Genomic DNA, 54,414 nt, shown 5'->3' with positions numbered 1-54,414 from the left:
GAGCGGATCGGCGAGGTCGTGCGGATCATCTCGGTGATCGCCGAGCAGACCAATCTGCTGGCGCTCAACGCCACGATCGAGGCGGCCCGGGCCGGAGAGGCCGGCCGCGGCTTCGCGGTGGTCGCCGCCGAGGTCAAGGGTTTGGCCGGCCAGACCGCCAAGGCCACCGAGGAGATCACCGCCCAGATCGGTGCGATCCAGCGCGAGACCGGTGTCGCGGTCGGGGCGGTGCAGTCGATCGGCAAGATTGTAGACACGATGAATGCCATCTCCAGCGCCATCGCGGCCGCCGTGGAGCAGCAGCGCTTTGCCACTGGCGACATCTCCCGCAGCATCGACGAGGCGTCGCGGGGGACCGGAGCGGTGAGCGAGAACGTCGTGTCGGCCTCGACGGCCGCCGACGCCACGCGCCGGGTCGCCGAGGAGGTCGGCAGCGCCGCGGGTGACGTGACCCGCAGCGCCGAGGCTCTCCGGGCCGAAGTCGTGCGCTTCCTGGCCGATATGCGGGCTGCCTGAGCGGCACGCGACCGATGGATCGGGGCTTCGCGCCCCGAACCCCGCCAAAGGGCCGCGGGCCCTTGGAAACCCGGATCTGGCGACCTAGAACACCGGCATTGCGCCGGCCACGGTGATGAGCGCGCCGGACGTGTAGCTGCTGTCCTCGGAGGCCAGCATCACATAGGCGGAGGCGAGCTCGGCCGGCTGGCCCGGGCGGCCGAACGGCACCTGGTCGCCGAAGGATTTGACCGAATCCTGGCTCATCCCGGACGGGATGAACGGCGTCCAGATCGGGCCGGGCAGCACGCCGTTCACTCGGATGCCCTTCTCGGCGAGCAGCTGAGCGAGGCTCAGCACTAGGTTGCTCAGCGCGCCCTTTGTGGCGCTGTAGGCCAGGAGCGACGGCATCGGGTGCTTGGAATTCACCGAGGAGGTGAAGATCACCGAGGCGCCGGGCTTCAGGTGGGCCAGCGCCGCCTTGGTCACGTAGAACGGGCCGAACACGTTCGTGCGGAAATGGTCCTCGAAGATGGTGTCTTCGATGGAATCCAGGCCCTGGTTCGGCTGCTGGAACGCGCCGTTATTGACCAGCACGTCGAGGCGCCCGAAGGTCTCGACGGTGCGGGCGACGAGCGAGCGCCCGTAGGCCGGGTCCTTGAGGTCGCCGGGCAGCAGCAGCGCGCGCCGGCCCGCCTTCTCGATCCAGCCGCTCACCGCCTCGGCGTCCGCCTGCTCCTCGGGCAGGTACGAGATGGCGATGTCGGCCCCCTCGCGGGCATAGGCGATCGCCACCGCGCGGCCGATGCCGCTGTCGCCGCCGGTGATCAGCGCGACTTGGCCGGTGAGCTTGCCGGAGCCCTTGTAGCTGTCCTCGCCGTGATCGGGCTCGGGCGCCATCCGGCCGGTCTTGCCCGGGAAGCTCTGCGGCTGGGCCTCGAACGGCGGACGCGGATATTTGTGCAGCGGATCGGTGGTCATGCAGGGTCTCTCGTTGGGATGTAAGCCCAACGATGGGTCGCTCGGGGTGTTCCTGCGCCCCGCCGACGCGCCGGGACCCGTCAGGCGACCGTCCGCGCGGGCCCTGTGGAGGATTTCCGCTCCCCGACAGGTTGCGCCGACGTGACGACACAGGGCAGCAACAGGCGGCCTCCAGTCTCCGGCCTGAGGGGAGACGCATCATGATCGAGTTTCAACCGGAAGACCGGGTCGCCCGCATCATCGATCGCGCCCTGCTCTGTGCCGCGATGGTGTCGCTCACCTTCGGCTTGGCCACGGGTCTGTGGGGACTGCTCCAGTGAGCGGCGCGCCGGACGCCGTCCCGGCCCGCCGCGGGTGCTAGGCCGGCCTGCCATGCGCCGGACCGGCTTCGACCGCACCGCCCTCGTGCTGATCTGCGCGGGCCTCACGCTTCTCGTGCTGGCGCAGCTCCTGGTGGGCTTCCCGTGACGCGCCGCATGGACCCGCCGGCGAGGCCGGGCGTGGACATGATGCTGAACCGCGCCCTCGTGGCCGTTTTGCTCCTCGCGGCGGCCGCGTTCATGGTCTACCTGGCGAGCCTCGCCTGCGAGGCCCTGTCGCCGAACCAGACCTACGCGGCCAGCATCGGGCTCAGCCTCGATCAGTGCGTGTCAGCCCAGGACGGCCTCGCGGAGACGGAGGCGCGCGCCTATTGCCGGCGCCCGGTGCCGAAGCGGCTCTGAAGGACACAAAAGCCCCAGGCGATGGCGCCTTCGCGTCTTGCGCGACGCGCAAGACGCTCGGGCCGGATGTGAGCACCGGAAAGCCTGGATCGATCAAGCTTCCGCCGAGAATGCCCTAGCTGCCGAACTTGTAGTTCAGGCCGAAGCGACCGAGCACGCCCTCGTTCCGGAAGCGGGAGGCGTAGGCGCCGACGCCTGGTCCGACCGCCACGAGCGGGACCGTGCGGCGTCCGAGGTCGTAGTACAGCGCTTCGCCCTTCACGGTCACCGCATTGGAATGGAAGACGTTGAACACGGAATCGGTCGGCAGCGCGAACTCGATGCCACCGCCGGCCGCGTAGCCGGTCTCGACGCGCGCGTTGCTGCCATAGAAGCTCGGTTGGCCGGCCGCGGTCTGGAAGACGCCGCGGTAGCTCTCGCTCGCATAGGCGAAGCCGCCGGTCCCGTACACGAGGGTGCGGTCGAACGCATAGCCGACGCGTCCGCGCACGGTCCCGAGGAAGCTGCCCAGCTCGCGGAAGGTGCTGATCCCGCCGAGGCGCCCGGTGGTGCTGCGGGTGCGGCTCAGGTCGGTGTAGGCCAGGTCGGCCTCGGCGCCGACGACGAAGCCGGAGCCGGGCGTGAACTGGAAATTGTAGCCGAGCTGGCCGCCGCCGGTGAAGCCGTCCCGCGGCAGGCCCAGAGCCGCCGGACGATTGCCGACTCGGACTCCGTCGTTGACCGGGAACACGCCGGCTGTCGTCACGGTGTCCTTGGTCGAGGTGATGTATCCAGCGTTGATGCCGAAGTAAGCGCCCGCCCAGGTGAAGACCGGCACGGGGGGCGGCGGCGGCGTATACGCCCGGCGGGGCAGGTCTGCCGCAGAAGCGGCGGCCGTCAATGCCGTAAAGGCTGTCAGGGAGGCAACGATCTTACGCATGAAATAGTGGCCCAAGAAATGAATTCCCGGACTTCGTATCAAAAGCTTGGCCTGCAGTCTGTGATATGGATGCAACATTCAACGGATGGGAAAAATTATTAGGCAATTGATGTAGATTCTGCGACGAATATGATTGAAGAATTGATAAATCAAAATATCATGACATTTGTATTTCTACAGTGCGGTATCGCCGGCAATCCGTAGTTTCATTGCGGCTGTTCTTCGGCAGGACGTCTTCGTCTCTTGCCGACGGCATGCGAGAGCGAAACGGGGTGGATCGCGGCCCCCGATCATCCCGCCTCGTCGTCGCACGCGCGGGAGCAACCCGGCGACATGCCCAACGCCGGGATCGCGGTGGCCGAGGCTGCTTCGGTGCAGGCGCCATGACGGCGGCGGCATCTGCCAGCGGAAGCCCGGACGCCGTCGGGAGCCGGTTCGGCCGGCGTCTAATGGTCGTGGTTGCAGCCGGGGCCGTGGACGTGCTCGTGATGCCCATGCTCATGGGCCTTGTCGTGGTCATGGGCCTTGTCGTGGTCATGGGCCTCGGCATGGTCGTGCCCGTGATGGTCGTGGCCATGACCATGATCGTGTCCATGATCGTGCCCGTGCCCGTGATCATGGCTCTGATGATCGTGGCTATGATCGTGTCCGCAGGTGCTGTGGTCGTGCGCCGCGCGCTCCGGCCGGAAGGCGCGCGAGACCGGGCTCGCGGTGCAGCCCTGGCCGCGCACCAGTTCGGCATTGGCCGGTGAGGCCGGGACGTAGAGGACGTCGGCGGCGATCTCGGCGGGGACGTGGTTGCCGCCGAGCTGCCAGGCCAGGCGGGTCAGCCGGGCCGGGTTCTCGGCGCGGACTTCCAGAAGATCCTCCGCGGCGGCCCGGATCGCGACGAGGCGGCCATCCTCCAGGCGCAGGGCGTCGCCGTCCTCCAGCGCTGCCGCCTTGGCGAGCGCCACCTCGAAGGCGAGGCCGCCCTCCCCGACGAGGGATCCGGAGGCGGCGTCCCGGGCCGCGTGATCGAGGCTCACCGTGTCGGCGACGCGGTCGGGGCGAACCGCGGCCCGGCGGACGATCGTGGTGGCTCTCGACATGGGACCCTCGGGGATGACGCCGCGGCCGGAGCGCCGCCTCAGGGCGGTGGCATAGGGCGAGACGGGAAGCGCGCGCAACTCCGCGGCCGCGCGGGGAACCTTAGCCGTATGGCCGGCATTGGTTTGCTGCTAAGCTCAGTGCGATCCGCGACGATCACGGCCGACGGCCGGACCGGATGCACAAGGGAGATCAGGGGACCATGAAGAAGCTGACCGCAGCCGCCCTCGCCACCATCGCCGCCCTCTCGCTCGGCGCCTGCAACACCCCGGAGGATCGCGCGCTCGGCGGTGCCGGCCTCGGCGCCCTCACCGGTGCGGCCATCGGCGCCGCCGCCACGGGCCGCGCGGGCGGTGCCCTGGCGGGTGCTGCGATCGGCGGCGCCGGCGGTGCCATCGTGGGCGCCTCGACCGCGCCGCGCTGCCCCTACGGCACCTACCAGGACGCCTACGGCAACATCTACTGCCGCTAAGGCGTCGGAGCGGGGGCCGGGCGCGTCCCGGCCCTTCCGCGCCGCCTGAGGAGCGGCTATCCCGGCCCCGGCCGGGGGCGTCCCCGGCGCGGGACGCAAAGCCGTCGACCATGATCGCACCGAGTCCACGATCCCGTTCGGGATCGCCCCGCCCATGAGCCAGGAGGTCGACAAGCCTCAGCCCAAGCCTCAACCCAAGCCTCAGGGGCCTTGGGGCAAGCTCGGCGGCGCCGGGCTCGGGCTCGCCATCGGCGGTCCGCTCGGGGCTCTGATCGGTGGCGTCGCGGGCCACTTTCTGGTCGACCGGATCGGCGCACCCTTCGGCCCGACGCCCCGCGACGTGGTGTTCACCACCGGGCTGGTCGCCCTGGCCGCCAAGATGGCGAAATCCGACGGCGTCGTGCTGCCCTCCGAGGTCGAGGCCTTCGGCCGGGTTGTTCGCGTCGAGGACTCTGCCCGGGCCGGGGTCGAGCGGCTGTTCGATCTGGCGAAGAAAACCACCAGCGGGTTCGAAGCCTACGCGCGGCAACTCGCGGCGACCTTCGGCGACGAGCCCGCCCTCCTCGAGGACGTGCTGGACGGCCTGTTCCAGATCGCCGCCGCCGACGGGGCGCTGCACGAGGCCGAGGAGCGCTACCTGCGCGCCGTCTCGAGCATCTTCGGCTTCGACGAGACCGCCTTCCAGCGCATCGCGGCCCGGCACGTGCGGCTGCCGGACGACCCCTACGCGGTCCTCGGGCTCGACCGCGACGCCGACGAGGCCGCCGTGAAGGCCCGCCACCGGGCGCTGGTCGCCGAGCACCATCCCGACCGAGCGCTGGCCCGGGGCCTGCCGGCCGAGGCGGTGACGATCGCCACGAAGCGGCTGGCCGCCATCAACGCTGCCTATGATCGGATCGTGCAGGAGCGGGGGTAGCGGTGAGCCTCGTCCCGGACAGCCCCCTCGCCCGCCGCGTCGCGCCCTCGCCGAACCATGGCGAGCGCCGCGGGCCGCGGCCCGACATGCTGATCCTGCACTACACCGGCATGGCGAGCGGGGCCGCCGCGCTGGCGCGGCTGCGCGACCCGCTGAGCGAGGTCTCGGCCCATTACCTCGTGTTCGAGGATGGCGGCATCGTCCAGATGGTGCCCGAGGCGCGCCGCGCCTGGCATGCGGGCCGGGGCGCCTGGAAGGGCGTCACCGACTTGAACTCCCGCTCGATCGGGATCGAGATCGTCCATCCGGGCCATGCCGGCGGCCTGCCGCCCTACCCGGACGCGCAGGTCGCCGCGGTGATCGCCCTGGCCCGGGACATCCTGGGGCGCTGGCCGATCCCGCCGGAGCGGGTGCTGGCCCATTCCGACGTCGCCCCCGAGCGCAAGGAGGATCCGGGTGAGACGTTTCCGTGGGACCGCCTCGCAGCGGAGGGCGTCGGCCATAGCGTGCCGCCGGCCGGCCTGCGGGACGGGCGGTTCTTCGCCCAGGGCGATGCCGGCCAGCCCGTTGAGGCGCTGCAGGCGATGTTCGCCCTCTACGGCTACGACTTGGCGGTGACCGGGACCTTCGATGCGCGTACCTACGCCGTGGTCACGGCGTTCCAGCGCCATTTCCGCCAGGCGCGGGTGGACGGCGTGGCCGACGCCTCGACCATCACTACCCTGCGCGACCTGATCGCCGCCCTGCCGGCATAAGGTCGGATATCTCCGGGTTTCCAAAGGGCTCAGCCCTTTGGCGGATATCGGGGCGGAGCCCCGATGGCATTGCGCTTCGCTCGACCCAGGGCTCCGCCCTGGACCCGCAAAAGGTCTCGACCTTTTGAAACCGGAACGTCAGGCCCGATGGGCCCGCGCCTCGTGCCCGTGCGCCGGGCTGGCGGCTGCGGCGGCCGGGGCGTCGGTACGGGTGCGCCACAGGCTGTACAACACGCCGATCGCCAGCAGCGACAGGGTCACCACCAGGGAGACCCAGGGCTGGACGTGGATCAGCCCGAACGTGTCGGCGACCACGATCTTGGCGCCGATGAAGATCAGGATGAAGGCCAGCGCGGTCTTGAGATAGGCGAACCGATCGACCATCGCGGCGAGCGCGAAGTAGAGGGCGCGCAGGCCCAGGATCGCGAAGATGTTGGAGGTGTAGACCACGAACGTGTCGGTGGTGATCGCGAAGATCGCCGGCACGCTGTCGACCGCGAAGATCACGTCGGCGCCGTTCACCAGCACCAGCGCCAGGGCCAGCGGGGTGAACCACAGGGCCTTGCGCCCGGTGGCCGGGTCGGGCCGGCGCACCGCGAAATGCTGGCCGTGCAGCTCGGGCGTGACCCGGAAGGTCTTCTTGATCCAGCGCACCACGGCGCTGTTCTGGAAATCGCCCTCCTCCTCCGGCCCCGAAAACAGGATTTTCAAGCCGGCGAAGATCAGGAAGGCGGCAAACAGCGACAGCACCCAGTGGACCTGATGCACCAGGGCCGCGCCGAGGCCGATCATCAGGCCGCGCAGCAGCACGGCGGCCAGGATGCCCCAGAGCAGGACCCGGTGCTGGGCGGCGCGGGGGATGCCGAGGGCGGCCAGGATCATGGCGATGACGAAGACGTTGTCCATCGACAGCGACTTCTCGACCACGAGGCCGGTGACGTATTCCTCGCCCGCCTGCGGGCCGAGGTACCACCAGATCCAGCCGCCGAAGGCGAGGCCCAGCGCGAGGTAGAAGCCGGTCAGCAGCAGGCTCTCCCGCACGCCGATCTCGTGCTCCTTGTCCCGGTGCAGCAGCCCCAGATCGAAGGCCAGCAGGCAGCCGACCAGGACGTGGAAGCCGAGCCACATCCACAATGGCTTACCGAGCCATTCGACGGTGAGAACGTCCATCATGTGCGGGACCTGATGCGATTCCGGAAGGAAAGCATCGGCTCCGACATCACGGGCGCTGAACAGCGCCCGCCAGAGGGGCCCGCAGCCGATAGGGGCGAGTTAAGCGGGCGAACCGGGCGAATCAAGGGCACGGCCGTGGCGGCCGGGTGCGGACCTGGCTCAGGCGTCCCCGGACAGCTTCATCAGCACGAGGCCCGAAACGATCAGCACCGCCGCCGCGATCCGCAGCGGGCTCGCGCTCTCGCCGAGCATCAGGATGCCGAGCAGGAAGGCGCCGACCGCGCCGATGCCGGTCCAGACCGTGTAGGCTGTGCCGAGCGGCAGGCTGCGCATGGCGAAGGCCAGCAGGACGAAGCTGCCGAGGGCGGCCGCGACCGTCACGATGCTCGGGACGAGCTCCGTGAACCCTGCCGAGCGCTTCATCGCGTAGGCCCAGACCACCTCCAGCAGGCCGGCGGCGAGCAGGATCAGCCAAGCCACGATCGGGTCCTCATGACGGGGTGTCGGCGGCCGGTGCGCCGCCGGGCCTCGCCGCGGGACGCTCGCCGAGCGGGCGCTCTTCCATGTAGGCGAGGAACCCGAAGGCCGCCACCAGGCCGAGGCAGGCGGCCGCGAACACCGAGCGGAAGGTCACGGCGAGGAGCGCCGGATCGCCGCCGCGGATCAGGCTCTCGACGTCGTGCCCGGTCCCGGTGGCGCCGCCGAGCACGATCGTCCCGAAGGCGGCCACGATCAGGGCGCCGCCCAGCGAGCGGAAGAAGTTCATCGCCGCGGTGGCGATGCCGAGCTGGTGCGGCGCCACCGCGTTCTGGATCGCGATGGTGGAGAGCGGCAGGATCGTCCCGATCCCCATGGAGAGCAGGGCGAACAGCACCTCCATCAGCCAGAACGGCAGCGCCCGGCCCTCCAGGGCGATGACGGCGCAGCAGGCGATGCTGAGGCTCATCATGGCGAGCGGCAGGCGCTTGTAGTGCCGGAACAGCAGCATCGACCGGCCCGACAGCGTCGCCCCGGTGACGGTGCCGACCATCAGCGGCACCAGGGCCACGCCGGATTCGCTGGCGGTGAGCCCGATCACGCCCTCGAGGAAGATCGGCACGTAGATGGTCAGGCCGATGAAGGTGCCCATCGCGAAGCAGGCGGACAGGGTGGCGCTGTAGACCACCCGGTCCTTCAGCACCTCCGTGGGGATCAGCGGCTCGGCCGCAGTGGCGAGCCGCGCCGCGAACCCGCTGCCCAGCACGGCCGCCAGGGCGAGCAGGCCGAGCACCGGCGCCGAGCCCCAAGGGTAGCGCACGCCGCCCCAGCTCAGGGCCAGCAACAGGGTGGTCGAGCTCAGCACTAGCAGGACGGCGCCGGGATAGTCCAGCGTGTGGCGGCGCTCGTTGCGCGGCAGCAGCTTCAGCTTGGCGTTGGTCAGCGCGAAGGCGAGGAAGCCGATCGGCAGGTTGATCCAGAAGATCAGCGACCAGTGCAGGTGCTGGGCGAAGAAGCCCCCGAGCAGGGGCCCCGCCACCGAGGCCGCCACGAACACGCCTGCGATCACCACCTGGTAGCGCGCCCGCTCCTTGGGCGCCATGATGTCGGCCAGGATGGTCTGCGACAGGGCGATCAGCCCGCCGCCGCCGATGCCCTGGAGGCCTCGGGCGAGTGCCAGGGTTACCATCGTCGGGGCCACCGCGCAGGCGAGCGAGCCGAGCACGAAGGTCGCGATGGCGATCAGCAGCATGATCCGCCGGCCGTGGATATCGGACAGCTTGCCGTAGAGCGGCGTCACCGCCGTGGAGGCCAGCAAATAGGCGGTGACGATCCAGGGCAGGTTGGCGGCATCGCCGAGATCGAGCCCGATGGTCGGCATCGCGGTCGCCACGATGGTCTGGTCGAGGGCCGCGAGCAGCATCGCGGTCATCAGGCCGAACACGATCGTGCGGATCTCGACCGGGCTGAGGCGGGCTTGCGCGGCGGCGGGGGCAGGTTGCGCCTCGATCCCGGTGACGGCAATGGGAGAACCCACGTATCTTGACCTCTGGTACCGGCTGCACGGGCGCCCGCATCCGTGTGAAATGGACAGCTCGGCGAGAAGGATGGGTGCGCCGACGATCCTCGAATGCGGAGGTTGCCGATCTACGCAAGGCGGAGAACGGAGAAGAACCTATCTGTGGGGCGTTTTGGTTCCTACCGCGTCACCGGTGAACCTGCACGGCGCGTAGCGCACGGCTCTCTGTCCCGCCCCCTCCCCGATCCTTCCGTCTTGACAGGCAAGGGCGGCCTGCCGCTCTCCAGGGGGATGCCGGACGACACACATGACATCGCCATCGTGGGCGGCGGCCCGGCCGGGCTGGCCGCGGCCGAGGTGCTGGCGCAGGCCGGCCGCGCGGTGACGGTCTACGACCGGATGCCGTCGGTGGGCCGCAAGCTGCTGATCGCCGGGCGCGGCGGCCTCAACATCACGCACAGCGAGCCGCACGCGGATTTTCTGGCCCGCTACCATCCCGCCGGCCACCTCGACCGCGCCATCGCGGCTTTCCCCCCGGAGGCGCTGCGGGACTGGTGCGCGGAGCTCGGCGAGCCGACCTTCGTGGGGTCGAGCGGGCGGGTGTTCCCGACAAGCTTCAAGGCGTCGCCGCTGCTGCGGGCCTGGCTGGCGCGGCTCGACCGCCTCGGCGTCCGGATCCGCACCCGACACCGGCTGACGGCGATCGCCGAGAGGGGGCCCTCGGATCGCGCTGCATCGCGATCCGCCCCCGCGACTGCGGGGCGGCGGTCGTCCGCCGGACGCAGCAATCCCGACCCTGGGGCGGGATTGCTGCACCTGACGATGAGCTTCGAGACGCCCGATGGCCCGACCGAGATCCGGCCCCGGGCGACCCTGCTGGCGCTGGGCGGAGCGAGCTGGCCGCGGCTCGGCTCGGACGGGCGCTGGGTGCCGCTCCTCCAAAAACTCGGGGTGGAGGTCGCGCCCCTGGAACCGGCCAATGCCGGTTTTACGGTGGCGTGGTCCGACCTGTTCCGGGAGCGGTTTGCCGGCGCACCGCTCAAGCGGGTGGCGCTCGCCTGCGACGGCACGGTCGTGCGGGGCGAGGCGGTGATCACCGAGGCCGGGATCGAGGGCGGGGCGGTCTACGCCCTGTCGCGCCACCTGCGCACTGCGATCGCCGCCCGGGGAAGCGCCCGCCTCCGCGTCGACCTGCGCCCCGACCTGACCCGGGAGGCTTTGGGCCGCCGCCTGTCTGGGGCGCGGCCGGGTGACTCGACCGCGACCCGCCTGCGCAAGGCCGCGGGGCTCTCACCGGTGGCCGCCGGCCTCCTGCGCGAGGCGGCCGGCCAAAAAAACCTCCCGGCCGAGCCCGAGGCGCTGGCCGGGCTGATCAAGGCCGCCCCCCTCGACCTCATCGGTTCGGCCCCGATCGAGCGGGCGATCTCGACCGCGGGCGGGGTCCGGCTCGATGCCCTCGACGGCCGCGCCATGCTGCGCGCCCACCCGGGCCTGTTCCTGGCCGGCGAGATGCTCGACTGGGAAGCCCCGACCGGCGGCTACCTGCTCCAGGGCGCCTTCGCGGGCGGCCGGGCCGCCGCCGCCGGGATGCTGGACTGGCTGCGCGAGACCGGCGGCTGATCGGTGCGGCAGCGCAGCCTCGGGCTCGGATCTGCGCGGCGGGTTCCTGATCTTTTCTGCAAGGGCGCCGGCTTATGCCAACGCTCTGGTGGGCGGGGATTCCCTCGCCTCGCGCGGCGAGCGAGCAGACTCACACGTCTCTGGACGAGGCGCGGGTCCCCTTCCCCTTGTGGGGAGGGGTCAGGGGTGGGGGTGGTGCAGAAAGGACCGCTGAACCTCTTCCAGCACCACCCCTGACCCCTCCCCACATGTGGAAGGAAAGCGGGTCTGGTCGGAGTTCCGGCACTTCCGGAAACACCTTGAAAGGGCTGGGCTTCAAGTCCTTTGGAAACCCATATTCCCAGCACTCAGTCCGCGCCGATGCCCCTGCCCTTCAGGCTGGCGTCGATCTCGTCGAGCACTGCGGCGTCGTCGATGGTCGCCGGCATGGTCCAGGGCTCGTGGTCGGCGATGCGCTTCATGGTGGCGCGCAGGATCTTGCCGGAGCGGGTTTTCGGCAGCCGCGGCACGGTCAGCGCCAGCTTGAACGCCGCCACTGGGCCGATCTCGTCGCGGACCTTGGCGATCAGCTCGCGCTCGATCGCCTCTGGCGCGCGGTCGACCCGGGCCTTGAGCACCACGAAGCCGCAGGGCACCTCGCCCTTGAGGGCGTCGCGGATGCCGATGACGGCGCATTCGGCGACATCCGGGTGGCCGGCCAGCACCGCCTCCATGCCGCCGGTGGACAGGCGATGGCCCGCGACGTTGATGATGTCGTCGGTCCGCCCCAGCACGGTGATGTAGCCGTCGGCGTCGATCACCCCGGCATCCGAGGTGTCGTAGTAGCCCGGGAAGGTGGCGAGGTAGCTCGACCGCATGCGCTCGTCCGAGCCCCACAGGGTCGGCAGGCAGCCGGGCGGCAGGGGCAGGCGGATCGCGATGGTGCCCATCGTGCCGGGCGGGACCGGCTTGCCGCCTTCGTCCAGGACCTCGACCGCGTAGCCCGGCATCGGCACGCAGGTGCTGCCGTGCTTCACCGGCAGGAGGCCGAGGCCCAGCGGATTGCCGGCGATCGGCCAGCCGGTCTCGGTCTGCCACCAATGGTCGATCACCGGACGATCCAGCACGCGCTCGGCCCAGGCGACCGAATCCGGGTCGGCCCGCTCGCCGGCCAGGAACAGGCTGCGGAAGGAAGAGAGATCGTAATCGGCGACCAGCGACCCGGCCGGGTCTTCCTTCTTGATGGCGCGCAGGGCCGTCGGCGCCGTGAATAGGCAGACGACGCCGTGCTCGGCGACCACCCGCCAGAACGCCCCGGCATCCGGCGTGCCCACCGGCTTGCCCTCGTACAGCACCGTGGTGCAGCCGTGCAGCAGCGGCGCATAGACGATGTAGGAATGGCCGACGACCCAGCCGATATCGGAGGCGCAGAAATAGGTCTCGCCGGGCTGGACGCCGTAGAGGTTCGGCATCGACCAGGCGAGGGCCACGAGGTAGCCGCCGGTATCCCGGACCACGCCCTTCGGCTTGCCGGTCGTGCCGGAGGTGTAGAGGACGTAGAGCGGGTCGGTGGCGGCCATCGGCACGCAGGCGGCCTGCTTGCCCGCCGCCCGGGCGGCCGCGACGGCCTCGGCCCAGTCGTGGTCGCGGCCCGCGACCAGGCTCGCGGCGCATTGCGGCCGCTGCAGGATCAGGCAGGCCTCCGGCTTGTGCCGGGAGGTGGCGATCGCGAGGTCCAGCAGCGGCTTGTAGGCGACCACCCGGTTCGGCTCGAGGCCGCAGGAGGCCGCCAGCACCACCTTCGGGGCGGCATCCTCGATCCGCACCGCCAGCTCGTTCGCCGCGAAGCCGCCGAACACCACCGAGTGCACGGCCCCGAGCCGGGCGCAGGCCAGCATGCCGAACAGGGCCTCCGGCACCATCGGCATGTACAGGATCACCCGGTCGCCCTTGCCGACGCCGAGATCGGCCAGCACCGCGGCGAGCGCCGCCACCGAATCGCGCAGCTCCCGGTAGCTGATGCTGCGCTTCGTCCCGGTGACGGGGGAATCGTACAGGATCGCCGCCTGCTCCGCCCGCGCCCCGTCTGCATGGCGGTCCACCGCGTTGTGGCAGGCGTTGAGCGTCCCGTCCGGGAACCAGCGGCCGTAGGGGCCGGATTCCTGCGCGAAGACGCGCTCCGGCGGATGCGACCAGTCGAGGGCCCGGGCCGCCTCGCGCCAGAATGCCTCCGGGTCGCGGCGCGCCGCGTTGTAAATCTCGGGATAGCGACCCGGCAGGCTGGCGGTGGTCATCGGCTCGGTGTGTCCTCGGGGGCCGCTCTCCGGCGGCATCCCGCGGAGATTAGCTGATTCTGCTTTTTTGCGCGCGCAGGCGGCCGATTAGGATACCGTGTTGCGCCCATCTTCGAATCGAGCCGTGCCCGAGCCCTTCGCGACGGGGCTTCTGGATCTGTCCGGCGGACACGCCATCCACTGGGAGATCACCGGCCATCCCCATGGCAAGCCGGCTCTGTTCCTGCACGGCGGCCCGGGCGCGCCGCCGCGCTCGAACGGCTATCGGCGCCTGTTCGACCTGAGCCGTTACAGGGTCGTCAGCATCGATCAGCGCGGTTGCGGGCGCAGCAGGCCGCTCGTCATCGATGCGCTGGACCGGCTCCACGAGAATACCACCGAGGCCCTGATCGCGGACATCGAAGCCGTCCGCCGGCATCTGGGCGTGTCGCGGTGGCTTGTCGTGGGTGTTTCCTGGGGCACGACCTTGGCGCTCGCCTACGCGCAAGCCTGCCCTGAGGCGGTGGCCGCGTTGGTGCTGGGCGCCGTCACGACCACCAGCCGCGAGGAGGTGGCGTGGATCACCGAAGGGGTCGGGTCGATATTTCCGGAGGCGTGGGACCGTTTCGCCGCCGAGTCGGGCCGCCGCGACGGCGAGCGCATCCTGGACGCCTATGCGCGTCGGCTGTCCACAGGAAGGCCGGGCGACCGTGCGCAGGCGGCGCTCGCCTGGTGCGCGTGGGAGGACACGCACGTGTCCCTGGGTCCGGACTTCGCGCCGCTCAGCTTCCCCGATCCCGAGGCGGCGCGCGTGTTCGCGACGCTCGTTACGCATTACTGGTCGAACGACGGCTTTCTGCGCGGCGGCGACGCGATCCTGGCGCGCATGCACCGGATCCGCGACGTGCCGGGCGTCCTCGTCCATGGCCGACGCGATATCAGCAGCCCGGCCCGGATCGCTTGGCTCCTGTCCCGGGCCTGGCCGGCAAGCCGTCTCCACATCGTCGAGACCGAGGGGCACGGCGGGCCTGAGATAACGGCCCATTTGCAGCGCGCGACTGCGGGTTTCGCTTCGCAGGCCTGATCGAGCGGCGCTCCGTCTCCGGATGCGTAGCGAGCCGCCGCACCGGGCAGACCGATGCGACGGCTCGCGTCACGTTCTTGAGAGTTGCGGTTGGAACGGGGTAGACCCGGCTCAGTGCAGCGTGTCGTTGCCGGCCTGCAGCCTGTTGATTTCGTCCTTGAGGAGAAGTTTCCGTCGCTTCAGTTCGGCGATGTGGAGGTCGTTGGCCGAAGGTCTGTGGATCGCTTCATGAATCTCACGCTCGAGGGCTTCGTGCTTCCGGGCGAGTTGGCTCAGATGCGTCTGCAGCGACATGAGTCGAATCTCCTGTCATTGTTCCGACACATGGAGACTGGCACAGGATGCCGCACCTGTCGAAGCCTTTTCTCCGGCCAAGCCTGACGAATGCTTGCCAGGCCGGCTTGTCCCGCGGCGGGGCGTAACGCATGCTCTTCGACACAGAACGGTCTTCGGTCCCGCGGGTGACGATGGCGGACGAGTCGAACGAAAACGTGCAGCCGGCGGATCTCGAAGCCGAGCTGAATCGGCTGCGCGAGGAACATCGGGGGCTCGATGGCGCCATCGAGGCGCTGGAGCGCAGCGTCGCCGGGGATCAGCTCCAGATCCAGCGCTTGAAGAAGCGCAAGCTGACCCTGCGCGACCGGATCTACCACATTGAGGACGCCCTCACCCCCGACATCATCGCTTGATGGCCGTGGACGGGCCGGCACGGCGCCTTGCCGGCAGCCCGCCCCGCCTGTAAGCGCCCTCTTTTGCCGGGACAAACGATGGCGTCGCCTCCGGTCGCGATCATCATGGGCAGTCAGTCCGACTGGGCGACCATGCGGCACGCCGCCGAGACGCTCGACGCGCTCGGCGTGCCGTACGACGCCCGGATCGTCTCGGCCCACCGCACCCCCGACCGCCTCGTGGCCTTCGCCAAGGGCGCGGTCGCGGACGGGTTCAAGGTCGTGATCGCGGGCGCCGGCGGCGCCGCGCATCTGCCCGGCATGGCCGCCGCGATGACCCGCCTGCCGGTCTTCGGCGTGCCGGTTGAATCCAAGGCCCTGTCTGGCCAGGACAGCCTGCTGTCGATTGTGCAGATGCCGGCCGGCATTCCGGTGGGGACCCTGGCGATCGGCCGGGCTGGGGCAGTCAATGCGGCTCTGCTCGCCGCGGCGGTGCTGGCGCTCGGGGATCCGGGCCTGGCGGAGCGGCTCGAGGCGTGGCGCGCGGCCCAGACCGCGTCGGTGGCCGAACGGCCGGAGACGGAACCCCTTTCGTGACCGACACAGTTTTGAAGCCCGGCTCCACCCTCGGCATCGTCGGCGGTGGCCAGCTCGGGCGCATGATCGCGCTCGCGGCGGCCGATTACGGGCTGAAGGTGCACGTCTACGCGCCCGACCGGGACAGCCCCGCCTTCGACGTCTGCGCCCTGACCACCTGCGCGGCCTACGACGATCCGCACGCGCTGGCCGCTTTCGCGCGGAGCGTCGACGCGGTGACCTACGAGTTCGAGAACATCCCCCGCGCCACCGCCGACATCCTGGCCCAGCACGCGCCCCTGCACCCGAACGCCGAGGCGCTCTCCACCACGCAGGACCGCCTGACGGAAAAAGAATTCATCAACGGGCTCGGGATCCCGACCGCGCCGTTCCAGGCGGTCGACACGCCCGACGACCTCGACCGGGCGATCGCGGCGCTCGGCCTGCCGGCCGTGCTCAAGACCCGCCGGTTCGGCTACGACGGCAAGGGCCAGCGCATCCTGCGCGAGCGCGCCGAGGGCGACCGCAACGCGCTGTTTGCCGAGTTCGGCGGCGCGCCGCTGATCCTGGAGGGCTTCGTGCCGTTCGAGCGCGAGGTCTCGGTGGTCGCCGCCCGCGGCCGCGACGGCGGCTTCGCGGCCTTCGACCTGTGCGAGAACGAGCACCGCGACCACATCCTGGCCCTGACCCGGGTGCCGGCCCCGGGCCTCACTCCCGAGACCGCCCGCGCCGCCCTCGACATCGCCAAGCGGATCGCCGACGCGCTCGACTATGTCGGCGTGCTCGCCGTCGAGATGTTCTTGGTGCGCGAGGATGGGGCCGAGCGGCTGGTGGTCAACGAGATCGCGCCGCGGGTGCACAATTCCGGGCACTGGACCATCGAGGGGGCGACCACCTCGCAATTCGCCCAGCATGTCCGGGCGGTGTGCGGCTGGCCGCTCGGCGATTCGGCCCGGGTCGGCGGGCTTCCGGTGGAGATGCGCAACCTGATCGGCGCCCAGGCCGACGACTGGTCCGCGCTGTTGGCCGAGCCCGGTGCCCACCTGCACCTCTACGGCAAGGGCGAGGCCCGGCCCGGCCGCAAGATGGGCCATGTCACCCGGCTCGGGGGCGTCCCTGAGGCCTGACCGGCCCCGGTTCTGCGGCTTCGGGAACACACCGGACCGGCCGCGCGCGCGTTGGAAGCCGCGACTCGGCCTGAGCGCGGCTGCGAGCCATACCTTCGCCACATCCCAAAGCTTCCACCACGGCGTGGCCGGTCACGGAACCGCGCATCCTTAAGCCGGCATTCACCGCGCTGCGCGACGGTGCCCCGGAGACGAGGGGGCGCGGCGTAGAGCCGGGCGACGGACAAATCGGGGGCGGGGTTAGGCACGCGGGATGCGGGCCGTGCCCCGGGGAGAGTGGGGCGATGATCGTACGCAACGGGCTGGCACACAAGATCGCGCTGATCGGCGCGGCCACGCTCTCGGCCGCGACGCTTGCGGGCTGCGAGACCGTCGGAAGCGCCGCCGGCCCGCGGCAATACGCGGTGGTGGAGACCGACACCACGGGCGCCACCAACGTCAACATCGCCTCGCTGACCGAGGTGATCCAGCGTAACCCGAACGACGCCGCCGCCTACAACACCCGCGGCGCCGCCTATGCCCGGTCCGGCCAGTTCAACGACGCCATCGCGGATTTCACCAAGGCGATCCAGATCGACCCGAATTCGGGCTCGGCTTACAACAACCGCGCGCTGGCCGAGCGCCAGGTCGGCCGCGACGCCGCCGCCCTGCAGGACTTCACCAAGGCGATCGGCATCGATCCGAATTACGGCCCGGCCTATATCGGCCGCGCCAATGTCGAGCGCGCCCAGGGCAACCTCGACCAGGCTCTGTCCGACCTCAACGTCGCGATCCGGCTGATGCCCGAATCGGCCGAGGCCTACCACGCCCGCGGTCTGGTGAAGCAGAAGCAGGGTCAGGAGACCCAGGCGATCGCCGATTTCGACGCCGCCATCGACCGCAACCCGTTCGTGTCCGCGCCCTACGCGGCCCGCGGCCAGAGCCTGATCGCCACCAACCAGTACCCGAAGGCGATCGAGGACTACAACGCGGCGCTCAACGTCAACAACAAGGACGCGACCTCCTGGGCCTATCGGGGCCTGGCCTACGAGAAGTCGGGCCAGCGCAAGGAGGCGCTGGAGAACTACCAGCGCGCCGCCGTGATCGAACCCAACAACGCCGTCGCCCGCGCCGGCCTCAGCCGCGTGCAGGGTGGCGTAGGCTCGCTGTTCAACTGAGTTTTTGACCCCTCCATCCCACCCATCCCCCTCATCCTGAGGCGACGGAGCGAAGCGGAGGCCTCGAAGGAGGGCTCCAGGAATCTCTGCGCTGTCTGGAGGGCTCTTTCGAGGCCGGGCGATCTGCGATCGCCCGTCACCTCAGGATGAGGCGGTTTGGATGGGGTGAGGCGAAAATCGCCCCTCACGCCGCCAGCAAGCCGTTCTCGCCTTGCGTGATCCGGCGCAGGTGGTGGGCGGTGTCGCCGAGCTGGTACTCGATCATGGCGAGCCGCTTGAAGTGGTGGGCGCCGAGATATTCGAGCGTCATGCCGATGCCGCCGTGGAGCTGCACCGCCTCCTGGCCGACGAACCGGCAGGCCTTGTTGATCTGCACCTTCACGGCCGCGAGCGCCGCCGCCCGCGCCGCGGGATCCTCCGCCTCCACCATCATGGCGGCGTAGAGCGCCATCGAGCGCGCCTGCTCGAGCTGGATCAGCATGTCCACCGCCCGGTGCTGCAGCGCCTGGAACGAGCCGACGCTGACCCCGAACTGGTTGCGGGTCTTGAGGTATTCGATCGTCAGCTTGTGGAGCGTGTCCATCGAGCCGACCGCCTCGGCGGCGAGCGCGGCGATGCCGTGCTCGACCACCCGCTCCAGCAGCGGCAGGCCCGCCTCGGGATCGCCGAGCGCCGCATCGGCCGGCAGCGCCACGTCCGAGAACGACACCTCCGCGGCCCGGCCGCCATCCTGGGTCGGGTAGGCCTCGATCGCCACGCCCGCGGCGTCGGTCGGCACCAGGAACAGCCCGATCCCGTGCGGGTCGCGCCGCTCCCCGGAGACCCGCGCTGAGACCACCATCAGCCCGGCCGCGTCGGCATTGGGCACGACGCTCTTGGCCCCGCTCAACAGGAACCCGTCCCCGGAGCGCCGGGCCGTGGTCGCCACATCGTGGAGGTCGTAGCGCGACTGGCGCTCGGTATGGGCCAGGGTGAGCCGCAGGCTGCCGTCGATCACGCCGGGCAGGATCGTCTCCGTCTGCGCCGCGCTGCCGCCGAGACGGAGCGCCGTCGCGCCGAGCACCAGGCTCGCGAACAGCGGCTCGACCACGAGGTTGCGCCCCACCGCCTCCATGACCAGCATGGTCTCCACCGGCCCGCCACCGAGCCCGCCCTCGTCCTCGGAGAAGGGCAGGCCGGTGACGCCGAGCTCGGCAAACGCCGCCCAGCCCGCCTCGGGGAAGCCGAGCGGCGCCTTCAGCCGCGCCTGCCGGCTCTCCAGCGACGGGTACAGGTCCGCCGCCAGCCGCTCGACGCTGTCGCGCAGGAGCGACTGGTCCTCGTTCAGGTCGAAATCCATGTCGGTGTCCTCGTCGCGTCCTGTGTCGCGTCCCTGGCCCGGTCGTCTCGAACGGGTGCCGCGGGGCTCATCCGGTCCGTCCCACCCATCCCTTCATCCTGAGGTGCCGCGTCAGCGGACTCGAAGGAGGGCGCCAGGGATCACGCGGCTGGCTGGAGGGCTCCTTCGAGGCTTCCGCTGCGCGGGAGCACCTCAGGATGAGGGGTTGGGTGGGATCGGCGGGGGCGGCTGGCGGCCCGCCTGCCCTCACAACCCCAAAATCCCCTTGGCGATGACGTTGTGCTGGATCTCGTTGGAGCCGCCGTAGATCGAGACCTTGCGGTTGTTGAAGTAGCTCGGCGCCGCCGCATCGACCCAGTCGAAGCCGCCGGGCAGGTTGTTGGCCCCGGCCCCGCGGGCCGGCGCCGCCAGGGCGAACGGGCCGGCGAGCTCGACCAGCAATTCGGTCGCCGCCTGCTGGAGCTGCGAGCCGCGGATCTTGAGGAGCGAGGAGGCGGGGTCGGGCTCCACCGAATCCGCCCGGCCCTGCTTGGCCGCCACCCGCATCTGGGTGATCTCCAGGGCCTTCAGCTCGACCTCGACCTCGGCGACCCGGCCGCGGAAGTCGCGGTCGTCCCACATGGTCCCGGAACCCGCCGGCATCTCCTTGGCGAGGCGCTTGATCCGGGCGATCCGCTCCTTGGTGAGCCCGATCCGGGCGATGCCGGTGCGCTCGTTGGCGAGCAGGAATTTTGCGTAATCCCAGCCCTTATTTTCCTCGCCGACGAGGTTCTCCACGGGCACGCGCACCGAATCGAAAAAGACCTCGTTGACCTCGTGCCGGCCCTCCAGGGTCAGGATCGGCCGCACGGTGATGCCGGGGGTCTTCATGTCGATCAGAAGAAAAGAAATGCCGCGCTGCTTCTTGGCCGCGAAGTCGGTGCGGACGAGACAAAAAATCCAGTCGGCGTGCTGGCCCAGCGTCGTCCAGGTTTTCTGGCCGTCCACGACGTAGTGGTCGCCGTCGCGCACGGCCTTGGTCTTGAGCGAGGCCAGATCCGAGCCGGCGCCGGGCTCGGAGAAGCCCTGGCACCACCAATCGTCGAGATTGGCCGCGCGCGGCAGGAAGCGCGCCTTCTGGTCCTGCCGGCCGAAGGTCGCGAGCACGGGGCCGAACATGTAGCAGTTGAACTGCTGCGGCAGCGGCACCGCCGCCTGGAACAGCTCCTCGGTGTAGATGTAGCGCTGGATCGAGGTCCAATCCCGGCCGCCCCATTCGGCCGGCCAGTGCGGCACCGCCCAGCCCTTGGCGTTCAGGATCCGCTGGCTGGCGACGATGTCGTCCTTGGAGAGGCTGCGCCCCTCCGACACCGTCTTTCGTATTTCAGCCGGGATCTCCGTCCGGCAGAAGCTGCGGACCTCGTCGCGGAACGCGATTTCTTCCGGCGTAAAGCGCAGATCCATCGTCAGCCTCCGATCTCGAACAGGCCGGCGCAGCCCTGGCCGCCGGCCACGCACATGGTCACCACGGCGTAGCGCGCCCCGCGGCGGCGGCCTTCCAGCAGGGCATGGCCCACGAGCCGCGCCCCCGACATGCCGAACGGATGGCCGACCGCGATGGCGCCGCCGTTGACGTTGACCTTGTCGGGATCGATCCCGAGCCTGTCCCGGCAATAGACCGACTGGGACGCGAACGCCTCGTTCAGCTCCCACAGGTCGATATCGGCGACCGTCAGCCCCTGCCGCTCCAGCAGGCGCGGCACCGCGAAGACCGGGCCGATGCCCATCTCGTCCGGCCCGCAGCCGGCCGAGGCGAAGCCCCGGAAGGTGCCGAGCGGCGTCAGGCCCCGCCGGGCCGCCTCTTCAGCCGACATCAGCACGCTGGCGGCGGCGCCGTCCGAGAGCTGGCTGGCATTGCCGGCGGTGATGAAGGCGCCCTCCCCGCGCACGGGCTTGAGCTTGGCGAGACCCTCCAGGGTCGTGTCGGGCCGGTTGCCTTCGTCCTTGGCGAGCCGCGTCTCGACCTCCCGGGTCTCGCCGGTGGCCTTGTCGGTCACCGCCATCACGGCACTCATCGGGACGATCTCGTCGTCGAACAGCCCCTGCGCCTGCGCGGCGGTGGTGCGGCGCTGGCTCTCCGCCGCGAAGGCGTCCTGCGCCTCCCGGGAGATGCCATAGCGCTCGGCCACAATGTCGGCGGTCTCGATCATCGGCATGTAGATCGCCGGCAGGTGCGCCTCCAACCAGGCGTTGCGGGTCAGCTCCCGCTGCACCTTCGGCTGGACCAGGCTGATCGACTCGACCCCGCCGGCCACCGCCACCGGCACGCCGTCGAGGATGATCCGCCGGGCCGCGCTGGCGATCGCCTCAAGCCCCGAGGCGCAGAAGCGCGAGACCGTGACGCCGGCCGACTCCACCGGGATCCCTGCCACCAGGGCGGCGTGGCGGGCGACGTTGCCGCCGGTGGCGTTCTCCGGATAGCCGCAGCCGAGCACCACCTCCTCCACCGCCACCGGCTCCAGCCGAGCCCGGTCCAGGGCGCCCCGGATCGCGTGGGCGGCGAGGTCGGCGCCGCGGGTGAGGTTCAGCGCGCCGCGATGGGCCTTGCCGATCGGCGTGCGGGCAGTCGAGACGATCACCGCGTCGGTCATGCCGGGGTCCTCTGGGGTTCCCAAAGGGCGTCACGCCCTTTGGTGGGGTGTCGGGGCGACGCCCCGACGATGCGCGAGACGGAGGCCGGCAGCAGGGCGCTGCCCTGCACCCGCGAAAGGTCCCGGACCTTTCGAAACCGGGACTCGGCCCGCCGGAGCCGACAGGGCATCAGCTCGCCTTCCAGTCGGCGAAGCGTCCGCCTTCATCCGCAAGCTTGCGCAGGAGCGGTGCCGGCTCCTGGCTGTCGTCGCCGGTCTCCCGGGCGAAGCGGGTCAGCGCCTCGGCGACGGTCTTGAGCCCGACCGTGTCGGCCCAGTGCATCGGGCCGCCGCGCCAGGCCGGCCAGTTGTAGCCGTTGATCCAGATCGTATCGATGTCGCCGGGCCGTGCCGCGATTTTTTCCGACAGGATCCGCGCGCCCTCGTTGACCATCGGGTACATCAGCCGCGCCACGATCTCGTCGGGCGTGAAGCTGCGGCGGGTGATGCCGTGCTCGGCGGCGGTCTTCTCGATCAGCGCCTCCACCTCGGGATCGCGGGTCCCAGTCCTGGCGCCGTCCGGATACACGAAGAAACCGCGGCCGGTCTTCTGGCCAAACTGGCCCATCTCGGCCAGCGCGTCGGCGATCGGGGCCCGGCCGCCGAAATCCTTGCGGGAGCGCCAGCCGATATCGAGGCCGGCGAGGTCGCTCATGGCGAAGGGCCCCATCCGGAAGCCGAAGCCCGTGACGGCGGCGTCGACTTCGTGCGGCAGGGCGCCTTCGAGCAGCAGGCGCTCGGCGGCGCGGCTGCGGCGCTCCAGGATGCGGTTGCCGACGAAGCCGAAGCAGACGCCCACCGTCACCGGCAGCTTATTGAGGCGCTTGCCCAGATCCAGCGCGGTGGCGAGCACGTCGGGCGCGGTCTTCCCGGCGCGGACCACCTCGACGAGGCGCATGACGTTGGCCGGGCTGAAGAAATGCAGGCCGAGCACGTCCTGCGGCCGGCCGGTCACCGCCGCGATGGCGTCGACATCGAGATACGAGGTGTTGCTCGCCAGGATCGCGCCGTCCTTGGCGATGCCGTCGAGTTTCGAAAAAATCTCGCGCTTGACCGCCATGTCCTCGAAGGCCGCTTCGATCACGATGTCGGCCTCCCCGGCGTTCTCCAGGCCGACCGCCCCGGTGATCCGGCCGATCCGCGCGTCGCGCTGGGCCTCGGTGATCGAGCCGCGCTTGGCCGAGCCGGCATAGAGGCCCTTCACCCGCTCGAGGCCGCGTTCCAGGGCGCCGGCCTCGGTCTCGATCACGGTGACCGGGATGCCGGCATTGGCGAAGCACATCGCGATGCCGCCGCCCATGGTGCCGGCGCCGATCACCGCGGCGGTCTCGATCGGGCGGCGGGGCGTGTCCTTCGACAGGCCCGGCACCCGGGCGGCCTCGCGCTCGGCGAAGAAGGCGTAGCGCAGGGCCCTGGAGCGCGGATCCTCCACCAGCGTGCGGAACTCGGCCCGCTCGACGGCGACCGCCGCGTCGAACGCGCTCGGCTCCAGGCCGGCGCGCACGGCCCGAACCAGGGCGTGGACGTTGGTCGCTTCGGAATCGCGCTTGACCGCCTCTTCGGCCTTGGCCTCGAAGGCTTGGCGGGCCTCCGGGGTCAGCTTGTCCGCCCGGTCGCGCACCCGCGGCAGGGCGCCGGAATCAGCCAGTTCCAGGGCCCGGGTGCGGGCCGCTGGCACGAGGTCGCCGAGCACCACGGCATCGACGATGCCGAGCTTGGCGGCCGTCTCCGCCGAGACCGGCTCACCGGTCAGCATCATCGTGAAGGCGGCGTCCGGCCCGATCAGTCGCGGCAGGCGCTGCGTACCCCCGGCCCCCGGGATGATCCCGAGCTTGATCTCCGGCAGGCCGAGCTTGGCCGCAGGCGCCGCGACCCGGCCGTGGCAGGCCATCGCCAGTTCCAGCCCGCCGCCCAGCGCCGCGCCGCCGATTGCTGCCACGACCGGCTTCGGGCAGGCATCGAGCCGCTCCAGCACGTCCGGCAGGCCCGGCGCCTGGGGCGGCTTGCCGAATTCCGAGATGTCGGCGCCGCCGACGAACACCTTGCCCTCCGCGGCCAGCACGATCGCCCGCACCGACTCGTCCGCCGCAGCCCGCGCCAGGGCGCCGTCGAGGGCGGCCCGCATCTCGGCGCCCAGCGCGTTGACCGGCGGGTTGGCGAGCGTGAGCACGGCCACGCCGCCATCGACCTCGTAACGAACCACCTCGGCGCTCTCCCTGTTCTGCAATGCAGAATTTGCGTTCGCAACTGGCTTGAATGTTGGTCCGCGAAGGCTGGTCCGTCAAGGATGCGACGGTCGAAGGTGTAGGTGTTCGCGCGCCGTTCCGCATTGCAGATTGGAGCCGGCGCAATGGTTTGACCGGTGCCGGAGGCCATGCCATTCAGAACCGCCCCGGGCACGATTCCGGCTCGGGTCCGCTCGACGCAGCGGGCCCGAACAGCCGGGCCGCCCGATCGATCAGGGAGGATCGCGGTGCGCGATATCGGCCAGCAGCCCGGCGGCGCTCGATGAGCGACGGCCCCGAACAGCCCCCGGTCGGGCGCCTGCCCGAAAGCCGTCTCCCCGAAACCTTGCGCGGCCGGCTCGCCCTGCCGGTGATCTGCGCCCCGATGTTCATCGTTTCGGGGCCTGATCTCGTGATCGCGCAATGCCTGGCCGGCGTCGTCGGCGCGTTCCCCGCGCTGAACGCGCGGCCCGCCGAATTGCTCGACGAATGGCTTTCGCGGATCACGCGGACCCTGGCTGAAGAGCGCGCGAAGGATCCGGCGCGAAGGATCGCCCCCTTCGCGGTCAATCAGATCGTCCACGCCTCGAACGACCGCCTCGCGCAGGATGTCGAGGCCTGCGTCCGGCACCGGGTGCCGATCATCATCACCTCGCTGCGAGCGCCGGACGCGGTGATCCGCCCGGTCCACGCCTATGGCGGCGTGGTGTTCCACGACGTTACCACGGTCCGCCACGCCGAGAAGGCGCTGGAGGCCGGGGTCGACGGGCTGATCCTGGTCTGCGCCGGCGCCGGGGGACACGCCGGCACGCTCAGCCCCTTCGCCCTCGTCGGCGAGATCCGGCGCTTCTACGATGGGCCGCTGATCCTGTCGGGGGCGATCACCACCGGCTCGGCGATCCTGGCCGCCCAGGCCATGGGCGCCGACCTCGCCTATATGGGCACCCGGTTCATCGCCACCCGGGAGGCCAATGCGGCGTCCGGCTACAAGGACATGATCGCCGGCAGCGCCGCCGCCGACGTGCTGTACACCCCCTACTTTACCGGCGTGCCGGGCAATTACCTGACGCCCAGCATCCGCGCCGCCGGGCTCGACCCCGAGGCGCTGCCGGTGCGCGACAAGACTGCGATGAACTTCGGCAGCGCCAGCGTGAAGGCGTGGCGGGACGTCTGGGGAGCCGGCCAGGGGGTCGGCACCATCGCGGACGCCCCGCCCACCGCCGACCTCGTGGCCCGGCTCACCCGGGAATACGCCGCCGCCCGGGCCGGGCTCGCGGGCGTTGCCGCGGACTATGCCGGCGGGGCCGTCTCTTGAGCGTCCGCCTCTCCGATCCGGAGCCCGGGATCCGGCTGGTCACCATCGACCGGCCGGAGCGGCGCAACGCCCTCGACCGGGCGACCTATGCGGGTCTCGCCGCCGCCTTCGACGCCGCCGGCGCCGACGAGAGTTTGCGCGCCGTGGTGCTCACCGGGGCGGGCGGCTGCTTCACCGCCGGAAACGATCTCAAGGATTTTCAGTATGTCGAGGCCGCGGGCGCCAGCCCGGGCCTGACCTTCCTGAAGGCCCTGCGCGGCTGCCCGAAGCCCGTCGTCGCGGCGGTGGAGGGGCACGCGGTTGGCATCGGCACGACGCTGCTGCTGCATTGCGACCTCGCCTATGCCGGAGACGGCGCCCGCTTCCGCCTGCCGTTCACGGCGCTCGGCCTCAGTCCCGAAGGTGGGTCGAGCTACCTCCTGCCGCGCATCGCCGGCACCAAGCGGGCGGCCGAATTGCTGATGCTCGGCGAGCCCTTCGGTGCCGCGGAGGCGGTGGCGGCGGGTCTCGTCAACGCCGCCGTCCCGCAGGGGACGGCCCTGGAGACCGCCCTCGCCCGGGCCCGCGCCCTGGCCGCCCTGCCTCCGGTGTCGATCGCCGCGACCAAGCGGGCCTTGCGCCGGGGCCAGGACGACAGCGTCGCCCGCGCCCTGGCCGAGGAGGCGGAGGTGTTCCACGCGCTCCGCCGGGGCCCGGAGGCTCAGGCGGCCTTCGCGGCGTTCCTGCGCCGATGAGTGCCGCCGACGAGGCCCTGCTGGCCGATCCCGACGCAGCGCCGGTCGGCGACGGCGCCAAGGAGGACGGCGCGAAGGAGGATCGCCACTTCGTCACGGCGCTCGCCCGGGGGCTCGCGGTGCTCGCCTGCTTCGGCCCGGGCCGGACCAGCCTGGCGAACCACGACATCGCGGCGGCCTGCGGCCTGCCGCGCTCGACCGTGTCGCGCCTGACCTACACACTGACCAAGCTCGGCTACCTGCACCACACCGCCGAGACCGGGCGCTACCGGCTCGGCAACGCGACGATCGCCTTGAGCTCAGCGGCGCTCGGCGGCCTCGACGTGCGCGGCATCGCCCGGCCGGTGCTGCGGGCGGTCGCCGAGGCGGCGAACGCCTCGGTCGGGCTCGGGGTGCGCGACCGGCTGAGCATGCGCTACGTCGATTGCCAGCGCGGCCCGGCCGCGATCTCGCTGAACCTCGACACCGGCTCGCGGATCTCGCTCGCCCGCAGCGCCATGGGCCGCGCCTACGTGGCGGTCTGCCCGGAGCGTGAGCGCGAGAGCATCTACGAGGATCTGAAAGCCCTGGACCCGGTGGCCTGGCCCGCCCTGCGCACCGGCCTCGACCGGGCGGTGGCCGAGCATCGCGAACTCGGCTGCTGCACCTCGTTCGGCGAGTGGCAGGAGACGGTCTGCGCCATCGCGGTGGGTTTTCATCCCGGCGGCGGCCTGCCGCCGATGTCGGTCAATTGCGGCGCCCCCACCGTCATCACCGACGCCCGGTTCCTGATGGACGTGGTGCGCCCGAAACTCATCGCGGCCGTGCGCGGCCTCGACGGTGTGATGGGCGCTTGAGGCACATGGGATCGGGACGAGACAGGATCGGGTTTCCAAAGGGTGTGCCCTTTGGCGGGGTCCAGGGCGGAGCCCTGATGACGCAGGGCTCCGCCCTGGACCCGCAAAAGGTCGACGACCTTTTGAAACCAGGACTTTTCACCGTGTGATGCACGCGCTCTGAGGACCTTTCCGATGGAATCTGAGTCGTCATCCGACCTCCCCCTGGCCGGGATCCGCGTCCTCGACCTGTCCCGGGTCCTGGCCGGGCCGTGGTGCGCGCAGGTGCTCGGCGATCTCGGCGCCGACGTGATCAAGGTCGAGCACCCGGAGCGCGGCGACGACACGCGCGACTGGGGCGTGGCGACCACCCCCGGCAACACCTCGTATTTCGACAGCGTGAACCGCAACAAGCGCTCGATCGGGGTCGATCTCGCCACGCCGGAAGGGCTGGCGATCGTCAAGGCGCTGGCCCGCGAGAGCGACGTGCTGGTCCAGAACTTCAAGACCGGCGGGGCCGAGAAGCTCGGCCTCGGCTACGCAGCGCTCGCGGCCGAGAATTCCGGGCTGATCTACTGCTCGATCGCCGGCTACAGCTCCGACGGCTCGGAAGCGACCCGGCCCGGCTACGACCTCGTGGTGCAGGGCGAATCCGGGGTGATGGCGCTCAACGGCGAGGCCGGCGGGCCGCCCCTGAAGTTCGGGGTCGCGGCGGTGGACCTGTTCACCGGGCAATACGCCGCCCAGGCCGTGCTGGCGGCCCTGTTCCAGCGCGAGCGCACCGGGCGCGGCCGGACCATCGACCTCGCCCTGTTCGATTGCGGCGTGGCGCTGACCTCCTATTACGGGCTGGAGGCGCTGGCCCGGGGCATCGATCCGCCGCGCTACGGCAACGCCCATCCGTCGATCGTGCCCTACGGGGTGTTCGAGGCCGGCGACGGCCCCGTGGTGATCACGGTGGGCAACAACGCCCAGTACCGCCGCTTCTGCGAGCTGGTGCTGGAGCGGCCGGACCTGTGCGTCGACCCGCGCTTTTCCACCAATCTCGACCGCTCGAAGAACCGGGCGGCCTTCATCCCGATCCTGGAGGCGGAACTCGCCCAATGGGAGCGGGCGGCCCTGATCGCGCGCCTGCGCGGGGCGGGTATCCCCTGCGGCGAGGTGATGGGCCTGCGCGAAGCGCTGACCTGCCCGCGCGCGCAGGAGGCCGGGCTGGTGGTCGAGGGAAGCGGCAACGCCCACGTCATCGCCCCGCCCTACCGGCTCGACGGGCGCCGCCTGCCCGTGCGCCGCATGCCGCCGGGCCTCGGGGATTCGAGCCAGGAAATCCTGGCCGAGCGGCTGGAGGTTTCGGCGGAGGCGCGGGACGCGCTGGTGGCGAAGGGCGTGGTGCGGTAGCGCGCGCTCAGCCCTCGGCCGGGGCCAGCCGGACGCGGGCATCGTCCAGCACCCGGGTCAGGGCGTCGTCCCAGGCGACCCGCGGCTGCCAGCCGGTAGCGTCGTGCAGGCGGGTGGAATCGCCCGCCGCCAGCGGGATCTCGTTCGGGCGCACCCGCTCCGGGGCGATGCGGATCTCGAACGGCACCCGGGCGCGCGCCCGCAGGCCGTCGAGCACGCTGGCGATCGTGCGCGGCTGGCCGGAGCTGATGTTGAACACGCTCCCGTCCGCCAGGCTCTCCGCCCGGCCGATCAGGTCGGCATAGGCGCCCGCCACGTCGGCCACGTCGAGGAAGTCGCGGTACGAGGACAGGTTGCCGACGTCGAGGAGCGGCGGCGCGCGGCCGGCCTCGATCCGGGCGATCTGCCCGGCGAAGGACGCCACGACGAAGCGCTCGTCCTGGCCCGGGCCGATATGGTTGAACGGCCGCAGCACCACGAGCTTCACGCCGATCCGGGGCAGCAGGTCGCGCAGCAGCTGCTCGCCGACCCATTTCGACCGGGCGTAGGTGTTGCGCGGCAGGGGCTCGGCCTCTTCGGACAGCGCGTGGCCGGCCAGGAAGGCACTGCCGTAGACCTCGCCGGAGCTGACGAAGAAGAACGTGGAACCGGGCACCGCCTCGACGGCCGCCACGAGGTTCATCAGGCCGTTGACGTTCACCCGCCAGGTCTGCCCTGGCCCGGAGGCGGCCTCGCCGACCGAGGCGAGGCCGGCCAAGTGGAGGATCTCGGTCGGCCGGAAGCGCGCCACGAAGGCGCCGAGCGCCGCCGCGTCGAGGAGGTCGATGCGCTCGTAGGCGAGACCCGCGGGCAGGCTCGGAGGCGCCCCGCGGCCGATCCCGACCACCCGGGCGCCCGAGCCGGCCAGGAGCGGCAGGACGTGGCCGCCGACGAAGCCTGCCGCGCCGGTGACGAGGATGCGCTTCACGCCGGGCCTGCCGATCCGTTCCACGGGGTCTTCATCATCGTGCAGTCCCGGACGAGGTCAGGCGTTGTCTCCTTCAAGGAGAACGCGGGGATATAAACCCGCCCACCGGCAAGGAAACGGGTTTCCAAAGGGCCCGCGGCCCTTTGGCGGGGTATCGGGGCGGAGCCCCGATGGCATCAAGCTTCGCTCGACCCAGGGCTCCGCCCTGGACCCGCAAAAGGTCGAAGACATTTTGAAACCCTGACTCAGCTCATCGTCCGGGTGCCCCAGCGGGTGCCCATGCGGCTCTGGGCGCTCCCGGGAGAGCTGCCGGCATCGGCGCCGATCGCCGGCCCTGACGCGGTCTGCGGCCTGTGCTGGGAGCCGGGCCCCATGGGCGTCGGTGCGATCGAGTCGGGCACCTCGGCCAGGTATTCCTCGTCCCGGTCGGTGGCGAACTGACCGGCCTTGCGGAACGGCCAGAGATAGCCCGGCACCACCGCCTCGGCGGCGGTCGGAGTGATCCCGAGCGCCTCGATGGTCCGGCCCTCGGCCTTGGCGGCCTCGGACACGACGTTGTCGTTCTGGAGCAGGATCACCTGGTCGCGGGTGAGCTTCAGGCTGTCGGGCAACAGGCCGAAGGTCAGGGTGTCGGCGACCTCCAGGAGCCGGGCCTGGAGCTTGGCCACCGGCAGCGGCAGGTCGACCACGGCACGCTTGCGCTGGATCGTCTTCAGCATGTAGCGCACGAGGTGCTCGAGGGTCGCCACCTCCGGTCCGCCGAGCTCGTAGACCTTGCCGCCCGGCACGGCGCCGTCGACCGCCCGGGCGATCGCCTCGGCGACGTCGCCGACGAAGACCGGCTGGAACCGCGACTGGCCGCCCGCCAGCGGCAGCACCGGCAGCGCCCGGGCCAGCCCGGCGAAGCGGTTGAAGAAACTGTCGCCCGGCCCGAAGACCAGCGACGGCCGGAACACCACGGCGTCCGGGCAGGCGGCGAAGACCCGGGCCTCGCCCTCGGCCTTGGTGCGGGCGTAGTGCGACGGCGAGGCCGGGTCCGCCCCGATCGCCGAGACGTGGATCATCCGGGCGCCCTGCCGGGCGGCGGCGCGGGCGATCTCCGCGGCCCCGTCGACCTGCAGCCGCGCGAAGCTCTGCGAGCCGGTCTCCTGCAGGATGCCGACGAGGTTGATCACCACGTCCGAGCGCTCGGACGCACGGGCCACCGATTCGGGGTAGCGGAGGTTGGCCTGGACGGCCACGATCTGGTTGACCTTGCCCAACGGCTGCAGGAACAGCGCCAGGTCCGGCCGGCGCACCGCGACGCGGATCCGGTAGCCGCGCTTGGCGAGCGCCCGCACCACGTGGCGGCCCAGGAAGCCGGAGCCGCCGAAGATCGTCACGAGCTGGGATTGCGGGCGCAGCGGGCCCGTTGCGGCGGTGGATGCGGGCATGCTGTCCTGAGGCGTGGTCTGTGGGCCGGTCATCGCCGTGGTCTCGGGCTCCTCGCGCGCCCCGGGGCGCCGTCGTGCGGGCCTACTTAGCCTAAGTTCGGCGCCTTGGGACCCGCTCATGCGCGCCAGGGCGCGATTAGCGTCTCGCGGCGCCCGACGCGACCGGGAACGGGCACCGCGCCCGTGCATTTCCACGGACGAATTCGCCGGGCCGGTGCGCCGGCCGGGACGTGCCGGGGACCATGATGATTCTAGGGATGCTCGTCTCGGCGGTGATCGCCGTCTTCGGACTGCTCGTCGCGCTGGGCCTGATCGGGCATCCGATCGACGCGCAACTCGTCACCAATTACGGCTGGAGCATCCTGACCATCGGCGTCGCGCTGTTCGTGCTGTTCGCCTATCGCTGGTTCAGCCGGTCCCGCAGCAGGCGCTCCGTCTGACCGAGACGATCAGGCGACCTTGATCCGGCGCCGGACCTCGCGCGTCACCGGGGGGCGGTTGCCGGCCCGGCGGCTCACCGAGCGGGGCGCGCCGACCGTGATGCTCTGGCTCTCCCGGGCGATGAAGGCGGTGGGCATCTCCGCCTGGAGGTCCGCCTCCATGTCGCGGAGCGCCGTATCGGAATGGGCCGGGTGCAGGTGGATGATCGCCAGCGCCTTGACGCCGGCCATCCGCGCCAGCTCGACGCCCTTCTGCCAGGTCGAGTGCCCCCAGCCGCGGCAGGTCGGATACTCGCCGTCGGTGAACATGCCGTCATAGACCATCAGGTCGGCCCCCGCGACGAACCGGGCCAGCTCGGGGTCCGGCCAGGGGTCGCTGTGCTCGATGTCGCTGATCAGGCACAGGCGCCGGCCATCATGCTCGAATCGGTAGCCCACCGATCCCTGCGGATGGTTCAGCAGGATCGTGTCGACCCGCGAACCGTCCGCGAAGGTCAGGGTCTGGCCGGCCTCGAAACCGTGGTGGTTGAAGGTGCAGCACAGCCTGTCGAGGGTAACCGGGAAGAGCGGCGGCGCGAACAGGCGATCGAGGGTCGGGCCGGCCGATTCGCCGCCGAGATTGCCGCAATAGGTGTTGATCACCCGGTCGCAGTCGAGGACCGCCGGCTTGAAGAACGGAAGGCCCGCCGTGTGGTCGAGATGCAGGTGGGTGAACAGCAGGTCGACGTCCCGCGGCAGATCGGTGCGGTGGCCCTGGCCGAGGTTGTAGATGCCCGAGCCGGCGTCGACCACGAACATCCGCTCGCCGCAGCGCACCTCGATGCAGGGCGTGCTGCCGCCGAACTCAGCATATTGCGGGCCGCTGACCGGCGTAGAGCCGCGGACTCCCCAGAATCGGAGGACGAGGCCCTCGTCGGCCGCACGGATAGTCGGCTCGGAACACTTGGACATGGCGATCACGAATCTGCGGACAGTCGGTCCCGATCCGTTACGATCGAGACCCCGTCGCCGTTCCGGGAAGGTAGCGCTGAATACGGCAGGCCGACGGGACAGGAGTACCGCTCATCCCCTGCCGTACAATGAATTGGGGGTCCGCACGCCGTCGTGATGTGCGGCCGCGCACACGGATGGGCCGCTTTCGGGGGCCGGTGCATGCCTAGAGGCGCTCGGCGGAGGCGATCAGGCCCGCACCCGCGCCAGCCCGAATCGGGTGTCCGGCGGCCGTGCCGGGAGATTCGGCGAGTGCCGCCGCCAGCAGGGATGGCAGGCCGTCGCCGTAGCGCGCCGGGAGGCGGCCCGCCAGCGCCCCGAACGGATCGGGCGCCCGCTCGTAGACCGGCACGAAGCCGGCCATCTGCCGCAGCGCGAGCCCGGAATTCGGCCCGCCCCAGGTCGCCCAGACGGTCTCCGGCACCGGGCGCGGCGCCCGGTGGCCCGGCACGACCACCACTTCCTGGCCGGCGAAGGCCAGCGCCTCCGGCCGGCTGATGTCGCCGACCGCGCCGCCCCGGGCCGTGTAGGCCGCCCAGAAGGCGTGCTGGCCGCCATCGGAATAGGTCGTGCGCACGGCCGGTTCGCCGGCATCGGCGAGCGCCGCCATGCGGGCCTCCTCAATGGCGCGGTAGGTCGCGACGGCGGCCTCGCGGGCGGGATCCCGGGACGGCGCGAAGGCGTAGCGGCCGGCGACCACCGAGACCTGAAGCTCCTCCCGGGTCGCCTCGAACCGGTCGGAGCCGGCCTTGAGCTCGCGCCAGAACCCGATGTTCGGGTCCGTGCGGTGGCGGGCCATATTCTCGGCGCTCATCCGGAACGGGTAGGACTGGAACTGGAAGGCCGCCTGGCCGCCGTTCAGGGCCTCCCGGGCGATGGCGTAGATCTCGCCGACCGTGCCGTCGGTCATGGCGAAGCAGCCCATCGACGAGCAGATGCCGTGGACCATCACGGCCGAGCCGGTGCCGCCATGGGCGCGGTCGTAGGCGTTGGGATAGCCGACGTCGAAGGACAGGTAATAGTGCGAGTTGGGGTTCATCTGGCGCCGGGGCACCGAATAGAACCCCTCGGGGGTCTGCCGGTCGCCGTTCTTGCGCTTGGGGCCGAGCTGGCCGGACCAGCGGCAGATCGGGAAGGTCTTGATGTGGACGAACCCGGCCGGGCCCTTCTTCCAGACCTCGATCTCGGATTCCTTCTTGTAGGCCCGGAACAGCACCGGGGCGCCGGCCGTGGTGCCCTTCTGCGCCATCACGGCGAGCGTCGCGGCCAGGATCGGCGCGTCGGCCTTTCCGGCCAGCGCCGCGACCGGACCGCAGACGGTCAGCAGCGCGAGGCCGGCGGCGAAGGATCTTGGTATCGGGAAGGGCATGAACCGTCCGCGCTGGATCGGCCGGGCGAGGGGGAATCGGGCCGGGCAGGCACGGCGTCCCGACCTGACCGGCTATTGCGGCCGTCGTGAGGCCGTCGCGCTCAAGCGAGGGCCGGCTCCATCTCGGCCACCGCGGCGGCCGGGGGCGCGGCCAGGGCGCTGTTCTCCACCGCGATCACCGCGTCGAACGGCTCGATCCCGTCGGGCACGCCCGTTTCGGGCAGGCAGACGATGAAGCCGCGTCCGGCCCTCGCCTGCCGGAGCTGGGCCAAGCGCTCGCGCACGCCCTCGACCTTGCGCTCGTCGGGCGCCACCGCGACCACCAGGATGTCGGGCTCGCGGGCGAGGCAGCGGGCCAGCTCGATCGCGACGCGCTCCCGGGCGTTGATGGCTCCGTCCGCCAGCGCTCCGGTACTGGGTTGGATCTCGACCTTGCTGTCCAGTCCGAGGCTGTAGACCGAGGCTTCGAGCCCCTCGTCGGCCAGCACCCGCTGCACCAGCGCCCGCACCCGCGGCTCGGCATTGGCCTCGCCGAGGCTGATCCGGCCGAACAGCAGGTTTTCCTCCAGGCTGGCGGCCGGATTGACCCGGCCGGGATCGTGGAACTCCACCGCGCCGGCGAGGTGGGACGGCAGCATCCGGGCGAATGAGCGGCGGGCCTGGACCAGCCGCTGCTCGAACGCGTCGTCGATCAGCCCGAAACGGTGCCGGGACTCGCTGTAGCGCAGGGCCAGCCCGATCAGCCGCGTGCGGTCGCGCTGGCCGGCGGCCCCGCGGCGCAAGCTCGCGGCATTGGGCAGGCGGACCACGAGATCTTCGAAGTAGCCGCGCTCCGAGGCCTGGAACAGCGAATAATTGTCGAAGAGCGGATGGTCGTTGGGCAGATCGGCGAAGATTTCCACCGTGCTGCGGGCGACCGACAGGCCGATCTCGGTGAGCGGCCGCACCAGCTCCTCGGCCTCCAGCACCGCCCGCAGGTAGGGGTGGCGGGCGAACCGCAGGGGCGCGAAGGCGCCGCCCACCGGCTCGCCGAACAGGATGTTCTCGCCGATGCTCGCCTGATGGTTGTAGCGCTCCGGGTCGAACGGCTCGACCAGACGCTCGGCGCCCTTGGCGGCGAGCGCCGCCCGCATGGTCCGCCGGGCCGCGACGATCGCCGCCGCCAGACGGGGCTGGGTCGCCGGCTCCAGGCGGCCGGTCAGGCCGCGGGCGTAGACGAAGCCGTCGAGCCCGGTGAGCCGGCTGATGCCGATCAGCGCGATGTCGTCGGGGGCGTTGGCCGGCTCGGTACCGTAGAGCAGGTTCTGCCGGAGCGAACCCTCCATCAGGATCGCCTCCCCGGCCGCGAAGGCGATCCGGCGGGCGCGCTCGGCGGCGTCGAAGCCGCGCAGGTCCGCGCCCGCGTAGGTGACGGCCCCCGCGGTCGGCTCGATCTGGCCGGCCAGCACCGCCGCCAGCACCCGGGCGCCGCTGCCCCGGCTGCCGGTGATCGCGACATGGCTCGGCATGGCGACGGTGACGTCGACGCCGGTCAGCCGCTCGCCGCTGGCCGGGTCGAAGGCGCCGACCCCCTGCGTCGCCAGGATCCCGGACCGGGGGAGCGGCGGGGCGAGCCCCGTCCGGGCGGCCTTCGCCTGGCGCCCCTGGAGCATCGCGATGAGGCGCGCCAGGTCGCGGAAGCGCGGGCGGACGGATTTGCGCACCGTCCAGAGCCGGGCGCAGATCGCGGCGAGCCAGCCGGCGAGACCGAAGGCTCCGGTGGCCGCGAGCAACGCGGCCGGATCGACCGGCGGGGCCGGCGGGGCACCCGGCGTCGCGGAGCGCCACAGGGCCGTGCCGATGGCGATGGCCGGGAGGATCACCGCCAGGGCGAGCGCCGGCGCCCGTGCATAGGCCAGCCGCGCCTCGGCCCGGGCGACGTTGGTGCGCATCGCCGCGACCCGGGCCGCGATGCGCGTCCGCTCGAGGGCGGCGGCCCCGTGGACGCGCACGGCCGGCAGCCGCCGCACCAGGTCGTTCAGGTTGGTCTCGGCCCGGGTGCTGGAGCGCAGCCGCAGGTCCTGCCGGTCCCGGGCGCGCTCCAGGACCAGCCCGTAGGCCAGCCCGATCGCCGCCAGGCCGATCGCCGCGGTCGGGATCAGCCGCGGCGCGGCAAGCCCGGCAAAGCCGAGCGCCAGGAGCAGCGCGGCCAGGGTCATCGCCGGGACCACGATGCTGGCAGCGAGCAGCCGGTCGCCTCGTCCCAGAACCTCGCCGACCAGGCGGGCGAGGCTGCGCGCCTCGTCCCGGGCCCCAGCCGGCGCGTCGAGGATCGCCCGCAGGACGCTTTCCCGGACGGCGTCCGCGGCCCGGTTCTGGGCCTTGAAGCACAGGCGCGCCACGACCCAGCCGATCCCCGCCAGGGTCAAGGCACAGGCGGCGATGCACAGGAAGGCGGCGAGTTCCAGCTCGGCCGGACGCATCGTGAAGCCGGGGGCCAGCACGAGCTCGCGGCCGGGCAGCGACAGGGCAAGCCGCAGGAACGGCAGCGTCGGCGCCTCGTCGCGCGGCAGCACCGCGACCAGATCGCGCAGGCACAGCAGGGCCAGCGCGCAGAGCGGGGCGCCGAGCCCGACCACGAGGGCGACGGCGGTCGCGTGCAGGCGCCGGGCGGCGCGCCAGGTCAGGACGATGGGATCGGAATCCATAGGGCTCCGGGGCGAGTCCGGGGTGGGTCGGCGGCGGGATCGGGCCGCCGGGCCCTGGTCAGGCAGCGCATAGGCCCTCCCGCCGCCGGCGGGAAGTGTCGAGGGTGCGGCGCGGGAAGCGGCCGGCATGATGATCCATGTTCTAGCCCCCGTCTGGAAAAGCTCTAGGTTCCACGACGAGGCCGCCGGACGGTCTGGGCGCGGCCTCTCCAGCGCCTGGCCGCTTTGGTCGCATTGCGCGGGTGATCCGGTGCACCGCACACTTCAGCCTGGGATCAACGGTGAGGCGACGCGTGCTGCGAAGGGTTGAGCAGATCGAGCCCGGCGACCGGACCTTCTTGTCCTGCGGGCGTGCCTGCCTGCCCAGCGGGCATGCTTGCCCGCCCGTCGGGAGCGCCTGATGGCGCAGCTGTTCACCCCCGGCGCGGACGCGATCTACCGGCTCGCCCTGATGACCGGGGTCGCCTGCCTGGTCGGCCTCCCCGTGCTGGCGGCCGGGATTGTGCGCTCGAACTACGTCACCGGGGTCGGCATCGCCCCGGCCCAGCCGGTGCCGTTCAGCCACAAGCACCATTCGGGCGAGCTCGGTATCGATTGCCGCTACTGCCACACCACCGTCGACAAGGTCGCCTCGGCCGGGATCCCGCCGACCCATACCTGCATGACCTGCCATTCGCAGATCTGGACCGGCTCGGACATGCTCAAGCCGGTGCGCGACAGCTACGCCCAGGACAAGCCGCTGGAATGGGTGCGGCTGAACAAGCTGCCGCAATACGTCTACTACAACCACTCGGTGCATGTGACGAAGGGCATCGGCTGCTCGACCTGCCACGGCGAGGTCACTGCGATGCAGATGACCTACCGGGCCAACGCCTTCGAGATGCAGTTCTGCCTCGATTGCCACCGGGCGCCGGAGAAATACGTCCGCACGCCCGACGAGGTCTGGAACATGACCTGGAAGCCGCCGGCCGACCAGGCGACGCTCGGGCCGAAGCTCGTGGCCGAGTACCATATCCGCGGCGGCTCGCGGCTGACCGAGTGCGGGATCTGCCACCGATGACCAGCGGATCCGACATCGCGGCCCTGCGCCGGAAACTCGCCGGCGGCGACGGCCCGCGCTTCTGGCGCAGCCTCGACGCCGTGGCCGACAGCCCGGAATTCCGCGACTACCTCGCAGCCGAGTTCCCCTCCGCGGCCCGGCTCGCCGCGTCCCCGGAGCGGCGCGGCTTCCTCAAGCTGATGGCGGCGTCCTTCGCGCTCGGCGGCCTCACCGCCTGCGGGTCGGAGGGCGGGCGCCATTTCGAGGTTCCCTACGTCAACCAGCCCGAGCGGATCGTCCCGGGTACGGACCTGTCCTACGCCTCCTCGGCGGTGTTCGACGGGTTCGGCAACGGCATCCTGGTCACCACCCGCAACGGCCGGCCGCTGAAGATCGAGGGCAATCCCGAGCATCCCTGGAGCCGCGGCGGCACCGACGTGCTGGCGCAGGCCTCGGTGCTCGGCCTCTACGACCCGTTCCGCTCCCAGGCCGTGCAGCATCTTGGCAAGCCGAGTTCCTGGGCGGCGTTCCGGGCTGCCCTGCAGGCGCAGATGCCGGCCTGGCACGAGACCGGGGGCGAAGGTGTCGCTCTGCTGACCGGTCCGGTGACCTCGCCCACCGTGGCGGCGCAGATCGCCCGGATGCGGGCCGCCTACCCGGCGTTGCGCTGGTTCACCGGCGCCGGCGTCGGCCGCGAGGCGATCTACGAGGGCGCCCGCCGCGCCTATGGAAAACCGCTCGAGACGATTCCGGATTTCGCCCGGGCGCGCATTATCGTGTCCCTGGACGGCGACTTCCTCGATCTCGGCCCCGGCCAGGTCGGCCTGTCCGGGCGCTGGAGCGCGGCCCGCCGGGCTGCCTATGCCGAGGGCCGCCTGCTCACCCTGCACGCCGCGGCCCCGACCCCGACGCTGACCAGCGCCAAGGCGGACTTCTCGACCCCCCTCGCCTCGGCCCGACTCGAAGCCGTGGCCCGGGATTTCTTGGCGTTGGCCGCCGGCGGTGCGGCGCCGTCCGGCGACGATCCGGTGTCCCGCTGGACGCGGCGCGCCGGTAGGGCGCTGACCGAGGCGCGGGGCGCCGGCCTGGTCACCGCCGGGCTGACCACGAGCCCGGATGTGCACGACCTGGTCCATCGGCTCAACGGCGCGCTGGGCAATACCGGGGCGGCCGTGCGGCACACCACGCCCGCGGTCGAGCAAGGTGCCGGGACGCTGGCGGATCTGGCGGAGGCGATGGAGCGCGGCGCCGTCAAGGTTCTGATCGTGCTCGGCGCCAACCCGGTCTACGACGCGCCGGCCGCCCTCGACTTCGCCGCCCGGATGGAGCGCGTGCCGCTCAAGATCCATGCCGGGCTCTATGACGACGAGACCGGCGCGCATGCGGACTGGCACCTGCCCACCGCCCACCCGCTGGAATCCTGGGGCGACGTGCGCTCCCTCGACGGCACGGTCGGGCTGATCCAGCCGACGGTGGCGCCGCTCTACAACGGCCGCACCCTCCAGGACATGCTGGCTTTCCTGATCGACGGGCGCGGGAGCGAGGGCGGCGAGGACGCCCTCGGCCTGGTCAAGGCGCGCTGGCGGAACGAGGGCGAGGATGCGGCTGCGTTCGAGGCCCGTTTCGCCGACGCCCTGCGCCGGGGTTTCTGGCCCGACAGTGCGGGCGCGACGGAGGATGTCGCCCTCACCCAGGAGGCGCCGCCCTCCCCTCCGGCACCCGCCCCGGACGGGATCGAGGTGGTGTTCCGTCCCGATCCGACCGTCTGGGACGGCACCCATGCCGACCTCGCCTGGCTGCAGGAACTGCCCAAACCCCTGACCAAGGTCGTCTGGGAGAACGTCGTCGCCCTCAGCCCGCATCTCGCCGAGCGCGAGGGCATCGCCATGGGCGACATCGTGCGGGTCGAGGCGGAGGCGCGCGCCGTGGAGGGCGCCGCCTGGATCCTGCCTGGCCAGGCCGCCGAGACCGTGACCCTGAGCCTTGGCTACGGCCGCAATATGCCGGACCACCTGTCCAGCGGCCTCGGCTACGCCGCCGCCACCCTGCGGCCCGTCGCGACGCCCTGGCGCCTTTCCGGGGTGCGGCTGACCAAGACTGGCCGGCGCCGCATGCCGGCGACCACCCAGAACCTCGGCACGATGGAGGGGCAGGACATCGTCCGCGTCCAGGCTGTGGGCGCCGCCCCGGTGGGCGATCCCAAGGACGCGCCGGCCCCGGCCTCGTTCTACCCGCCCCCGGAGAGCCAGCTGACCGGCGCAGCGGCGCAGTGGGGCATGGCGATCGACCTCGACGCCTGCACCGGCTGCAACGCCTGCGTCACCGCCTGCCAGGCGGAGAACAACATCCCGGTGGTCGGCCGCGAGGAGGTCGCGCTCGGGCGCTGGATGGGCTGGCTGCGGGTCGACCGCTACTACGCGGGCGACCTCGACGCGCCGACGACGCATTTCCAGCCGGTCCCGTGCATGCATTGCGAGCAGGCGCCCTGCGAGGTCGGCTGCCCCGTGGAGGCGACCCTGCACGACAGCGAGGGCCTGAACCTGCAGGTCTACAACCGCTGCGTTGGCACCCGGACCTGCCAGAGCTACTGCCCCTACAAGGTCCGCCGCTTCAACTACCTGGACTACACGGGCGGCATGACCCCGGTGCAGCAGCAGCAGCGCAATCCCGAGGTCACGGTCCGCGCCCGCGGCGTGATGGAGAAGTGCACCTACTGCATCCAGCGCATCGCGGCGGCCCGGGTCACCTCGGCCAAGGACGCGCACGCCCCAATTCAGGACGGCGCCGTCGAGACCGCCTGCCAGGGCGCCTGCCCGACCCGGGCGATCACCTTCGGCAACGTCGCCGACCCGACGAGCCGGGTCTCGGCCGCCCGCAAGGACAAGCGGGAATACGCGCTGCTCGGCCACCTGAACACGCGCCCGCGCACCACCTACCTCGCCGGGCTCGCGCCCGCCGCCGATCCCACCGGACGGGAGGGCTGAGCATGTCCGGCGCTCTCGCAGGCGGTCCTCTGATCCGGCCGGAAGAAACCCTCCAGGGCATCGGCGGCGCGGTCACCGCGATCCCGCTGACCCATCCGCGCAACCGCCGCTGGTGGATGGCCTTCGCGGGGGCGGTGGCTCTGCTCGGCGTCTTCGCCTTCACCCTCGGCACCCTGCTCTATGCCGGGCCGGGGGTCTGGGCGAACAACAACGCCGTCGTCTGGGCTCTCGACATCGCGAGCTACGATTGGTGGATCGGCGTCGCGTCCGGCAGCCTGCTGGTCTCGGCGGTGCTGCTGCTGCTCGGGGCGGAGTGGCGCGGGGCGGTGAACCGCATCGCCGAGACCCTGGCGCTGCTCGCCACCGCGTCGGCCGGGCTCTACCCGATCATCCATCTTGGGCGGCCGTGGTTCTTCTTCTGGAACCTGCCCTACCCCAACACCTACGACCTCTGGCCGCAATTCCGCTCGCCGCTCCTGTGGGACGCGATCGACATCGTCGCCTTCCTGGTGATCTGCGTGAGCCTCTGGTTCATCGGAATGCTGCCGGACCTCGCCACCCTGCGCGACCGCGCCTTCGTGGAGGCGATGCGCCAGATCGACGTCAAGGCGCCGACCCGCCGGCTCGCGCTCCTGCGGGCGCAGGTCTACGGCATCGTCGCCTCGGGCTGGCGCGGCTCGGCCGCCCATTGGCAGATCTGGGTCCAGGCCTACCGGACGGTGGCGTTGCTCGGCGTGCTGCTGGTGGTCTCGGTTCAGACCGGCGCCTCGGTGATGCTGGCCGGCTCGCTGATGCCGGGCTGGCACAGCACCCTGTTGCCGGTGACGTTCCTGGTGAACGCGGTCTATTCCGGCGTCGGCATCACCGCGGCGATCGTGGTGCTGATCCGCGTCGTCTACGGCCTCGACAGCCTGGTCACCGCGCGCCACCTCGACGTGCTCGGCCGCTTGCTGCTCGGCCTCGGCTGCGCCAGCGCCTATTGCTACGCCGCCGAGTATTTCGACACGTTCCTCAACGGCGACCCGGAGGCACGAGCCGTGCTGGTGCGGCGCCTGACCGGCGACCACGCCCTGGTCTCGTGGACGGCGATCCTCGGCCTGGTCCTGCCGGCGCAGCTGCTGTGGTCGGCCCGCGCCCGGACGACACCGCTGGCGATCGCCGCGGTCGGGCTCCTGGTCGCGGCCGGCGCCTATGCCGATCACGTCACGGTGCTGGTCGTCACCCTGACCCAGGACTTCCTGCCGTCCTCGCGGCTGCCCTACGGGCCGGACCCCTGGGGCATCGCCACGTTCGCGGGCTCGCTCGGCCTGTTCCTGACCCTGCTGCTGCTGTTCCTGCGCTACCTGCCCGCCGTCTCGATCATCGAGAGCCGCCGCCTGGCCCTCGCCCGGGCCCCGGGCACCGAGGCTGCCGCCCGGGAGGCCGCGTCCCGGGCCACCCTCCGCCCGGAGGAGAATCCCGGGCCGGCGCCGCTCTGGGGCGTGTCCGCCACCTTCGCCAGCCATGCCGATCTCGCCGCCGCCCTCCAGGCGGTGTCGGGGATCAGCCCGCCGGACCATGTCCATCTCGACGGGCACGGGCCGGTGCCGATGCCCCGGACCCTGCGGGCGCTCGGCCTGGAGGGCCGCTCGATCCTGCCCTACGCGCTGGCCGGCGCGCTGATCGGCGGCGCGGGCTTCTACGGGATGTGCGTCTACGCGACGGCCTACGATTACGTGTTCCTGATCGGTGGCCGCCCGCGCCTGTCCTGGCCGTCCTTCGTGGTTCCGAGCATCTCGTTCGCGATGATGACCGGCTGCATCGCGATCCATCTCGCGCTTTTGGTGCTCAACCGCCTGCCGCGGCTGAACCACCCGGCCTTCAACATCCCCGGCTTCCTGCGCGCCTCGGACGACCGGTTCTTCCTCTCCGCGGAGGCCCGCAGCGACCGCTTCGACGCGGCCCGGTTCGAGCGCCGGCTCACCGGCCTGCCGGTCGAGGCCGGGCGTCCCCTCGAGATCCGCAGGATCCCGCGATGACGCGCCCCGCCGGTCTCATCCTCCTCGCGGCGCTGCCGGCCCTCTCGGCCTGCGGCGAGGCCAACATGGACGACCAGGCCCGGGCCAAGACCTGGGACCGGAACCCGTTCTTCCCCCGCCAGATCACCATGCGCCAGCCGGTCTCCGGGACTGTGCCGCGGACCGACCCTGCCCGGGAGGCGCCCCAGCCCCAGACGATCAGCCAGGACCTGGTCGAGCGCGGCCGGCAGCGCTACGCGGTGTTCTGCACCCCCTGCCACGGCCAGGACGGGCGCGGCCGGGGCATCGTCGTGCAGCGCGGCTTCCCGCATGCCGGCGACCTCACCGCCGAGCCCCTGCGCAAGGCCCCGGCCGCCGAGATCTACGACGCCATCGGCAACGGCCGGCGCGCCATGTTCGGCATGGCGCAGATGATCCCGTCCTCCGACCGCTGGGCGATCGTCGCCTATGTCCGGGCGCTCCAGCTCAGCCAGGACGCGCCGGTGGCGAGCCTGTCGCCGGACGACCGGACCCGCCTGGAGGCGACCCAGTGAGCCGCCCCCTCCTGCTCGGCCTTCTCGGGCTCGGCCTGCTGGCCGGCTGTTTTCTGGCCGGTGGCTGGCGCGGTGCGGCCTGCTCCTACCTTGCGGCTTGGCTCGTCCTCCTGGCGCTGCCGGTGGGCGCCCTGCCGGTGACGATCGTGGCCGAGCGTTTCGGCAAACGGGTGCGCGAGCGCGGCGGCGTCGAGATGCTGGCGGGCCTGCGCCGGCTGATGGCGCTGATGCCGGTGGCCGCGCTGCTCGGGCTGCCGCTGCTCGCCGCGGTGCCGGTGCTCTATCCCTGGGTCGGGGCGGCGCCGCGCACGCCGCTCGCCGCGCTGTGGTTCACCGAGCCGTTCTTCGCGGCCCGGGTGATCGCGTATCTCGCGGCCTGGACGTGGCTGGCATTCCGCTTCGCGCGGCCCTTCGACGAGCCGGGCGAGGGCCGCACCGTGCCGGCGGTGGGCTTGCACGCGGTGATCGGCACCCTGTTCACCACCGACGTGATCGCCTCCCTCGACCCACGGCTGGATTCCGCCCTGCTCGGCCTGCTGGTGATGACCGCCTGGAGCGGGTTGGCCTTCGCGGCCGCGATCCTGCTCGCCTGGGAGGAGCCGGAGCCGGTGGGCCGCGGCCGAACCCCGCCCGGGCGCGGCCGGCTGGTTCCCCTCGTGGTGCTGCTCGGGCTCTGGGCGTTCCTGCACTTCGTGCAGTTCCTGATCGTCTGGTCGGCCAACCTGCCGCCGGAGGTGTCCTGGTACTTCGCCCGCGGCGGCGGGCTCGGGCGCGGCCTGTCGATCGCGGCCGGGATCGTCGTCGTGCTGGCCGGGCTCGCGACCCTGCGGCCGGGCCGCCCGACCACCCGGATCCTCGCCGGCGCGGCGCTGGCCGTGCACGCTCTCGAGATGTTCTGGCTGGTCACGCCGGCCCTGCGCGACCGGTTCGTGATCCGCCCGGCCGATGCGCTCGCGGCCCTGGCCGTGGTGTGCCTGGCGGCTGCGCTCCATCTCCTGCTGCGCGGGCGCCCGGCGCCGACGGCCCGGCGCGCCGGGAGGGTCGCATGAGCGCCGGCGGCACCCCCGGTCCCGGCCTGATCCCGGCGATCCTGGCCGGGCTGACCCTGCGCGGCAGCGGTTTGCTCAACGGCCGGCCGCCCCGCGGCACGCCGGCCAATGCCCCGCGCGATCCCGACGATCCCGGCTACGAGACGCGCGATGTCGGCGTCCGCAACACCGCTCTGGTGATGGCCGGCCTCGCGCTCGCGGTGCTGACGGTCATCGGCACCATGGTCTGGCTGATGGGCAGCTTCAGCGCCAGCCAGCGCCAGACCCTGCCGACCCTGACGCGCCAGCAGACTGCGCCGCTGACGCCGCCGCCGCCGAACCTCCAGGCGGACCCCTATGTCGATCTCGACCGCCAACGCGCCGAGGCCGCGGCCCGGCTTGCGGGCTACGGCTACAGCGACCCGGCCCACACCCGGGCCCGCATCCCGATCGACCGGGCCATGGACCTGATCGTCGGCCGCCCCCTCGACGCGCCGGAACGGTAGCAGGATGACGCCGAACCACGCCGCCCTCGAACTCTGGCCCGCCGCGGTCTCGGCCACCGCGTCCGAGACCGACCTGCTGATCCTGGCTTTCACGGTCCTGACCCTGCTGCTGACCGTGCCGGTCTTCGTGGCGATCACCTACTTCGCCCTGCGCTACCGGGAGGGCTCGGAGGCGGACCGGCACCCGTCGGGCATCCGCTCCAACCTGATCGAGATCAGCTGGATGCTGATCCCGTTCCTGCTGACGCTGATCTTCTTCGTCTGGGGGGCGCGGCTGTACGTGGCCTCGCGCAACGCGCCGCCCGACGCGATGGTGATCGAGGCGATCGGCCGGCAATGGATGTGGAAGTTCCAGCATCCCACCGGCCAGGCCGAGATCAACGACCTTCACCTGCCGATCGGCCAGCCGATCCGCCTGCACATCATCAGCCAGGACGTGATCCACGCCCTCTACCTGCCGGCCGTGCGCCTGCAGGTCGCCGCCCTGCCCGACCGCTACACCGACCTGTGGTTCAAGGCCGACAAGATCGGGACCTACCACCTCTACTGCTCGGAATATTGCGGCACCGACCATTCCGTGATGGGCGGCGAGGTCACCTTCATGAACCCCGGCGACTACCAGGACTGGCTGACCCATGCCGGCGCGCAGCAGAGCAAGGTCGCGGCCGGCCGCACCCTCTACGAGGCCTATGGCTGCGCCGGCTGCCACGATCCCGGCTCGGCCGTGAAGGCCCCGAGCCTCGCCGGGCTTTACGGCAGCCAAGTGAAGCTCGCCGACGGCCGCACGGTGACGGCCGACGAGACCTGGCTGCGCGAAAAAATCCTGAACCCGAACGGCGACCGGCTCGCCGAGGGCTACAAGCAGGTCATGCCGAGCTTCGCCGGGCGGATCCCGGAAGACGAGCTCGGCCGCCTCATCGATTTTTTGAAATCCTACACGGCGCCGGCCTCCGGCAAGGCCGCGCAGGCCATTCCATGAAGGCGACATCATGAGCGCAACGGGCAGCGTCGGCGGCACGGCCCGCCGCGAGCCGCACGCGCCGGAGGCCACCCTCGGGCGCAAGGCGGACTATCTCCACGCGGATTCGACCCTGCGCTCGTGGTTCCTCACCACCGACCACAAGCGCATCGCGATCCTGTACCTGACCTCGATCACCGGCTTCTTCGTGATCGGGGCGGTGGCGGCCGGCGTGGTCCGGCTGGCGCTGATCGTGCCGAACGGCGCGATCATGACCAACGACACCTACAACAAGGCCTTCACCATCCACGGCGTGGTGATGGTGTGGTTCTTCCTGATCCCGTCGATCCCGGCGACCTTCGGCAACTTCCTGATCCCGCTGATGATCGGGGCGAAAGACTTGGCCTTCCCCAAGCTCAATCTGACGAGCTGGTACGTGTTCATGGCCGGGGCGTTCTTCACCCTGGTCTCGCTGGTGCTGGGCGGCGTCGACACCGGCTGGACCTTCTACGCCCCGCTCTCCACCGCCTTCTCGAACACCTGGGTCCTGCCGGCCCTGATCGGCGTGACCATCGTGGGCTTCTCGTCGATCCTCACCGGCCTCAACTTCGTGGTCACGATCCACACCATGCGGGCGCCCGGCATGACGTGGTTCAAGCTGCCGATCTTCGTCTGGGCCCACTATGCCACGAGCCTGATTTTCTTGCTCGCCACGCCGGTGATCACCACCGCGCTGATCCTGCTGATCATGGAGCGGGGCTTCCATATCGGCGTGTTCGACCCGGCCTATGGCGGCGATCCGGTGCTGTTCCAGCACCTGTTCTGGTTCTACTCGCACCCGGCCGTGTACATCATGGTCCTGCCCGGCATGGGGGTGATCTCGGAGATCGTCCCGGCCTTCGCGCAGAAGAAGCTGTTCGGCTACCGGTTCGTCGCCTACGCGTCGATCGGGCTGGCCTCGGTGACCTTCTTCGTCTGGGGCCACCACATGTTCGTCAACGGCCAGAGCGACCTGGCCTCCCTGGTGTTCTCGGCCCTGTCCTTCGCGGTGGCGGTGCCCTCGGCGGTCAAGGTCTACAACTGGACCGCCACGATCCATAAGGGCTCCCTCCGGCTCGACACGCCGATGCTCTACGCCATGGGCTATATCGGGCTGTTCGTCCTCGGCGGGCTCACCGGCCTCTATCTGGCGACGCTGGCGATCAACCAGCACATCCACGCGACCTACTTCGTGGTTGCGCATTTCCACTACATAATGGTCGGCGGCACGGTGCTGGCCTTCCTGGGCGGCCTGCACTTCTGGTGGCCGAAATTCACCGGGCGGATGTACAGCGAGCCCTGGGGCCGGGTCTCGGCGGTGCTGATCTTCCTCGGCTTCAACGTCACCTTCTTCCCGCAGTTCATCCTCGGCTACCTCGGGATGCCCCGGCGCTACGCGACCTATCCGGTCGAGTTCCAGCTGCTGAACGTGCTGTCCTCGGCCGGCGCCACGATCCTGGCCGCGGGCTACATCTTCCCGATGCTCTACCTGGTCTATTCCCTATGGTTCGGCCGCAAGGCGCCCGCCAACCCGTGGAACGCCAAGGGGCTCGAATGGGAGACCGGCTCGCCGCCGCCCAAGCACAATTTCCTCAGCCCACCCGAAGTGCCGCGCATCCCCTACGATTACCCGATCCAGGCGCAGGAATCCCAGGACCAGCACGGATGAGCGAGGGGCTGGCAGACGGCGTCGGGGTCGCCCGCGCCGGGCATTTCGAGACGGTGGGCCAGCAGCGCGCCGCGGCGACGCTCGGCATCTGGGCCTGGCTGATCACCGAGCTGCTGCTGTTCTCGGCCCTGTTCCTGGTGGCGCTGATCACCCGGATCCTGCACCCCGAGGCGACGGTCGCGGCGGCCAAGCACCTCAAGTTCTGGATCGGCGCCACCAACACCGTGGTGCTGATCTGCTCCAGCTTGACCATGTCGATGGCGATCGAGTTCTCGCGGATCGGCTGGCAGCGCGCCATGGTCCGGGCGATGCTCGCCACCGCGGCGCTCGGCGGCCTGTTCCTGGTGCTGAAGGGCTACGAGTACTACGCCGACTGGGACGAGCACATGATGCCGTTCCTGAGCACGCGGCCCTTCGCCCTGGCTGAGACCCCGGCGGCGCGGCTGTTCGTGAACCTCTACTACGTCGCCACGATCCTGCACGCCGTGCACCTGTTCACCGGCATCGCGCTCCTGCTCGGCATGACCTGGATGGCCGCCAAGGCCGGCTTCCTGTCCCGGCACCAGAACTGGATCGAGGTCTACGGCCTGTACTGGCACTTCATCGACCTCGTCTGGATCCTGGCCTTCCCGATCCTCTACGTGGTGAACCGGTAGGATGCGCAATCCCCTCGCGACCCTGAGCGCCGACGACCGCGCCCTGCTCCGGCGGCGGCTGCGCACGCCGGTGCTGACCTTCCTGGCGCTGCTCGGCCTGCTCGCCGTCAACGTCACGCTAGGCGCCACTCTGCCCTTCGCCCAGGTCTGGATCGTCGAGCTCCTGGTCGTCGCCGTGATGGTGGCGCTGATCCTCCTGGTCTCCATGGAGGTGGTCCACGAGCCGCCGCTGGTGCGGCTGTTCTCGGGGCTCGGCTTCTTCTGGGTCGCCATCATGGTCGGGATGACGCTGACCGATTATCTTGCTCGGTGAAGGTTGGACGCTTCATCTTGCTTCCCGACGGCTGATCCTTACCGTCGAGACTCATGAACACGGTCGTCCTGACGCCGAATTTCTTGCTGACGCGAAAGTTGCTGGCGTCTCGGACAGCGAGATAGAGACGATCATCGATGTGATCGCAGCGGATCCGAGCGCCGGTGATCTCATCCCGGAGACCGGCGGGGCCCGAAAGGTCAGGATCGGCGGCCGGGGCAAGGGCAAGTCCGGAGGCTATCGGGTGATTACGTTCTACGTTGTTGATGATCTACCTGTGTTCTTGCTTCGTCTGGTTTCGAAGGGGCAGCGCGTCGATATCAGCCGTGCCGAGCGGTATGCCGTCAGAGCGGCGCTGACGGACCTGGTCGAATTGTATCGCGCGGGTTTGCACAGGCACGGGTGATCCACACATGGTGGATGCGATTTGTATCGAGAGGCGAGAGATGACCGCTTTCGGTGAAGGGCTGGTCGAGGCCGCGCAGCAGGCCCTGGCCATCGCCCGCGGCGAAGCCGAGCCGGGGACCTATCGCGTCCATAGCCCCCGGGCGCTCGACGTGAAGGTCGTGCGTCGGGAGCTCGGTTTCACGCAGGCCGAATTCGCGGCCCGCTTCGGCTTTCCGATCGGGACCCTTCGCGACCTCGAACAGGGCCGCGCTCGGCCGGATGCCGCGACGCTGGCCTATCTGACCGTGATCCGCCATGACTCCGCCGCCGTGCTCCGGGCTCTGGAGCACGCGGAGAAGAGCGACTGAAACGTCGGTTGTCGCGAAGATCGAACGTCTCTAAATCCGCTGACCCGCGGATGCGGTTCGGGTGGAAAGTCGGAGACCATGTGCGAACTGCTCGGCATGAGCGCCAACGTGCCGACCGACATCCGCTTCTCGTTCGCCGGGCTGGCCCGGCGCGGCGGCGACACCGGGCCCCATGCCGACGGCTGGGGCATCAGCTTCTACGACGGGCGGACCTGCCGCAGCTTCCACGAGCCGGAGCCGAGCTCGCGCTCGCAGCTGGCCCGGCTGCTGCGCGACATGCCGATCAAGAGCCGCATCGTGGTCGCCCATGTGCGCAAGGCCAATCGCGGCCGGGTCAGCCTGGAGAACACCCACCCCTTCGCGCGGGAATTGTGGGGCCGCCGCTGGACCTTCGCGCATAACGGCCAGCTCAAGGGCGTGAAGCGGCTGCCGCTGGGCAGCTTCATGCCGATCGGCTCCACGGACAGCGAGCACGCCTTCTGCTGGATGCTCGGCCGCCTCCAGGCCCGGTTCCAGGCCCTGCCCCGGCCCGCGACCCTCGACCGCGCCGTGGCCGACCTCGCAGGCGAATTGCACGCGCTCGGCGTGTTCAACATGCTGCTGACCGACAGCCGCACCCTCTACGCCCATTGCGGCAAGCGCCTCTGCTACCTCACCCGCCGGGCGCCGTTCGGCACCGCCACCCTGATCGACGAGGATTGGCAGGTGAATTTTGCGCAGGAAACCTCCGAGAGCGACGTGGTCACGGTGATCGCCACCCAGGCGCTGACCCGGGACGAGCGCTGGACCGACCTCGCCCGCGGCGATGTCCTGACCCTGCGGGACGGGGCGATCCGCCTGTTGAGACCGGCCGGGGCTTCTTGATGTCCGACATGGGCGAGGGTGCATGCGCGCGCCCAATGCGCTAGAACGACCGTAACAGGAGCGCATCGACCGGACTTGAGGGGGAGTTCGGCCGGCAAGCGATCCGCCTCGACCGGTCCGGACCGCAGGTCGAGCCACGATGAGCTGACGAGCACGACACGCATGACCCGCGACGACACCGACACCGTCCTGTCCGAGGAGGACGCGCTTCGGGATGGCCGCCCGAACCTCGCCCCGAACATCCGCACGCATCTCGGCGAGCACCTGCGCACCGTCTACGAGCGGATCGGCGAGGAGGTGCTGCCGTCCCGCTTCGCCGACCTGATCGAGAAGCTGGAAGAAGCGCTGCGCGCCCGCGGCGAAGCGATCGAGCCGGAATTCCGCAACGGCCTGCTCGCGGCGGTGCCGTCGCTGCGCGCCTTCGCGCTGTCGCTGACCTCGAACCCCGCCCGCTCGGACGACCTGGTCCAGGACACCCTGCTCAAGGGCTGGCAGCACCGCGCCCGGTTCCAGCCGGGGACCAATCTCAACGCGTGGCTGTTCACGATCCTGCGCAACATCTTCTACTCGGATCACCGCAAGCGGGTCCGCGAGGTCGAGGACCAGGACGGCTCCTACGCGGCCCGGCTGGCCACGGCCCCGCACCAGGGCGACCGGCTCGATGTCGAGGACCTGCAATCGGCGCTCGCCAAGCTGCCGCCGGACCAGCGCGAGGCCCTGGTGCTGGTCGGCGCCGAGGGCGTCTCCTACGAGGAAGCGGCCACGATCATGGGCTGCAAGGTCGGCACCGTGAAGAGCCGGGTCAGCCGCGCCCGCGGCCGCCTGGCGGAGCTTCTGGGCTACGACGAGGAGGATCTCGGTTCCGACCGGTTCATCCAGTCGGCGATGCCCAAGGACGCGTAGCGCGCGCCCCAGGCAGTCCGCCGTCCGGGAAAAAAGATGCATCCGAATCCGGGGATCGGGCGTTACCGGCCCATGCTTCGTCGCCTCGCTGCGGCGGAACGCCACGGAACGGAGATGTCTCGTATGACCTTCAAGACCCTGATCGCCGCCTCGGCCCTCGCCCTGTCGCTGCCGCTGGCCGCCCAGGCCCAGGGCACCATCCCGGGTGCCGAGCGCGGCGCGGCCGCCGGTAACGACGCGGCCGGCCCGATCGGCGGGATCGTCGGCGGCGCCGTCGGTGCGGCCACCGGCACGGTGGGCGGGATCCTCGGCGTCGACATGGCGCCGCGCTTCCGCAGCTACGTTCGCGAGCGCAATGTCCGCTCGTACGATTACGACGGCCGCGTCGCCGTCGGCTCCACCCTGCCGGCCTCCGGCGTCACCTATTACGATGTCCCGACCGAGTACCGCGTGCAGCCGGGCTACCGCTACACCGTGGTCAACGACCGCCCGGTGCTGGTCGATCGCGGCCACCGGATCGTCGAGGTCATCGACTGATCGTACGGGCCGGTCCCGCGCCGGCCCATCGGCCTCCGGAGCTCCGCTCCGGGGGCCGTTTTCATGGGTGAACCCGCAGCGGCGCAACGGTTCTCCGGCGAAGCCGTTGATGCTCCAGATGAACGACGAGGCGACCATGAGCCAGGATCCGAGCGAGCCCGGCGCGACGCTGCCGGAACCGGTGCGCGATCACCTCGGCCAGCAGCTGCGCGGCGTGCTGCCGGTCGGCACCGACAAGCCCCGCTTCCTCGGGGACGATCCGGTGCCGGACGCGTTCGAGCCGCAGATCCGCCGGCTCGAGACCCGGCTGAAGACCCACGAGGAGGGCACCGGCGCGGTGGGCCAAGCCCTCGACCAGATCCTCGACGCCCTCGGGGTCCAGCCGGACGGCGGCGACAAGCCCAAGGTCTGAGATCTGAATCGGCTCGTCGAAGCCGGCCCGTCAGACCCGCGGCTTCTCCGCCAGGATATCCCGGATCTCCGACAGGAGCTTCACGTCCGCCGGCACCTCGGCCACCGCCTCCGGCTTTTTGTCCTCGGCGTGCTGCAGCTTGTTCATGGCCCGGATCACCAGGAACAGCACGAAGGCCACGATCAGGAAGTTGAGGGTCAGCGTCAGGAACTGGCCGTAACCCAGGACGGCGCCCTGCTTCTTGGCATCCGCGTAGGGCAGCCCGGCCTGCACCTTCGACGAGAGCGGGATGTAGTAGTTCGAGAAGTCGAGCCCGCCGGTCACCGCCCCGATCGCCGGCATGAACAGATCCTGCACGGCGGAATTGACGATCGCCCCGAAGGCCGCGCCGATGATCACGCCGACCGCGAGATCGACCACGTTTCCGCGCAGCGCGAATTTCTTGAACTCTTCGAGCATGCGCCGTCTCCCGCCGATATCTCAAGCGAACCTAGGTGACGTGCCGGCGAAGGCCAGCGCGGCGCCCGCCTATCCCCCGCTGATCGCCGGACCCGTCGGCTCGTCGACCGGGACGGCGACCTCGGCCTTGGCGCGGCGGCGGTACTGGGCCGCCACCACCGGGATGGTCAGCAGGTAGCCGCCGCTCACCGCCACCAGGGCCTCGAACGGATAGCTGATCAGGATCCCGAAGGCCGCGACGCCGAGCAGGAAAATCGGCAGGACCAGGCTGCGCGGCACCCGCTTGCCCATGGTCTTGCCCGAGAAGGTCGGGACCGTGGAGACGACCAGCAGGGCGATGGCGAGCACGTAGATCAGGATCGCCGGGGCGGCCCAGCTCTCGGACCCGAGGCCGAGGAAGTGCAGGTAGAGCGGCAGCATCGCGGTCAGCGCGCCGGCGGGCGCCGGCATGCCGACGAAGAAGTCCTTCTTCCATTCCGGCCGGTTCGGATCGTCCAGCATGGCGTTGAAGCGGGCGAGCCGCAGGGCCATGGCGATGGCGAAGATCAGCGCCACGATCCAGCCGGCGGATTTCAGGTGGAACAGCGCGAAGCCGTAGAGGATCAAAGCCGGGGCGCAGCCGAAATTCACGAAGTCGGCCAGCGAATCGAGTTCCGCCCCGAACCGGGACGTGCCCTTGAGAAGCCGCGCCACCCGGCCGTCGATGCCGTCGAGCACCCCGGCCGCGACCACGGCGATGACGGCGGGCTCGAACTTGCCCTCGAAGGCGAGCCGAATCGCCGTCAGCCCGAGGCAGAGCGCCATCAGGGTGATCATGTTGGGCGCGATCATCCGGAACGGCACCGGCTTGAACCGGCGCGGCCGCGGCTCGTTCGGATCGGGCGCGAAGGGCGGGAACAGATCGTCCATGACAGCCTAGATCCGCTTGAACTGCCGCCCGGGGCCGCCGCCGAGATCGGCCAGCACCGTCTCGCCGGCCACCGCCTTCTGGCCGAGGCCGACCAGCACGGTGGCACCGGCCGGCAGGTAGACGTCGACCCGCGAGCCGAACCGGATCAGCCCGAACCGCTCGCCCACCGCCAGCGTGTCCCCGGCCGAGACGAACCCGACGATCCGCCGCGCCACCAGGCCGGCGATCTGCACCACGCCGACGCGCTTGGCCTGTCCGGCATGGCTGGTCTCGATGACCATGCCGTTGCGCTCGTTGTCGTCGCTGGCCTTGTCGAGCTCGGCGTTGAGGAACAGGCCCGGCGTGTAGTGGATCTGCCCGATTCGCCCCGAGACCGGCACCCGGTTCACGTGGCAGTCGAACACGTTCATGAAGACCGAGACCCGCAAGGTCGGCACCTGCGGCAGGTCGAGCTCCGGCGGCGGCAGCACGGTGGCGATCAGGTTGACGCGGCCGTCCGCGGGCGAGACCACGAGTCCGTCGGCCACCGGGGTGATCCGCTCCGGGTCGCGGAAGAAGTAGCAGACCCAGAGGGTGAGGATCAGGAAGATCCAGCCGAAGAACTGCGAGAAGTAGCCGGCCAGCACCGTGAGCACGATGCCGATCAGGATGAAGGGATACCCCTCCTTGTGGATCGGCACGAGCGTCCGGCGGATCGTCTCGATCAGGTCTGTCATGGGTTTTCGGACTCAAACGGCGCCGCGGGCGGACATGTCGGACGGGCGGATGGCAGCCCGCCGGGCCAACGTCAACTTTTCGGGTCTGTCGGGTCTCTATCAGATCTGCGTCATCGTCCCCACCCGCCTCAAGGCGCCGGGGGCACGGCCCAAGGATACCAACCACGAGGGACGCGGGACGCCGCGGGGACCCAGGTGTCGGCCAAATACGCGCGGGATCCGGTCCCCGCGGCGGCCCGCGGCATCGACCGGGCATGGTCCCCGGCCGGTGCCGTCTTTCTCGTCGCGATGTCTTGTGCGACGCACCGATCCCGCGACTCCGCGTTAGCGGTCCGGACGGGACGGCCCGGCCGCATTGGCAGGCCAAGCACGCCCCCGGAACCCGCATCGCCGCCGTGGCCTTCCACCCGACCTCCGCCTCGTAGTGGGCGGGTCCGCAGGTTGCTCAGGGTCACGCCCAGAGAGGGGTCGCCGCGGGGGCATTTCCGCACCCCGCCGGGCAAACTGCCGCCCGATCTCACGCTCGTCACCGAGACACGCCCCGCCTCGCCACGCCGCGCGGGGCCACGGAGGCCGAGAGGCAGCCACCCGGGAATCGCCCTGCGCTGCGAAGCCGGCGGTCAGCGCCCGCACGCACGCCCGCGGACCGTGCGCTAGGCCACGACGACGCCCCGGCCGAGCGCTGGCCGGTTATGCTCGGAGAACAGTGCAACACGTCAAAGGGGATGACCT

52 protein-coding genes are annotated in these 54,414 nt (G+C 70.9%); 32 read left to right on the top strand and 20 right to left on the bottom strand.

Going from position 1 to position 54,414, the window contains the following annotated elements; genetic code table 11:
• Positions 1–516: methyl-accepting chemotaxis protein (locus MKL09_RS06295; protein ID WP_244018963.1), on the top strand; the 516-nt coding region annotated here is incomplete at its 5' end.
• 84 nt (positions 517–600) lie between these two features.
• Here the strand turns inward: MKL09_RS06295 and MKL09_RS06290 are convergent.
• Positions 601–1,476 (bottom strand): SDR family oxidoreductase, encoded by an 876-nt coding sequence (locus tag MKL09_RS06290; RefSeq protein WP_244018962.1) that lies wholly within the window; start codon positions 1,474–1,476, stop codon positions 601–603.
• A 506-nt stretch (positions 1,477–1,982) separates the two neighbouring features.
• Between MKL09_RS06290 and MKL09_RS06285 the strand changes: the two genes are divergently transcribed.
• Positions 1,983–2,198 carry a hypothetical protein gene (locus MKL09_RS06285; protein ID WP_244018967.1) on the top strand — a complete coding sequence of 72 codons (216 nt, stop codon included), beginning with the start codon at positions 1,983–1,985 and terminating at the stop codon, positions 2,196–2,198.
• A 115-nt stretch (positions 2,199–2,313) separates the two neighbouring features.
• On the opposite strand, the gene MKL09_RS06280 is transcribed toward MKL09_RS06285, so the two are convergent.
• The gene (locus MKL09_RS06280) at positions 2,314–3,117 is read right to left on the bottom strand and encodes an outer membrane protein (RefSeq protein ID WP_244018961.1); all 804 of its coding nucleotides are present in this window, start codon (positions 3,115–3,117) and stop codon (positions 2,314–2,316) included.
• 446 nt (positions 3,118–3,563) lie between these two features.
• Positions 3,564–4,208: an urease accessory protein UreE gene (locus MKL09_RS06275; protein ID WP_244018959.1), complete on the bottom strand. Its 645-nt coding sequence runs from the start codon at positions 4,206–4,208 to the stop codon at positions 3,564–3,566.
• Between the two features lie 200 nt (positions 4,209–4,408).
• Between MKL09_RS06275 and MKL09_RS06270 the strand changes: the two genes are divergently transcribed.
• The 3 genes from MKL09_RS06270 to MKL09_RS06260 all read left to right on the top strand — a co-directional run bounded on the left by MKL09_RS06270 (position 4,409) and on the right by MKL09_RS06260 (position 6,349).
• Complete coding sequence (locus MKL09_RS06270) at positions 4,409–4,678, top strand: hypothetical protein (RefSeq protein ID WP_243940570.1); 270 nt, start codon at positions 4,409–4,411, stop codon at positions 4,676–4,678.
• A 154-nt stretch (positions 4,679–4,832) separates the two neighbouring features.
• Positions 4,833–5,594, top strand: a complete 762-nt coding sequence (locus tag MKL09_RS06265; RefSeq protein ID WP_244018958.1) for a TerB family tellurite resistance protein — start codon at positions 4,833–4,835, stop codon at positions 5,592–5,594.
• Positions 5,595–5,596: 2 nt separating this feature from the next.
• Positions 5,597–6,349: an N-acetylmuramoyl-L-alanine amidase gene (locus tag MKL09_RS06260; RefSeq protein WP_244018956.1), complete on the top strand. Its 753-nt coding sequence runs from the start codon at positions 5,597–5,599 to the stop codon at positions 6,347–6,349.
• A 138-nt stretch (positions 6,350–6,487) separates the two neighbouring features.
• On the opposite strand, the gene MKL09_RS06255 is transcribed toward MKL09_RS06260, so the two are convergent.
• The 3 genes from MKL09_RS06255 to MKL09_RS06245 all read right to left on the bottom strand — a co-directional run bounded on the left by MKL09_RS06255 (position 6,488) and on the right by MKL09_RS06245 (position 9,536).
• Entirely contained in the window at positions 6,488–7,522 is a 1,035-nt protein-coding gene (locus tag MKL09_RS06255) for a TerC family protein (protein WP_244018954.1), read from the bottom strand.
• Positions 7,523–7,681: 159 nt separating this feature from the next.
• Complete coding sequence (gene sugE, locus MKL09_RS06250) at positions 7,682–8,002, bottom strand: quaternary ammonium compound efflux SMR transporter SugE (protein ID WP_244018952.1); 321 nt, start codon at positions 8,000–8,002, stop codon at positions 7,682–7,684.
• A 10-nt stretch (positions 8,003–8,012) separates the two neighbouring features.
• Positions 8,013–9,536: an MDR family MFS transporter gene (locus MKL09_RS06245; RefSeq protein ID WP_244018950.1), complete on the bottom strand. Its 1,524-nt coding sequence runs from the start codon at positions 9,534–9,536 to the stop codon at positions 8,013–8,015.
• A 273-nt stretch (positions 9,537–9,809) separates the two neighbouring features.
• On the opposite strand from MKL09_RS06245, the gene MKL09_RS06240 reads away from it, so the two are divergent.
• On the top strand, positions 9,810–11,138 hold the full coding sequence (locus MKL09_RS06240; RefSeq protein WP_244018966.1) for an NAD(P)/FAD-dependent oxidoreductase: 1,329 nt from the start codon (positions 9,810–9,812) through the stop codon (positions 11,136–11,138).
• Positions 11,139–11,485: 347 nt separating this feature from the next.
• Here the strand turns inward: MKL09_RS06240 and MKL09_RS06235 are convergent, their stop codons facing one another.
• Positions 11,486–13,411, bottom strand: coding sequence for a propionyl-CoA synthetase (locus MKL09_RS06235; protein ID WP_244018948.1), 1,926 nt, complete (start codon positions 13,409–13,411; stop codon positions 11,486–11,488).
• Positions 13,412–13,535: 124 nt separating this feature from the next.
• On the opposite strand from MKL09_RS06235, the gene pip reads away from it, so the two are divergent.
• The gene (gene pip / locus MKL09_RS06230; RefSeq protein WP_244018946.1) at positions 13,536–14,474 is read left to right on the top strand and encodes a prolyl aminopeptidase; all 939 of its coding nucleotides are present in this window, start codon (positions 13,536–13,538) and stop codon (positions 14,472–14,474) included.
• Between the two features lie 111 nt (positions 14,475–14,585).
• On the opposite strand, the gene MKL09_RS06225 is transcribed toward pip, so the two are convergent.
• A complete protein-coding gene (locus MKL09_RS06225) occupies positions 14,586–14,768 on the bottom strand; it encodes a YdcH family protein (RefSeq protein WP_243947087.1) in 183 nt (60 codons plus the stop codon).
• Positions 14,769–14,899: 131 nt separating this feature from the next.
• Between MKL09_RS06225 and MKL09_RS06220 the strand changes: the two genes are divergently transcribed.
• The 4 genes from MKL09_RS06220 to MKL09_RS06205 all read left to right on the top strand — a co-directional run bounded on the left by MKL09_RS06220 (position 14,900) and on the right by MKL09_RS06205 (position 18,002).
• On the top strand, positions 14,900–15,163 hold the full coding sequence (locus tag MKL09_RS06220) for a YdcH family protein (protein ID WP_147857634.1): 264 nt from the start codon (positions 14,900–14,902) through the stop codon (positions 15,161–15,163).
• Positions 15,164–15,241: 78 nt separating this feature from the next.
• Entirely contained in the window at positions 15,242–15,739 is a 498-nt protein-coding gene (purE, locus tag MKL09_RS06215) for a 5-(carboxyamino)imidazole ribonucleotide mutase (RefSeq protein ID WP_244018944.1), read from the top strand.
• Complete coding sequence (locus MKL09_RS06210) at positions 15,736–16,845, top strand: 5-(carboxyamino)imidazole ribonucleotide synthase (RefSeq protein WP_244018942.1); 1,110 nt, start codon at positions 15,736–15,738, stop codon at positions 16,843–16,845. Before purE ends, MKL09_RS06210 begins: the two co-directional genes overlap by 4 nt.
• A gap of 284 nt (positions 16,846–17,129) precedes the next feature.
• Positions 17,130–18,002, top strand: a complete 873-nt coding sequence (locus MKL09_RS06205) for a tetratricopeptide repeat protein (RefSeq protein WP_244018941.1) — start codon at positions 17,130–17,132, stop codon at positions 18,000–18,002.
• Between the two features lie 184 nt (positions 18,003–18,186).
• On the opposite strand, the gene MKL09_RS06200 is transcribed toward MKL09_RS06205, so the two are convergent.
• From MKL09_RS06200 to MKL09_RS06185, 4 genes are all read right to left on the bottom strand, one after another.
• The gene (locus MKL09_RS06200; protein ID WP_244018940.1) at positions 18,187–19,341 is read right to left on the bottom strand and encodes an acyl-CoA dehydrogenase family protein; all 1,155 of its coding nucleotides are present in this window, start codon (positions 19,339–19,341) and stop codon (positions 18,187–18,189) included.
• 246 nt (positions 19,342–19,587) lie between these two features.
• Positions 19,588–20,784, bottom strand: coding sequence for an acyl-CoA dehydrogenase family protein (locus MKL09_RS06195; protein ID WP_244018939.1), 1,197 nt, complete (start codon positions 20,782–20,784; stop codon positions 19,588–19,590).
• A 2-nt stretch (positions 20,785–20,786) separates the two neighbouring features.
• The gene (locus MKL09_RS06190) at positions 20,787–21,971 is read right to left on the bottom strand and encodes an acetyl-CoA C-acyltransferase (RefSeq protein WP_244018938.1); all 1,185 of its coding nucleotides are present in this window, start codon (positions 21,969–21,971) and stop codon (positions 20,787–20,789) included.
• A 169-nt stretch (positions 21,972–22,140) separates the two neighbouring features.
• Positions 22,141–24,213 carry a 3-hydroxyacyl-CoA dehydrogenase NAD-binding domain-containing protein gene (locus MKL09_RS06185; RefSeq protein WP_244018937.1) on the bottom strand — a complete coding sequence of 691 codons (2,073 nt, stop codon included), beginning with the start codon at positions 24,211–24,213 and terminating at the stop codon, positions 22,141–22,143.
• A 305-nt stretch (positions 24,214–24,518) separates the two neighbouring features.
• Between MKL09_RS06185 and MKL09_RS06180 the strand changes: the two genes are divergently transcribed.
• The 4 genes from MKL09_RS06180 (at position 24,519) to MKL09_RS06165 (ending at position 28,497) form a co-directional block, all read left to right on the top strand.
• A complete protein-coding gene (locus tag MKL09_RS06180) occupies positions 24,519–25,550 on the top strand; it encodes an NAD(P)H-dependent flavin oxidoreductase (RefSeq protein ID WP_244018936.1) in 1,032 nt (343 codons plus the stop codon).
• The gene (locus MKL09_RS06175) at positions 25,547–26,284 is read left to right on the top strand and encodes an enoyl-CoA hydratase-related protein (protein ID WP_244018935.1); all 738 of its coding nucleotides are present in this window, start codon (positions 25,547–25,549) and stop codon (positions 26,282–26,284) included. Before MKL09_RS06180 ends, MKL09_RS06175 begins: the two co-directional genes overlap by 4 nt.
• Positions 26,281–27,120 carry an IclR family transcriptional regulator gene (locus MKL09_RS06170; protein ID WP_244018934.1) on the top strand — a complete coding sequence of 280 codons (840 nt, stop codon included), beginning with the start codon at positions 26,281–26,283 and terminating at the stop codon, positions 27,118–27,120. The genes MKL09_RS06175 and MKL09_RS06170 overlap by 4 nt, the downstream gene beginning before the upstream one ends.
• A gap of 174 nt (positions 27,121–27,294) precedes the next feature.
• Positions 27,295–28,497, top strand: a complete 1,203-nt coding sequence (locus MKL09_RS06165) for a CaiB/BaiF CoA transferase family protein (RefSeq protein WP_244018933.1) — start codon at positions 27,295–27,297, stop codon at positions 28,495–28,497.
• 7 nt (positions 28,498–28,504) lie between these two features.
• Here MKL09_RS06165 and MKL09_RS06160 read toward each other — a convergent pair whose 3' ends face one another.
• Positions 28,505–29,488, bottom strand: coding sequence for an NAD-dependent epimerase/dehydratase family protein (locus tag MKL09_RS06160; protein ID WP_244018932.1), 984 nt, complete (start codon positions 29,486–29,488; stop codon positions 28,505–28,507).
• Positions 29,489–29,709: 221 nt separating this feature from the next.
• On the bottom strand, positions 29,710–30,897 hold the full coding sequence (locus MKL09_RS06155; RefSeq protein ID WP_244018965.1) for a complex I NDUFA9 subunit family protein: 1,188 nt from the start codon (positions 30,895–30,897) through the stop codon (positions 29,710–29,712).
• Between the two features lie 242 nt (positions 30,898–31,139).
• Here MKL09_RS06155 and MKL09_RS06150 point away from each other — a divergent pair, with 242 nt between their 5' ends.
• Entirely contained in the window at positions 31,140–31,337 is a 198-nt protein-coding gene (locus MKL09_RS06150) for a hypothetical protein (protein ID WP_244018931.1), read from the top strand.
• A 9-nt stretch (positions 31,338–31,346) separates the two neighbouring features.
• Here MKL09_RS06150 and MKL09_RS06145 read toward each other — a convergent pair whose 3' ends face one another.
• From MKL09_RS06145 to MKL09_RS06135, 3 genes are all read right to left on the bottom strand, one after another.
• Positions 31,347–32,288 carry an MBL fold metallo-hydrolase gene (locus MKL09_RS06145; protein WP_244018930.1) on the bottom strand — a complete coding sequence of 314 codons (942 nt, stop codon included), beginning with the start codon at positions 32,286–32,288 and terminating at the stop codon, positions 31,347–31,349.
• 205 nt (positions 32,289–32,493) lie between these two features.
• Positions 32,494–33,696 carry a murein L,D-transpeptidase family protein gene (locus MKL09_RS06140; protein ID WP_244018928.1) on the bottom strand — a complete coding sequence of 401 codons (1,203 nt, stop codon included), beginning with the start codon at positions 33,694–33,696 and terminating at the stop codon, positions 32,494–32,496.
• 101 nt (positions 33,697–33,797) lie between these two features.
• Positions 33,798–36,383, bottom strand: coding sequence for an ATP-binding cassette domain-containing protein (locus MKL09_RS06135; RefSeq protein WP_244018926.1), 2,586 nt, complete (start codon positions 36,381–36,383; stop codon positions 33,798–33,800).
• A gap of 400 nt (positions 36,384–36,783) precedes the next feature.
• Between MKL09_RS06135 and MKL09_RS06130 the strand changes: the two genes are divergently transcribed.
• The 16 genes from MKL09_RS06130 (at position 36,784) to MKL09_RS06055 (ending at position 51,597) form a co-directional block, all read left to right on the top strand.
• The gene (locus MKL09_RS06130) at positions 36,784–37,443 is read left to right on the top strand and encodes a cytochrome c3 family protein (protein WP_243966182.1); all 660 of its coding nucleotides are present in this window, start codon (positions 36,784–36,786) and stop codon (positions 37,441–37,443) included.
• On the top strand, positions 37,440–40,406 hold the full coding sequence (locus MKL09_RS06125; RefSeq protein ID WP_244018923.1) for a TAT-variant-translocated molybdopterin oxidoreductase: 2,967 nt from the start codon (positions 37,440–37,442) through the stop codon (positions 40,404–40,406). The genes MKL09_RS06130 and MKL09_RS06125 overlap by 4 nt, the downstream gene beginning before the upstream one ends.
• A 2-nt stretch (positions 40,407–40,408) precedes the next feature.
• The gene (locus MKL09_RS06120; RefSeq protein WP_244018921.1) at positions 40,409–42,424 is read left to right on the top strand and encodes a quinol:electron acceptor oxidoreductase subunit ActD; all 2,016 of its coding nucleotides are present in this window, start codon (positions 40,409–40,411) and stop codon (positions 42,422–42,424) included.
• Positions 42,421–42,957, top strand: a complete 537-nt coding sequence (locus MKL09_RS06115) for a c-type cytochrome (RefSeq protein WP_244018919.1) — start codon at positions 42,421–42,423, stop codon at positions 42,955–42,957. Before MKL09_RS06120 ends, MKL09_RS06115 begins: the two co-directional genes overlap by 4 nt.
• On the top strand, positions 42,954–44,006 hold the full coding sequence (locus MKL09_RS06110; protein ID WP_244018917.1) for a hypothetical protein: 1,053 nt from the start codon (positions 42,954–42,956) through the stop codon (positions 44,004–44,006). The genes MKL09_RS06115 and MKL09_RS06110 overlap by 4 nt, the downstream gene beginning before the upstream one ends.
• Complete coding sequence (locus MKL09_RS06105) at positions 44,003–44,491, top strand: hypothetical protein (RefSeq protein ID WP_244018915.1); 489 nt, start codon at positions 44,003–44,005, stop codon at positions 44,489–44,491. Before MKL09_RS06110 ends, MKL09_RS06105 begins: the two co-directional genes overlap by 4 nt.
• A gap of 4 nt (positions 44,492–44,495) precedes the next feature.
• A complete protein-coding gene (gene coxB / locus MKL09_RS06100) occupies positions 44,496–45,470 on the top strand; it encodes a cytochrome c oxidase subunit II (protein ID WP_244018913.1) in 975 nt (324 codons plus the stop codon).
• A gap of 10 nt (positions 45,471–45,480) precedes the next feature.
• On the top strand, positions 45,481–47,157 hold the full coding sequence (locus MKL09_RS06095) for a cbb3-type cytochrome c oxidase subunit I (RefSeq protein ID WP_243966191.1): 1,677 nt from the start codon (positions 45,481–45,483) through the stop codon (positions 47,155–47,157).
• Positions 47,154–47,813 (top strand): cytochrome c oxidase subunit 3, encoded by a 660-nt coding sequence (locus MKL09_RS06090; protein WP_244018911.1) that lies wholly within the window; start codon positions 47,154–47,156, stop codon positions 47,811–47,813. The genes MKL09_RS06095 and MKL09_RS06090 overlap by 4 nt, the downstream gene beginning before the upstream one ends.
• A 1-nt stretch (position 47,814) precedes the next feature.
• Positions 47,815–48,126: an oxidase gene (locus MKL09_RS06085; protein ID WP_244018909.1), complete on the top strand. Its 312-nt coding sequence runs from the start codon at positions 47,815–47,817 to the stop codon at positions 48,124–48,126.
• Positions 48,116–48,532, top strand: a complete 417-nt coding sequence (locus MKL09_RS06080; protein WP_244018907.1) for a type II toxin-antitoxin system RelE/ParE family toxin — start codon at positions 48,116–48,118, stop codon at positions 48,530–48,532. Before MKL09_RS06085 ends, MKL09_RS06080 begins: the two co-directional genes overlap by 11 nt.
• A 40-nt stretch (positions 48,533–48,572) precedes the next feature.
• Complete coding sequence (locus MKL09_RS06075) at positions 48,573–48,881, top strand: helix-turn-helix domain-containing protein (protein ID WP_244018905.1); 309 nt, start codon at positions 48,573–48,575, stop codon at positions 48,879–48,881.
• A 78-nt stretch (positions 48,882–48,959) separates the two neighbouring features.
• Positions 48,960–49,745 (top strand): class II glutamine amidotransferase, encoded by a 786-nt coding sequence (locus MKL09_RS06070; protein ID WP_243966203.1) that lies wholly within the window; start codon positions 48,960–48,962, stop codon positions 49,743–49,745.
• A gap of 162 nt (positions 49,746–49,907) precedes the next feature.
• Positions 49,908–50,648, top strand: a complete 741-nt coding sequence (locus MKL09_RS06065) for a NepR family anti-sigma factor (RefSeq protein ID WP_244018903.1) — start codon at positions 49,908–49,910, stop codon at positions 50,646–50,648.
• Positions 50,649–50,771: 123 nt separating this feature from the next.
• Complete coding sequence (locus MKL09_RS06060; protein ID WP_092037061.1) at positions 50,772–51,185, top strand: DUF1236 domain-containing protein; 414 nt, start codon at positions 50,772–50,774, stop codon at positions 51,183–51,185.
• A gap of 136 nt (positions 51,186–51,321) precedes the next feature.
• On the top strand, positions 51,322–51,597 hold the full coding sequence (locus tag MKL09_RS06055; protein ID WP_244018964.1) for a hypothetical protein: 276 nt from the start codon (positions 51,322–51,324) through the stop codon (positions 51,595–51,597).
• Between the two features lie 30 nt (positions 51,598–51,627).
• Here the strand turns inward: MKL09_RS06055 and mscL are convergent, their stop codons facing one another.
• The 3 genes from mscL to MKL09_RS06040 all read right to left on the bottom strand — a co-directional run bounded on the left by mscL (position 51,628) and on the right by MKL09_RS06040 (position 53,682).
• Positions 51,628–52,056: a large conductance mechanosensitive channel protein MscL gene (mscL, locus tag MKL09_RS06050; protein WP_244018901.1), complete on the bottom strand. Its 429-nt coding sequence runs from the start codon at positions 52,054–52,056 to the stop codon at positions 51,628–51,630.
• Between the two features lie 69 nt (positions 52,057–52,125).
• On the bottom strand, positions 52,126–52,965 hold the full coding sequence (locus MKL09_RS06045) for a CDP-alcohol phosphatidyltransferase family protein (RefSeq protein WP_244018899.1): 840 nt from the start codon (positions 52,963–52,965) through the stop codon (positions 52,126–52,128).
• A 6-nt stretch (positions 52,966–52,971) separates the two neighbouring features.
• Positions 52,972–53,682, bottom strand: a complete 711-nt coding sequence (locus tag MKL09_RS06040) for a phosphatidylserine decarboxylase (RefSeq protein ID WP_091863460.1) — start codon at positions 53,680–53,682, stop codon at positions 52,972–52,974.
• Positions 53,683–54,414 lie beyond the last annotated feature (732 nt).

The sequence above is a fragment of the Methylobacterium sp. J-048 genome (assembly GCF_022829515.1).
Lineage (GTDB): Bacteria > Pseudomonadota > Alphaproteobacteria > Rhizobiales > Beijerinckiaceae > Methylobacterium.
This window is presented reverse-complemented; position numbering and strand designations above follow the sequence as displayed.

Coding starts and splice junctions, on each gene's coding strand:
- MKL09_RS06170 (WP_244018934.1), top strand. CDS start 26,281: ATGAGTGCCGCCGACGAGGCCCTGCTGGCCGATCCCGACGCAGCGCCG.
- coxB (WP_244018913.1), top strand. CDS start 44,496: ATGACGCCGAACCACGCCGCCCTCGAACTCTGGCCCGCCGCGGTCTCG.
- MKL09_RS06145 (WP_244018930.1), bottom strand. CDS start 32,288: ATGTCCAAGTGTTCCGAGCCGACTATCCGTGCGGCCGACGAGGGCCTC.
- MKL09_RS06195 (WP_244018939.1), bottom strand. CDS start 20,784: ATGGATCTGCGCTTTACGCCGGAAGAAATCGCGTTCCGCGACGAGGTC.
- MKL09_RS06285 (WP_244018967.1), top strand. CDS start 1,983: ATGATGCTGAACCGCGCCCTCGTGGCCGTTTTGCTCCTCGCGGCGGCC.
- MKL09_RS06040 (WP_091863460.1), bottom strand. CDS start 53,682: ATGACAGACCTGATCGAGACGATCCGCCGGACGCTCGTGCCGATCCAC.
- MKL09_RS06255 (WP_244018954.1), bottom strand. CDS start 7,522: ATGATGGACGTTCTCACCGTCGAATGGCTCGGTAAGCCATTGTGGATG.
- MKL09_RS06075 (WP_244018905.1), top strand. CDS start 48,573: ATGACCGCTTTCGGTGAAGGGCTGGTCGAGGCCGCGCAGCAGGCCCTG.
- MKL09_RS06235 (WP_244018948.1), bottom strand. CDS start 13,411: ATGACCACCGCCAGCCTGCCGGGTCGCTATCCCGAGATTTACAACGCG.
- MKL09_RS06205 (WP_244018941.1), top strand. CDS start 17,130: ATGATCGTACGCAACGGGCTGGCACACAAGATCGCGCTGATCGGCGCG.
- MKL09_RS06070 (WP_243966203.1), top strand. CDS start 48,960: ATGTGCGAACTGCTCGGCATGAGCGCCAACGTGCCGACCGACATCCGC.
- MKL09_RS06280 (WP_244018961.1), bottom strand. CDS start 3,117: ATGCGTAAGATCGTTGCCTCCCTGACAGCCTTTACGGCATTGACGGCC.
- MKL09_RS06115 (WP_244018919.1), top strand. CDS start 42,421: ATGACGCGCCCCGCCGGTCTCATCCTCCTCGCGGCGCTGCCGGCCCTC.
- MKL09_RS06140 (WP_244018928.1), bottom strand. CDS start 33,696: ATGCCCTTCCCGATACCAAGATCCTTCGCCGCCGGCCTCGCGCTGCTG.
- MKL09_RS06085 (WP_244018909.1), top strand. CDS start 47,815: ATGCGCAATCCCCTCGCGACCCTGAGCGCCGACGACCGCGCCCTGCTC.
- MKL09_RS06045 (WP_244018899.1), bottom strand. CDS start 52,965: ATGGACGATCTGTTCCCGCCCTTCGCGCCCGATCCGAACGAGCCGCGG.
- MKL09_RS06095 (WP_243966191.1), top strand. CDS start 45,481: ATGAGCGCAACGGGCAGCGTCGGCGGCACGGCCCGCCGCGAGCCGCAC.
- MKL09_RS06150 (WP_244018931.1), top strand. CDS start 31,140: ATGATGATTCTAGGGATGCTCGTCTCGGCGGTGATCGCCGTCTTCGGA.
- MKL09_RS06180 (WP_244018936.1), top strand. CDS start 24,519: ATGAGCGACGGCCCCGAACAGCCCCCGGTCGGGCGCCTGCCCGAAAGC.
- MKL09_RS06135 (WP_244018926.1), bottom strand. CDS start 36,383: ATGGATTCCGATCCCATCGTCCTGACCTGGCGCGCCGCCCGGCGCCTG.
- MKL09_RS06105 (WP_244018915.1), top strand. CDS start 44,003: ATGAGCGCCGGCGGCACCCCCGGTCCCGGCCTGATCCCGGCGATCCTG.
- MKL09_RS06055 (WP_244018964.1), top strand. CDS start 51,322: ATGAGCCAGGATCCGAGCGAGCCCGGCGCGACGCTGCCGGAACCGGTG.
- purE (WP_244018944.1), top strand. CDS start 15,242: ATGGCGTCGCCTCCGGTCGCGATCATCATGGGCAGTCAGTCCGACTGG.
- MKL09_RS06060 (WP_092037061.1), top strand. CDS start 50,772: ATGACCTTCAAGACCCTGATCGCCGCCTCGGCCCTCGCCCTGTCGCTG.
- MKL09_RS06270 (WP_243940570.1), top strand. CDS start 4,409: ATGAAGAAGCTGACCGCAGCCGCCCTCGCCACCATCGCCGCCCTCTCG.
- MKL09_RS06290 (WP_244018962.1), bottom strand. CDS start 1,476: ATGACCACCGATCCGCTGCACAAATATCCGCGTCCGCCGTTCGAGGCC.
- MKL09_RS06190 (WP_244018938.1), bottom strand. CDS start 21,971: ATGACCGACGCGGTGATCGTCTCGACTGCCCGCACGCCGATCGGCAAG.
- MKL09_RS06120 (WP_244018921.1), top strand. CDS start 40,409: ATGTCCGGCGCTCTCGCAGGCGGTCCTCTGATCCGGCCGGAAGAAACC.
- mscL (WP_244018901.1), bottom strand. CDS start 52,056: ATGCTCGAAGAGTTCAAGAAATTCGCGCTGCGCGGAAACGTGGTCGAT.
- MKL09_RS06165 (WP_244018933.1), top strand. CDS start 27,295: ATGGAATCTGAGTCGTCATCCGACCTCCCCCTGGCCGGGATCCGCGTC.
- MKL09_RS06220 (WP_147857634.1), top strand. CDS start 14,900: ATGCTCTTCGACACAGAACGGTCTTCGGTCCCGCGGGTGACGATGGCG.
- MKL09_RS06155 (WP_244018965.1), bottom strand. CDS start 30,897: ATGCCCGCATCCACCGCCGCAACGGGCCCGCTGCGCCCGCAATCCCAG.
- MKL09_RS06125 (WP_244018923.1), top strand. CDS start 37,440: ATGACCAGCGGATCCGACATCGCGGCCCTGCGCCGGAAACTCGCCGGC.
- MKL09_RS06200 (WP_244018940.1), bottom strand. CDS start 19,341: ATGGATTTCGACCTGAACGAGGACCAGTCGCTCCTGCGCGACAGCGTC.
- MKL09_RS06065 (WP_244018903.1), top strand. CDS start 49,908: ATGACCCGCGACGACACCGACACCGTCCTGTCCGAGGAGGACGCGCTT.
- MKL09_RS06265 (WP_244018958.1), top strand. CDS start 4,833: ATGAGCCAGGAGGTCGACAAGCCTCAGCCCAAGCCTCAACCCAAGCCT.
- MKL09_RS06240 (WP_244018966.1), top strand. CDS start 9,810: ATGCCGGACGACACACATGACATCGCCATCGTGGGCGGCGGCCCGGCC.
- MKL09_RS06130 (WP_243966182.1), top strand. CDS start 36,784: ATGGCGCAGCTGTTCACCCCCGGCGCGGACGCGATCTACCGGCTCGCC.
- MKL09_RS06090 (WP_244018911.1), top strand. CDS start 47,154: ATGAGCGAGGGGCTGGCAGACGGCGTCGGGGTCGCCCGCGCCGGGCAT.
- MKL09_RS06275 (WP_244018959.1), bottom strand. CDS start 4,208: ATGTCGAGAGCCACCACGATCGTCCGCCGGGCCGCGGTTCGCCCCGAC.
- MKL09_RS06225 (WP_243947087.1), bottom strand. CDS start 14,768: ATGTCGCTGCAGACGCATCTGAGCCAACTCGCCCGGAAGCACGAAGCC.